Source organism: Mucilaginibacter pineti (genome assembly GCF_900101875.1).
Lineage (GTDB): Bacteria > Bacteroidota > Bacteroidia > Sphingobacteriales > Sphingobacteriaceae > Mucilaginibacter > Mucilaginibacter pineti.
Genome location: NZ_FNAI01000004.1, coordinates 346,029 through 401,971, shown reverse-complemented (window position 1 = coordinate 401,971; position 55,943 = coordinate 346,029). Strand labels below are relative to the sequence as shown.

58 protein-coding genes and 2 pseudogenes (2 of these 60 cut by a window edge) are annotated in these 55,943 nt (G+C 43.4%); 22 read left to right on the top strand and 38 right to left on the bottom strand.

Going from position 1 to position 55,943, the window contains the following annotated elements:
* On the top strand, positions 1 to 269 hold the end of the coding sequence (locus BLS59_RS12355) for a type IV secretory system conjugative DNA transfer family protein (protein ID WP_143014118.1). 913 nt of this gene lie to the left of the window's left edge; only the last 269 of its 1,182 coding nucleotides appear in the window; its start codon lies beyond the left edge, outside the window; the stop codon is at positions 267 to 269.
* A gap of 104 nt (positions 270 to 373) precedes the next feature.
* Positions 374 to 955 (top strand): hypothetical protein, encoded by a 582-nt coding sequence (locus BLS59_RS12350; protein WP_091149571.1) that lies wholly within the window; start codon positions 374 to 376, stop codon positions 953 to 955.
* A 70-nt stretch (positions 956 to 1,025) separates the two neighbouring features.
* Here the strand turns inward: BLS59_RS12350 and BLS59_RS12345 are convergent, their stop codons facing one another.
* The 3 genes from BLS59_RS12345 to BLS59_RS12335 form a co-directional block, all read right to left on the bottom strand.
* On the bottom strand, positions 1,026 to 2,588 hold the full coding sequence (locus BLS59_RS12345; RefSeq protein WP_091149570.1) for a tetratricopeptide repeat protein: 1,563 nt from the start codon (positions 2,586 to 2,588) through the stop codon (positions 1,026 to 1,028).
* Positions 2,579 to 3,652 (bottom strand): protein kinase domain-containing protein, encoded by a 1,074-nt coding sequence (locus BLS59_RS12340; protein WP_091149569.1) that lies wholly within the window; start codon positions 3,650 to 3,652, stop codon positions 2,579 to 2,581. The genes BLS59_RS12345 and BLS59_RS12340 overlap by 10 nt, the downstream gene beginning before the upstream one ends.
* A 329-nt stretch (positions 3,653 to 3,981) precedes the next feature.
* Positions 3,982 to 4,197, bottom strand: coding sequence for a hypothetical protein (locus BLS59_RS12335; protein WP_091149568.1), 216 nt, complete (start codon positions 4,195 to 4,197; stop codon positions 3,982 to 3,984).
* Between the two features lie 308 nt (positions 4,198 to 4,505).
* Between BLS59_RS12335 and BLS59_RS12330 the strand changes: the two genes are divergently transcribed.
* Together BLS59_RS12330 and BLS59_RS12325 are read left to right on the top strand one after the other, a co-directional pair.
* On the top strand, positions 4,506 to 4,865 hold the full coding sequence (locus tag BLS59_RS12330; protein WP_091149567.1) for a helix-turn-helix transcriptional regulator: 360 nt from the start codon (positions 4,506 to 4,508) through the stop codon (positions 4,863 to 4,865).
* Positions 4,846 to 5,388 carry an ImmA/IrrE family metallo-endopeptidase gene (locus BLS59_RS12325; protein ID WP_091149566.1) on the top strand — a complete coding sequence of 181 codons (543 nt, stop codon included), beginning with the start codon at positions 4,846 to 4,848 and terminating at the stop codon, positions 5,386 to 5,388. The genes BLS59_RS12330 and BLS59_RS12325 overlap by 20 nt, the downstream gene beginning before the upstream one ends.
* Positions 5,389 to 6,065: 677 nt before the next feature.
* Here BLS59_RS12325 and BLS59_RS12315 read toward each other — a convergent pair.
* Positions 6,066 to 6,776, bottom strand: coding sequence for an HsdM family class I SAM-dependent methyltransferase (locus tag BLS59_RS12315; protein WP_091149564.1), 711 nt, complete (start codon positions 6,774 to 6,776; stop codon positions 6,066 to 6,068).
* Positions 6,777 to 6,922: 146 nt separating this feature from the next.
* On the opposite strand from BLS59_RS12315, the gene BLS59_RS12310 reads away from it, so the two are divergent.
* A complete protein-coding gene (locus BLS59_RS12310) occupies positions 6,923 to 8,413 on the top strand; it encodes a recombinase family protein (protein ID WP_091149563.1) in 1,491 nt (496 codons plus the stop codon).
* On the opposite strand, the pseudogene BLS59_RS12305 reads toward BLS59_RS12310, so the two are convergent.
* Positions 8,373 to 9,446 (bottom strand): annotated as a pseudogene (locus BLS59_RS12305) (YifB family Mg chelatase-like AAA ATPase); the annotation flags it as partial. The gene BLS59_RS12310 and the pseudogene BLS59_RS12305 sit on opposite strands and share 41 nt — an antisense overlap.
* Before the next feature lie 61 nt (positions 9,447 to 9,507).
* On the opposite strand from BLS59_RS12305, the gene BLS59_RS12300 reads away from it, so the two are divergent.
* On the top strand, positions 9,508 to 11,829 hold the full coding sequence (locus BLS59_RS12300; protein WP_091149562.1) for an ABC transporter permease: 2,322 nt from the start codon (positions 9,508 to 9,510) through the stop codon (positions 11,827 to 11,829).
* Positions 11,830 to 11,986: 157 nt separating this feature from the next.
* Here the strand turns inward: BLS59_RS12300 and BLS59_RS12295 are convergent, their stop codons facing one another.
* Entirely contained in the window at positions 11,987 to 13,603 is a 1,617-nt protein-coding gene (locus tag BLS59_RS12295) for a glycoside hydrolase family 43 protein (protein WP_091149561.1), read from the bottom strand.
* A gap of 359 nt (positions 13,604 to 13,962) precedes the next feature.
* Here BLS59_RS12295 and BLS59_RS12290 point away from each other — a divergent pair, with 359 nt between their 5' ends.
* On the top strand, positions 13,963 to 14,526 hold the full coding sequence (locus BLS59_RS12290) for a C40 family peptidase (RefSeq protein ID WP_162842619.1): 564 nt from the start codon (positions 13,963 to 13,965) through the stop codon (positions 14,524 to 14,526).
* A gap of 22 nt (positions 14,527 to 14,548) precedes the next feature.
* Here BLS59_RS12290 and BLS59_RS12285 read toward each other — a convergent pair whose 3' ends face one another.
* A complete protein-coding gene (locus BLS59_RS12285; RefSeq protein ID WP_091149559.1) occupies positions 14,549 to 14,875 on the bottom strand; it encodes a hypothetical protein in 327 nt (108 codons plus the stop codon).
* A 214-nt stretch (positions 14,876 to 15,089) separates the two neighbouring features.
* Here BLS59_RS12285 and BLS59_RS12280 point away from each other — a divergent pair, with 214 nt between their 5' ends.
* The 3 genes from BLS59_RS12280 (at position 15,090) to BLS59_RS12270 (ending at position 19,177) form a co-directional block, all read left to right on the top strand.
* Complete coding sequence (locus BLS59_RS12280) at positions 15,090 to 17,468, top strand: T9SS type B sorting domain-containing protein (protein WP_091149558.1); 2,379 nt, start codon at positions 15,090 to 15,092, stop codon at positions 17,466 to 17,468.
* A 45-nt stretch (positions 17,469 to 17,513) separates the two neighbouring features.
* Positions 17,514 to 18,101 carry a Crp/Fnr family transcriptional regulator gene (locus BLS59_RS12275; protein WP_205411253.1) on the top strand — a complete coding sequence of 196 codons (588 nt, stop codon included), beginning with the start codon at positions 17,514 to 17,516 and terminating at the stop codon, positions 18,099 to 18,101.
* Between the two features lie 107 nt (positions 18,102 to 18,208).
* A complete protein-coding gene (locus BLS59_RS12270; RefSeq protein ID WP_091149557.1) occupies positions 18,209 to 19,177 on the top strand; it encodes a zinc-binding alcohol dehydrogenase family protein in 969 nt (322 codons plus the stop codon).
* A 4-nt stretch (positions 19,178 to 19,181) separates the two neighbouring features.
* On the opposite strand, the gene BLS59_RS32025 is transcribed toward BLS59_RS12270, so the two are convergent.
* The 6 genes from BLS59_RS32025 to BLS59_RS12245 form a co-directional block, all read right to left on the bottom strand.
* Positions 19,182 to 19,457 carry a GNAT family N-acetyltransferase gene (locus tag BLS59_RS32025; RefSeq protein WP_262492948.1) on the bottom strand — a complete coding sequence of 92 codons (276 nt, stop codon included), beginning with the start codon at positions 19,455 to 19,457 and terminating at the stop codon, positions 19,182 to 19,184.
* Positions 19,458 to 19,462: 5 nt separating this feature from the next.
* Positions 19,463 to 19,864, bottom strand: coding sequence for a hypothetical protein (locus tag BLS59_RS32020; protein ID WP_205411251.1), 402 nt, complete (start codon positions 19,862 to 19,864; stop codon positions 19,463 to 19,465).
* A gap of 64 nt (positions 19,865 to 19,928) precedes the next feature.
* Positions 19,929 to 20,717: a carbon-nitrogen hydrolase family protein gene (locus BLS59_RS12260; protein ID WP_091149601.1), complete on the bottom strand. Its 789-nt coding sequence runs from the start codon at positions 20,715 to 20,717 to the stop codon at positions 19,929 to 19,931.
* A 158-nt stretch (positions 20,718 to 20,875) separates the two neighbouring features.
* Positions 20,876 to 21,553 carry an HAD-IA family hydrolase gene (locus BLS59_RS12255; protein WP_162842618.1) on the bottom strand — a complete coding sequence of 226 codons (678 nt, stop codon included), beginning with the start codon at positions 21,551 to 21,553 and terminating at the stop codon, positions 20,876 to 20,878.
* A gap of 44 nt (positions 21,554 to 21,597) precedes the next feature.
* Complete coding sequence (locus BLS59_RS12250; RefSeq protein ID WP_091149556.1) at positions 21,598 to 22,701, bottom strand: zinc-binding dehydrogenase; 1,104 nt, start codon at positions 22,699 to 22,701, stop codon at positions 21,598 to 21,600.
* On the bottom strand, positions 22,652 to 23,959 hold the full coding sequence (locus tag BLS59_RS12245; protein ID WP_091149555.1) for a DUF5690 family protein: 1,308 nt from the start codon (positions 23,957 to 23,959) through the stop codon (positions 22,652 to 22,654). The genes BLS59_RS12250 and BLS59_RS12245 overlap by 50 nt, the downstream gene beginning before the upstream one ends.
* A 265-nt stretch (positions 23,960 to 24,224) precedes the next feature.
* On the opposite strand from BLS59_RS12245, the gene BLS59_RS12240 reads away from it, so the two are divergent.
* Positions 24,225 to 25,358 carry a hypothetical protein gene (locus BLS59_RS12240; protein WP_091149554.1) on the top strand — a complete coding sequence of 378 codons (1,134 nt, stop codon included), beginning with the start codon at positions 24,225 to 24,227 and terminating at the stop codon, positions 25,356 to 25,358.
* A 70-nt stretch (positions 25,359 to 25,428) separates the two neighbouring features.
* Here the strand turns inward: BLS59_RS12240 and BLS59_RS12235 are convergent, their stop codons facing one another.
* From BLS59_RS12235 to BLS59_RS12210, 6 genes are all read right to left on the bottom strand, one after another.
* On the bottom strand, positions 25,429 to 26,562 hold the full coding sequence (locus tag BLS59_RS12235) for a C1 family peptidase (protein WP_091149553.1): 1,134 nt from the start codon (positions 26,560 to 26,562) through the stop codon (positions 25,429 to 25,431).
* A 68-nt stretch (positions 26,563 to 26,630) separates the two neighbouring features.
* On the bottom strand, positions 26,631 to 27,368 hold the full coding sequence (locus BLS59_RS12230; protein WP_091149552.1) for a GDSL-type esterase/lipase family protein: 738 nt from the start codon (positions 27,366 to 27,368) through the stop codon (positions 26,631 to 26,633).
* 99 nt (positions 27,369 to 27,467) lie between these two features.
* Entirely contained in the window at positions 27,468 to 27,842 is a 375-nt protein-coding gene (locus BLS59_RS12225; RefSeq protein ID WP_091149551.1) for an iron chaperone, read from the bottom strand.
* Between the two features lie 102 nt (positions 27,843 to 27,944).
* Positions 27,945 to 29,180: an RNA polymerase sigma factor gene (locus tag BLS59_RS12220; protein ID WP_091149550.1), complete on the bottom strand. Its 1,236-nt coding sequence runs from the start codon at positions 29,178 to 29,180 to the stop codon at positions 27,945 to 27,947.
* Between the two features lie 52 nt (positions 29,181 to 29,232).
* The gene (locus BLS59_RS12215) at positions 29,233 to 29,577 is read right to left on the bottom strand and encodes a YciI family protein (RefSeq protein ID WP_091149549.1); all 345 of its coding nucleotides are present in this window, start codon (positions 29,575 to 29,577) and stop codon (positions 29,233 to 29,235) included.
* A gap of 27 nt (positions 29,578 to 29,604) precedes the next feature.
* Positions 29,605 to 29,958, bottom strand: coding sequence for a YciI family protein (locus BLS59_RS12210; RefSeq protein WP_091149548.1), 354 nt, complete (start codon positions 29,956 to 29,958; stop codon positions 29,605 to 29,607).
* Positions 29,959 to 30,180: 222 nt separating this feature from the next.
* On the opposite strand from BLS59_RS12210, the gene BLS59_RS12205 reads away from it, so the two are divergent.
* From BLS59_RS12205 to BLS59_RS12185, 5 genes are all read left to right on the top strand, one after another.
* Positions 30,181 to 30,828, top strand: coding sequence for a hypothetical protein (locus BLS59_RS12205; RefSeq protein WP_091149547.1), 648 nt, complete (start codon positions 30,181 to 30,183; stop codon positions 30,826 to 30,828).
* Between the two features lie 111 nt (positions 30,829 to 30,939).
* The gene (locus BLS59_RS12200) at positions 30,940 to 32,460 is read left to right on the top strand and encodes a serine hydrolase (RefSeq protein ID WP_091149546.1); all 1,521 of its coding nucleotides are present in this window, start codon (positions 30,940 to 30,942) and stop codon (positions 32,458 to 32,460) included.
* Positions 32,461 to 32,817: 357 nt separating this feature from the next.
* Positions 32,818 to 33,585, top strand: a complete 768-nt coding sequence (modA, locus tag BLS59_RS12195; protein WP_162842617.1) for a molybdate ABC transporter substrate-binding protein — start codon at positions 32,818 to 32,820, stop codon at positions 33,583 to 33,585.
* A 15-nt stretch (positions 33,586 to 33,600) separates the two neighbouring features.
* Positions 33,601 to 34,272 carry a molybdate ABC transporter permease subunit gene (gene modB / locus BLS59_RS12190; protein WP_091149545.1) on the top strand — a complete coding sequence of 224 codons (672 nt, stop codon included), beginning with the start codon at positions 33,601 to 33,603 and terminating at the stop codon, positions 34,270 to 34,272.
* Complete coding sequence (locus BLS59_RS12185; protein ID WP_091149544.1) at positions 34,269 to 34,892, top strand: ATP-binding cassette domain-containing protein; 624 nt, start codon at positions 34,269 to 34,271, stop codon at positions 34,890 to 34,892. The genes modB and BLS59_RS12185 overlap by 4 nt, the downstream gene beginning before the upstream one ends.
* 166 nt (positions 34,893 to 35,058) lie before the next feature.
* Here the strand turns inward: BLS59_RS12185 and BLS59_RS12180 are convergent, their stop codons facing one another.
* The 4 genes from BLS59_RS12180 to BLS59_RS12165 all read right to left on the bottom strand — a co-directional run bounded on the left by BLS59_RS12180 (position 35,059) and on the right by BLS59_RS12165 (position 36,894).
* Positions 35,059 to 35,637 carry a peroxiredoxin-like family protein gene (locus tag BLS59_RS12180; RefSeq protein WP_091149543.1) on the bottom strand — a complete coding sequence of 193 codons (579 nt, stop codon included), beginning with the start codon at positions 35,635 to 35,637 and terminating at the stop codon, positions 35,059 to 35,061.
* Positions 35,638 to 35,704: 67 nt separating this feature from the next.
* Positions 35,705 to 35,944, bottom strand: coding sequence for a hypothetical protein (locus tag BLS59_RS12175; RefSeq protein WP_143014116.1), 240 nt, complete (start codon positions 35,942 to 35,944; stop codon positions 35,705 to 35,707).
* A gap of 83 nt (positions 35,945 to 36,027) precedes the next feature.
* A complete protein-coding gene (locus tag BLS59_RS12170) occupies positions 36,028 to 36,306 on the bottom strand; it encodes a hypothetical protein (protein WP_091149541.1) in 279 nt (92 codons plus the stop codon).
* A 12-nt stretch (positions 36,307 to 36,318) separates the two neighbouring features.
* Complete coding sequence (locus BLS59_RS12165; RefSeq protein ID WP_091149540.1) at positions 36,319 to 36,894, bottom strand: sigma-70 family RNA polymerase sigma factor; 576 nt, start codon at positions 36,892 to 36,894, stop codon at positions 36,319 to 36,321.
* A gap of 250 nt (positions 36,895 to 37,144) precedes the next feature.
* Here BLS59_RS12165 and BLS59_RS12160 point away from each other — a divergent pair, with 250 nt between their 5' ends.
* The 3 genes from BLS59_RS12160 to BLS59_RS12150 are packed head-to-tail and all read left to right on the top strand — an operon-like array spanning position 37,145 to position 39,463.
* Positions 37,145 to 37,939: a DUF1223 domain-containing protein gene (locus BLS59_RS12160; RefSeq protein ID WP_091149539.1), complete on the top strand. Its 795-nt coding sequence runs from the start codon at positions 37,145 to 37,147 to the stop codon at positions 37,937 to 37,939.
* Between the two features lie 41 nt (positions 37,940 to 37,980).
* Positions 37,981 to 38,688 carry a cytochrome b/b6 domain-containing protein gene (locus BLS59_RS12155; protein ID WP_162842616.1) on the top strand — a complete coding sequence of 236 codons (708 nt, stop codon included), beginning with the start codon at positions 37,981 to 37,983 and terminating at the stop codon, positions 38,686 to 38,688.
* Positions 38,669 to 39,463: a molybdopterin-dependent oxidoreductase gene (locus BLS59_RS12150; RefSeq protein ID WP_091149538.1), complete on the top strand. Its 795-nt coding sequence runs from the start codon at positions 38,669 to 38,671 to the stop codon at positions 39,461 to 39,463. Before BLS59_RS12155 ends, BLS59_RS12150 begins: the two co-directional genes overlap by 20 nt.
* A 3-nt stretch (positions 39,464 to 39,466) precedes the next feature.
* Here the strand turns inward: BLS59_RS12150 and BLS59_RS12145 are convergent, their stop codons facing one another.
* Together BLS59_RS12145 and BLS59_RS32695 are read right to left on the bottom strand one after the other, a co-directional pair.
* Positions 39,467 to 40,927 (bottom strand): ATP-binding protein, encoded by a 1,461-nt coding sequence (locus BLS59_RS12145; protein ID WP_143014115.1) that lies wholly within the window; start codon positions 40,925 to 40,927, stop codon positions 39,467 to 39,469.
* Positions 40,928 to 40,963: 36 nt separating this feature from the next.
* Positions 40,964 to 41,215 (bottom strand): annotated as a pseudogene (locus BLS59_RS32695) (PAS domain-containing protein); the annotation flags it as partial.
* A 242-nt stretch (positions 41,216 to 41,457) separates the two neighbouring features.
* Between BLS59_RS32695 and BLS59_RS12140 the strand changes: the two are divergent.
* Positions 41,458 to 42,807, top strand: a complete 1,350-nt coding sequence (locus BLS59_RS12140) for an MFS transporter (RefSeq protein ID WP_091149536.1) — start codon at positions 41,458 to 41,460, stop codon at positions 42,805 to 42,807.
* 55 nt (positions 42,808 to 42,862) lie between these two features.
* Positions 42,863 to 44,371 (top strand): S41 family peptidase, encoded by a 1,509-nt coding sequence (locus BLS59_RS12135; RefSeq protein WP_091149535.1) that lies wholly within the window; start codon positions 42,863 to 42,865, stop codon positions 44,369 to 44,371.
* Here BLS59_RS12135 and BLS59_RS12130 read toward each other — a convergent pair.
* The 10 genes from BLS59_RS12130 to BLS59_RS12085 form a co-directional block, all read right to left on the bottom strand.
* Positions 44,368 to 45,606, bottom strand: coding sequence for an SAM-dependent methyltransferase (locus BLS59_RS12130; RefSeq protein ID WP_091149534.1), 1,239 nt, complete (start codon positions 45,604 to 45,606; stop codon positions 44,368 to 44,370). The genes BLS59_RS12135 and BLS59_RS12130 overlap by 4 nt on opposite strands.
* 85 nt (positions 45,607 to 45,691) lie before the next feature.
* Positions 45,692 to 46,498 carry a DUF1365 domain-containing protein gene (locus BLS59_RS12125; RefSeq protein WP_091149533.1) on the bottom strand — a complete coding sequence of 269 codons (807 nt, stop codon included), beginning with the start codon at positions 46,496 to 46,498 and terminating at the stop codon, positions 45,692 to 45,694.
* 37 nt (positions 46,499 to 46,535) lie between these two features.
* Positions 46,536 to 47,222 (bottom strand): hypothetical protein, encoded by a 687-nt coding sequence (locus tag BLS59_RS12120; protein WP_091149532.1) that lies wholly within the window; start codon positions 47,220 to 47,222, stop codon positions 46,536 to 46,538.
* Between the two features lie 75 nt (positions 47,223 to 47,297).
* Entirely contained in the window at positions 47,298 to 48,590 is a 1,293-nt protein-coding gene (locus BLS59_RS12115) for an NAD(P)/FAD-dependent oxidoreductase (RefSeq protein ID WP_091149531.1), read from the bottom strand.
* Between the two features lies 1 nt (position 48,591).
* Positions 48,592 to 49,725 (bottom strand): alpha/beta hydrolase, encoded by a 1,134-nt coding sequence (locus BLS59_RS12110; protein ID WP_091149530.1) that lies wholly within the window; start codon positions 49,723 to 49,725, stop codon positions 48,592 to 48,594.
* 4 nt (positions 49,726 to 49,729) lie between these two features.
* Positions 49,730 to 50,758, bottom strand: coding sequence for an SAM-dependent methyltransferase (locus tag BLS59_RS12105; protein ID WP_091149529.1), 1,029 nt, complete (start codon positions 50,756 to 50,758; stop codon positions 49,730 to 49,732).
* Between the two features lie 206 nt (positions 50,759 to 50,964).
* On the bottom strand, positions 50,965 to 51,771 hold the full coding sequence (locus BLS59_RS12100; RefSeq protein WP_091149528.1) for a DUF1295 domain-containing protein: 807 nt from the start codon (positions 51,769 to 51,771) through the stop codon (positions 50,965 to 50,967).
* A complete protein-coding gene (locus tag BLS59_RS12095) occupies positions 51,764 to 52,099 on the bottom strand; it encodes a DUF1475 family protein (RefSeq protein ID WP_162842615.1) in 336 nt (111 codons plus the stop codon). Before BLS59_RS12095 ends, BLS59_RS12100 begins: the two co-directional genes overlap by 8 nt.
* Positions 52,100 to 52,103: 4 nt before the next feature.
* A complete protein-coding gene (locus BLS59_RS12090) occupies positions 52,104 to 52,634 on the bottom strand; it encodes a peroxiredoxin (RefSeq protein ID WP_091149597.1) in 531 nt (176 codons plus the stop codon).
* Between the two features lie 118 nt (positions 52,635 to 52,752).
* Entirely contained in the window at positions 52,753 to 53,637 is an 885-nt protein-coding gene (locus BLS59_RS12085; protein WP_091149596.1) for a sugar phosphate isomerase/epimerase family protein, read from the bottom strand.
* A gap of 173 nt (positions 53,638 to 53,810) precedes the next feature.
* On the opposite strand from BLS59_RS12085, the gene BLS59_RS12080 reads away from it, so the two are divergent.
* Positions 53,811 to 54,458 carry a hypothetical protein gene (locus BLS59_RS12080; protein WP_091149526.1) on the top strand — a complete coding sequence of 216 codons (648 nt, stop codon included), beginning with the start codon at positions 53,811 to 53,813 and terminating at the stop codon, positions 54,456 to 54,458.
* Between the two features lie 47 nt (positions 54,459 to 54,505).
* On the opposite strand, the gene BLS59_RS12075 is transcribed toward BLS59_RS12080, so the two are convergent.
* From BLS59_RS12075 to BLS59_RS12065, 3 genes are all read right to left on the bottom strand, one after another.
* Positions 54,506 to 55,063, bottom strand: a complete 558-nt coding sequence (locus BLS59_RS12075) for a hypothetical protein (protein WP_091149525.1) — start codon at positions 55,061 to 55,063, stop codon at positions 54,506 to 54,508.
* Positions 55,064 to 55,197: 134 nt separating this feature from the next.
* Positions 55,198 to 55,842: a hypothetical protein gene (locus BLS59_RS12070; RefSeq protein WP_091149524.1), complete on the bottom strand. Its 645-nt coding sequence runs from the start codon at positions 55,840 to 55,842 to the stop codon at positions 55,198 to 55,200.
* A 4-nt stretch (positions 55,843 to 55,846) separates the two neighbouring features.
* A protein-coding gene (locus BLS59_RS12065) for an RNA polymerase sigma factor (protein ID WP_091149523.1) crosses the window boundary here: on the bottom strand, positions 55,847 to 55,943 show its end. 413 nt of this gene lie beyond the right edge of the window; only the last 97 of its 510 coding nucleotides appear in the window; its start codon lies off the right edge, out of view — the gene reads right to left on this strand; it ends in the stop codon at positions 55,847 to 55,849.

Sequence of the window (55,943 nt, the reverse complement as noted above, 5' to 3'; positions counted from 1 at the left end):
TACGCAAGTATAAAATAGGGTTGTTTTTTTCGCACCAGTATATGGCCCAACTGCCTGAGGATGTATGCGGCGCCGTCTTAGGAAATGTATCGACGATTATTTGCTTTCGCCTGGGAAGCGTCGATTCGAAAACAATGGAAGAAGAGTTCTATCCAACTTTCAAACAGGAAGATTTTATAAGCCTGCCGAGGTTTGCAATCTATTTAAAGGTGTTAATTGACGGGATGGAAAGCCGCCCGTTTAGCGCAAGATTAGGGGCTAGAGTTTAATAGAATTTTATATGTCAGCAAATTCCTGGTGATAAAAAATGGATCAAGAAAGTTTGTTTGGTTTTGATTTTTTGTATATTTAAAAATACCTAACCATCACGACAATGAAAAAGCTAATAACCACAATTCTCTGTTTCGTCGGAATTGCCTCCGCGTTTGCCACACAAGACCAATTTCGAACAGAACTAAAAGGCAAAAAGAGGGATTCAACCCAAGCCGCGATAATTCGCAAGCAAGATTCTATTATCGTAATATCCACAAACATATCGACGCTATCGATAAACAAGGAAAAAAACAAAGTCGCGATAGACAGCCTTACGAAAAAGAAGGAAATTATGTCCGCTCAGATTAACGAGCTGAAAAAGGTAAATACAACGGTTCAAAATGACGAGGAGCAATCAAACACGCTGAGCATCTCAATATTAATTTTTGGTGCCGTACTAATAGCGCTGATATTGGCCTTCGGCAGTCGAAACAAAAGCTCCGATAATGATTCTTTTCATACCTACAAGCTTGTCGGAATTATGTTTATCGGGACCGTTTCTGTATTTCTTATTCCGGCAGGTTTTAACACGACTCAAATCACGCCGATAGTCGGACTGCTAGGAACCTTAGCCGGCTATTTGGTGGGAAGTTCAAATCAAACCAATGTTGCAACCAAGCCCAAAGTACCCTCTGAAAATTGAGCTCAGGGTTCTAAAAATGTTATTTTTACGTTAACCTAATTCACGTCTAATAATAAACGGCCTACAATAGCTATCCTATTCGTTTCCTATTATAAAGGCCTAAAACCTCTTCTGTTAGCACTGAAAGTTCTCTATTGGCTCCTTCAATCTTTACATCTCGAAGTTGCCCGACGATAAAATCCTGTTCGGGACAATTGTTAGAAATTAACTCTTTGGCATAGTTTACATAAGCCATAACTACCAAGTAATTATTATCTATCCTCAATGCCCATTCTATGGATTTTTCATATAATCTTTTACCGAATTCTATATTGCCTTCCTTAAATTCAATCAGACCGTTAGTAGCTAAAAAGGTCACCTTCCAATCATCTGGAAGATCTTCAATCTTAATCCTTCTGAAAATCTCGATGTAGTTCGTACAATCATGTAGTCTGTTGTCTAAGGCGTGCGCATAAATGAGATTGTTTATAATAGAAAAATCATTTGGATTTGCCTTTAGGCCAGCCTCGCAAAGACTAATTGCCAAATGTTGATTTTTTAAAAATGAACTTGCGATATAAGACCCGAGCAAAACAGGCCGCACTGTATAAGGAAGGTCAAAAAACCATTTTAACACATTTACGAAAGAAGCTACCCAATTACCGTTTTCTTTATCTTCCAAAGCAAACGCTTCAAAAGGATTCGTGACGTCTTTAAACTTTTGAAGGTTGAATTCGAATCTACTATCCCTTTTGGCTATCCATTCTAATTGGGCAAGAGAATTGTCATTAGGTGATTGAATAGACAAGCCAAAGAATTCGCGCGACTTTTTTATTGCCCCTTCGTTAAATTCATACGTACCTATAGAGCTTGCTAGTTCAGTAATGTCGAAATTTGAAAAATTCTTTGACGAAATCAGGTTTTGACCGTTTTTTAACAATGGCGAATACCTCTTCATTAAGCTGGATGTAGCGATATGGGCAGATGTCAGCCACGGATCAAGCTTTGTCAAGTTGCTTTTTTTTAAGTAATGCAATGCTTTTTCATTCTCATCGATATTGGTCCATAGCCGAGTAGCAGACCGCAGGACAAACCTATTGTTTGGAGCAAGTTGAGCGGCCACAGTCATGGCCTTATCTGCTTTTTTTAGATGCCCAAAAAATGAGTACAACCTCGCCAGTTCAACCCATGGAATGGGATTGTTGAGTTGTTGATGCGCCCTGAACCGCGTCTTATTTATTAGTTTAAAAACCCTCTTGTCTTCCGGAAAGGAAAAGTCGTTAAAATCTTCGCTATTGACTTGAATATTATTTCCTAGTACCTCATCATTATTTTCAAACGGATTTCTTTTGATGCCATTAATTGTATTCGCTAACGACACCAGCGACTGGCTTGGGCTATTTTCAAGAACAAATTTAATAGCCTCGTCCAATTCAGGAAAATTTGTCTTTCCAGCTATAAATGCGGAATTAATTAAATCAGCGGCAATGCCCACATTCTGATTGCTTCTCCAATCATTCAGTGGCCGCAGAATGCTAATATCCAATGGCGGCAACGGCGACGTGTTTGCCAACTCTTGAAGTTTCAGCGTCCTAGTAAAATCTCTCCAGTTCGGCACAACAGTCCGATCCTTTTCTTCAAAAATTAATGCCATACATTCATCTCCGCTTTCTTTCTAAGCAAATCTAATTTTGCAGTTATCCGTTCAAAATCATATTGGTTCCCTTTTTGTTTTATGGATTTCGGATGTCCTCTCTTTTCGGGATATGGGAAGCAGCACATTTCAATGATTTTTCCAATTTCATCGGATAAAACAGTGTTAGAAATACCTGCTTTTATTTCATTAATACTCTTGTAAAATGCATCGACCAAATAATCCTTCACATCATCGAACGACCCACCCCATTTGTCCCAACGAAACTGCCTGTCGATATTCTTTCCAATGAGGGCAGTCATGTTCATTCCTGTAAAATAAAATGCCACCAGACTCCCGAAGAGGTAAAGGTCCGTAGCCCTAATCTTCTTCGACCAGTCTTGCTCTATAAACCGGTATAAAAATTCAGGAGGCGCATAACTAAAGTCGCCGGTAAAATTACCATCGCCTTCATGTGGAGCGTCAATATGCTCACACAGCGATCTCCCTAAGTCACCAATCTTTGACGTAATACCAGATTCATACAACAAGACATTGGAAGGCTTTAGGTCCTGATGGCCAATATCTATTCCGTGTAACTGCTTAAGCCCAATTGAAACGTTATGTAAGGAGCTTAGCTTCCACGCCAGTTCGACATCGTTGTTAAATGTTATTCGCGATCTTAAGTCGCCGTCAGCCAGTTCAAAAATCAGGTAGGGCACGTTTGCTATAGTAAAACCTGCAACCAATTCCTCTCCCTCGTCCAATATAGTAGACACCTTGGTCAGGTTTTTTGACTTACATCGCAATAAGAGTTCTTTCTCAAACTTGAAAGCATTGGTTTGCTCTGAAAGAATTTCGATGATCGAACGGCCGGAAAATAGTTGAAAAAATGCTTTGAAGTTAATTGCCTTTAGGAATGCTTCACGATCCCCGTCTGAAACAAGGTAGCAAACGCTAAAGAAACCGCCCGTTCCACCCGCCTTTGGCTCAATTCTTTTTTTGACTTTCCATTTGTTTTTCAGGAGCTTCCCTTCCAACGCATAGGCCGCGTTGTCTATCATTGCAGTGTTTACTATTCCCATAATTATGATAAGTTAAGATTTCAAATGTAACATATTGCCCTCCCATTTTTTGATATTTATTTTTAGTGTACATCCGAGGGACGCATCTAAACTTAAACTGAGTATAAAATGCGGAAGATGACACCTACCGGCTAACTACCACTTCATTATCTAACAAATGAAACGATGTCATACTATAATAAAAGCCTCGAGTAGACTGATTCTTTGATTTCCCTAAACAACTATAAAACCATCATTAGAACTGAATTTGCTCATCACGGCTGTAAAAAGCGCATATTTATAATATAAATATGAATTAATAGCACATTTCAACAAAATGCAATATCAAATTATTCATCGTCTAGTGGAAATTCCAATGATTTAAATTTTTCATCAAGACCAAAACTGTTTTTCAATTCGTCGAACAATAAAATCTTGGTCTTTTCTCCATCACTTAGGCTGCCCCAAAAAGCCTGTCGGGACCGTTGCGATTCACTAGTGAATTGCTCTTGCAGAACAGTAGAGGTAGTGGTAAAATTAGCGAGGTTCTTTTTTCTCTTTTTCATAATAAAGAAGGTTAAATTTAAAATAATGACCCTTTTTTATGAAATAGCAGTATATTTATATCATAAAAAGGTCTTAGCGGACTCTTTTTGAACCTCATTTTTTAATTGCACTTAGCGGTCGCTGTTATTAATGAGGTTTTTTATTATCTGAACATCAAATATATGTAATATATTACAAACATTTAACAAATTACACTATTATTATTTTTTAATATTTTACATAGTTTATTTTAATTTACATTTTGAAATCTGTGAAATTAACAGTATATTCGTTAATGTTTTTTTTAATAATGGAGGGCACTTTATAAATGACAGAATTTAGTAATGCGGTTAACAAAATTGTTGGTAGTAGGATTAAAATTTACAGATCTAAGAATAAGATGAACCAGCAAGATTTGGGTGAAAGTGTTGGACTCACTAGAGTATCGGTTTCAAATATTGAATCTGGGCGGCATCAAATACCTATTTCGACCCTATATAAAATCGGCGACATACTTATGGTCGATGTCAGAGACATTATGCCAGGCTCGAAAGAAGTTGAAGCCTTTATCAATAAAGATAATATAGATATCCAGCTCCGGAATTCTTGTATTCTTAATCCCCAGTCTTTAGAAATACTAGAATTAATTATTAGTAAAACCCTTACGCATGATATTAAAGCACATTGAGGAAAAAGCCATAGAGCTCATAAATGCCACGAATCAAAAAAGTGCACCTATAGATGTCATTAAATGTGCAAAACATCTTGGTGTTTTAATTGAGTATACGGAATTGGAAGACGATATTTTTGGATTATTAGTAATTAAGAATAAAAAACCTCTCATTATTGTTAATACATTAGGAAATAATGAAAGCCGTAAACGATTTACAATTGCTCACGAACTTGGGCATTATTTGTTACATTCTCAAAACGCTTCTTTTTTCATAGATAAGGGCGAGATTCAATCATGTAAGCGCACACTTGAAACAACTTATGAAGAAGCCAAGGAGCGTGACGCTAACGAATTCGCAACCTCATTATTGGTTCCTAATTATTTGTTAGAACTTGAAGCATCGTTAACCACGTCTGATGTAAAGTTCGATATCGTGCGCCACCTATCTGAAAAATTTAAGGTTGATGAAATGCTTTTAGGAATTAAACTTTCCCATTTAGGATTACTTGAATATGGTTTTTCTTCAGAGGCAAACTAAAATCGAGGAAATAAGGTATTCCTCGCTCATAAAATCCACAACGGAACCGCCAATTTTACATTAGCCCCGATACAAGCGCCCTGCGCACGTATCAGGGCAAATCGGCCTTTTCTGCTGCCGCAGGCCGAAATCGTCACTTCCCCTGTAGGATTAAATTCGCTCGTCATGCAAGCTCCCTCCGCCTTTTGCTGAGCCTCGTTCGGCACAGCCAAAGGCGGCCGCTTGCCTCGTCTGGCTCGCCTGAGCCTCTCACAATGGCTTCGCGGGCCGGATGTGCTTTCCGCGCCCTGGAAACCTTGCGCCCCATCCGTCCCGCTCGTGTGCGACATACCGGGCAGCCGCTGCGCTCCCCCTGCCCGGACCATTGTTCGGCTCGCAAGCTGCTCCGCTTCCCTTCGCAGCCTTTCGCGGCTCGCTTGACTGCCGAAGTGCAGACAGAAGTCAAAACAAATAAAAAATGCATCGAAGATAACGGCTTGCCCAGTCCCTTCCCCTGGCCCCGCAAGGAACTACGGCATAAACACGACCTCGCCCGCAGCCCCGCATTTATTCCGTTCCTCCCTGCGGGGCCGTTCCGCGCCGTGGACGGGGATTTCTTTTTCCTTTTTGTTTTTTGGGAATTGATTGAGCTAAGAAAAAAAACGCCCGCTTTGCGGCGGGACGTTGGAGGGGCTGCGTCAGAAAAGGGTGCCCTGCGTTCCCCCGCTGCCGCCCTTTCCGGTCGAAAAGGATGGCCCATTCTCTGACGGCATTCGCGACCGCTGCCAGATGCGGCTTTCGCTCGGGTCGGAAAACTCGACGTAGTAAGGATGGTGGTATCCGTTTCTGAGCGCGGTGCCGGTCCTGTAGCCGGCATAGAACTCGTTGGAGAGCGAGTCCATGTGGGCGATCTCGCCAGTCAGGGAGTTCATGATCATGTTCGCCAGCGCGATATTGCAGCACAGCGGGTCCACGTCCGCGCCGTACAGGCGGGCATGCCGGTTGACCCTCGCGGCGGCGAGCAACATCCTGCCCGACCCGCAGGCCGGGTCAAGCACGGTGCCGCCTTTCGCGGCGTCACCCATGGCAATCGCGGCCATCAGGTCCGCGACCGGGTCCGGGGTGAAGAACTGGCCCTTCCGCCCCTTCGATACCAGCCGCTCGAACAGCGCGCCCAGCGGGTCCCCGAAATCCTCGGCGCGCTCCCCGGCCTCGGACAGCACGGCCAGCATGGCCTCCCGCCGGGGATTCCCCGAGAATGCGGCGAGGGCGGACGACCGGGCTTCGGGCGTCCCGTGCAGCCTGAACGGCAGGAGGAAGAAGTCCAGCAGTCCGCCGAGGGCGGAGGAGTAGTCATTGTCATGGGCATAGCGCTCGAACAGCGAAACGAGCTTGGTAATGTCTGTCATATTGAATTGTGTTTTGTCGATTCCGGGAAAGTATCTCACGGTTTACCGCCCCGGGGAAGGGGGTGCCCGTCCCCCCTTTCGGAAAATCATGCAATTCGCTATCTTTAGTGAAAACCTATTCTTTCAACAATCAAACCCCTCCTAAAATGGAAACTAAACGCGTAGGCATCTTCATCCGCGTAAGCACGGACATGCAGGTGCAGGACGAGAGCCCCGAACACCACGAGCAGCGGGCCCGCTGGTACGTCAACTCAAAAGACGGGTGGCAGGTTATTGAGGTGTACCGCCTCGACGCGGTGAGCGGCAAGTCCGTCATGCAGCAGCCCGAAACAAAACGAATGCTGGCCGACGTCAGAAGCGGCCACATCACCGGCCTGGTATTTTCCAAGCTCGCCCGGTTAGCAAGAAATACCAAAGAGTTATTAGAATTTGCTGAAATCTTCCGAGCCTGTGGTGCCGATTTAATTTCCCTTTCGGAAAGCATCGACACCAGCACCCCGGCGGGCCGCCTGTTCTACACCATGATCGCCGCGATGGCGCAGTGGGAGCGCGAGGAGATCGCAAGCCGCGTCGCCGCCTCCGTTCCGGTGCGCGCCAGGATGGGCAAGCCGCTCGGCGGCCAGGCGTCGTTCGGCTACCGGTGGGTGGAAAGCGAGCTGGTGATCGACGAGGCGGAAGCGCCCGTCCGCAAGCTGATGTACGAGCTGTTCGTGAAGCACCAGCGCAAGCTCACCACCGCAAAGGCCCTCAACGACGCCGGGTACAGAACCCGCAACGGCTCGAAGTTCACTCGTCAAACAGTCATGCGGTTATTGCGCGACAGCGCCGCCAAGGGCGAGCGCCGCGCCAACTACACTAGGAGCCGCGGCGACGGCAAGGCCTGGTCGATAAAGCCGCAGTCCGAATGGATCGTCATGCCCTGCCCCGCGATCGTCCCGAAAGAGCTGTGGGACGAGTGCAACGCCATCCTCGACATGCAGGACGGGCTGAAGAAGCCCAGGGGCCCCAAGGCCGTGTACCTGCTGTCCGGCTTCGTCCGTTGCGCGTGCGGCAATACCATGTACGTGTACCACAACTCGAAGACGTACGTATGCAAGGCGTGCAAGAACCGCATCACCGTCGCCGACCTTGACGAGATATACCAGGCGTACCTTCGCGAGTACCTAAGCACCATCAACCACGCGACGTATGCCGAGGCGACCGACCGGGAACTGCAAGAAAAGAAAAGCTTGCTTGAGACATTGAAAAAAGACCGCGCGAAGCTTTCCAGGCAGGCGGACGAGATGCTCTCGCTTCGCATCAGCGGGGAAATGGGCAGGGAGCTGTTCGCGGAGAAGTACAGGCCGATCGAGGAGCGCATACTGCAGATGGACGTTCGCAGGCCTGAACTGGAAGCGGAAATCGACGTCCGCGCCGTTCAGGCGATGTCGAGCGAAATCGTGGTCTCGGAGATCAGGACGCTGTACGACCAGTGGGCGCAGCTGCCGTTCGGGCAGAAGCGCGGCATCGTGGAAACGATCACCAAGTCAATCGAGATCGACAGGGAGGACATCACGATCACGCTGGCCTACGCCCCGTCCATTCCCCTAAACGCGGAGAATAGTGCACGGACGAACATGGATTCATACTTGCTATAAGCATAAAGCTGCTCGGATAATCCACTGTAAACTTCGCTCTTGAAATGGTCACCTTGCGTTCTTCAAGCGGCTGGCGCATTACTTCGAGCGCGCTGCGCTTAAACTCGGGCAGTTCATCTAAAAACAAAACACCATTATGGGCCAGCGAAATTTCACCGGGCTGTGGGTTTCCCCCTCCTCCGACCAAGGCCACATCCGAAATGGTGTGATGCGGGCTACGAAACGGCCTGATGGTAACCAAAGCATCCGCGGCAGCAAGCTTACCCGCTACCGAATGGATCTTGGTAGTTTCTAACGATTCGTATAAACTAAGCGGCGGCAAAATAGAAGGTAACCTGCGGGCCAGCATAGTTTTCCCCGCTCCCGGCGGACCGATCAGGATCACATTATGTCCTCCTGCGGCAGCAATTTCCAGCGCACGTTTGATATTTTCCTGTCCTTTTACTTCGCTAAAGTCGCTATCATAATTGCAAAGGCTGTTATAAAATTCTTCGCGGGTGTTCACATATTCGGGCTCCAGCTTTAGGTCGCCATTGAAAAAACCGGCTACTTCCTTTATGCTTTCAACGCCGTATACTTCCAAATCGTTAACAATGGCTGCTTCACGGGCATTTTGTTTGGGAAGAATAAAACCCTTAAAACCATCTTTACGCGCCTGGATAGCAATTGGGAGCGCGCCCTTTATGGGTTGCAGGCTGCCATCAAGCGACAATTCGCCCATGATGATATACTTATCAAGGCTTTCAGATTCCAACTGACCAGATGCGGCTAAGACTGCCGTGGCAATCGTTAGATCGTATGACGAACCTTCCTTTTTTATATCAGCCGGGGCCATATTCACCACCACCTGCTGGCGCGGCATTCTGAAGTTGCAATTCTTTAAGGCCGATTCTATCCGGTAATAGCTTTCTTTTACGGCAACATCGGGCAAGCCAACAATAAAATATTTGGTTCCCGCCGCAATATTTACCTCAACCGTTATGGTAATTGCCTCAATACCATAAACCGCACTGCCAAAAGTTTTAACCAACACTGTAATAAAGTTTATCCATGCGTAAGATATAGATTTTTAACAAGGTGCAAAAGGGATAAATATGCAGATTAGCGCATACGTACATTTTGAGAAGAGATTTGATAAAATGTATCCGGACAGTAACAATATTTACCGTGTGGAAAGCCAGTTTTACAGATCGGGAGAGCTTACCGATAGCTGGGCAACCGCTACCAACGGTTACGCAAAAGCCATGTATGACAATTTGCCGGGCATATCCAGTTATGCGCGTATTAGCTGGAATGATAATGAACGTGTAGTCCGTTACCAAAACATAAAATGCCGCGAGCAGCGCGTGTGTTTTGCAGATAGCAATTTCATTTCTTTTTTCGGGCTGCCATTGCTTAAAGGTGAGGCGTCATCGGTATTGAAAGAGGTTAACAGCGTTGTAATTTCAGCTTCCGAAGCAAAAAAATATTTTGGCAATGCAGATGCTGCCGTGGGGAAAATGATGCAGCTATCATCAAGGTTTAATAGTTATAACTGTATGGTTACCGGTGTATTTAAAGATCTACCTGCTAATTCAACATTGCAATTTAATATGCTGGTATCATGGGCCACGTCCCCTGCCTGGGTTAAAGAGTTTTGGTATCAGCATGAAAATTATACATTTTTAAAGCTTAAACCAGGCGCAACGGCGGCCGGTATCGAACAAAAATTCCCCGCGCTTGCCGAGCGTTTTAAAACCGAAGCCCCTTTAAAAGAGCTTAAGTGGAGCGTAAAGCTAGTGCCCCTTGCCAATATTCACCTGAATACTGCAAAGCCTTATGAAATGGAAGCCAAGGGCAACAGGCAGGCAGTAAATTTCCTGGCAATAATGGCATACGGAATCTTGCTTATTGCGTGTATCAACTATATCAACCTGGCTACCACAAAATCAGTTGACAGGGCCAGGGAGATTGGGATAAGAAAAGTTAACGGAGCCCATACCTCTCAACTCATATTTCAATTCTTTATAGAATCATTTATCATCAACCTGATATCGCTTGGCGTTGCGGCCCTGTTGGTTATATTCATCCGTTCCCTGTTGCAGCAAATATCGGGCGATAGCCAAACATATCGGTTATTGATAGATGTCGGCCTGATTATAAAAGTTGTACTTGTTTTTATAGGCAGCATATTTTTATCGGGGATTTACCCGGCCACGGTATTATCAAGATTGCAACCTATTAAGGTGCTCAAAGGCAGATTTGCATTTTCAAAAAGCGGCGTTTGGCTGCGTAAAGCAATGGTATCTTTTCAATTCGCGGCATCCCTGCTGTTGCTGGCTGATACGTTTGCTGTTTACAGACAGCTATCGTATATGAGCAGTAAAGAAACCGGAATAAACTTAAAACAGACCGTGGTTATTAAGGCTCCCTCCAACACAAATAATTATATACAAAAAGTTAATAGTTTTAAAAATAGGGCTACAGGTGTTGCGGGTGTAAAGGGAATCAGCGTATCTGGTGCGGTACCAGGCAAGCAGATTGGTATGGCTGCGGCCTGCCGAAGATACGGCACTTCAAAAACCGACGAACGGACTTATGAGATGCTACGGGTTGATTTCGATTTTATGAAGATGTATAAATTACAACTCATTACCGGCAGGGGTTATGATGCGGCCAATTCTGGCGATTCAACCACGGTGGTGCTTAACGAAGCAGCCGTTAAGCAATTTGGTTTTAAATCACCCGAGGATGCTGTTGGCAAAAAAATATGGATAGAATCATTGGATAAAGAACCTAACGAGGTAATTGGGGTAATAAAGGATTATCACCAGCAATCATTAAAAGAATCTTACATGGCAACCGTACTTTTTATGGACCCTAAACTTACCTGGGTGCCACTTAAGTTTATATCTGTGCAGATAGATCAAGCGCAAATGGCGGCGTCCAACGATACCCTCGGTCGGTTATGGAAGGATATTTTTCCCGAGTTCTCCTTTGACTATTTTTTCCTGGATGATTTTTATGCGAAGCAATATGAACAGGATATACATTTCGGGGAGGTGTTTATGCTCTTTTCATGCATGGCGATAGTTATTGCTTGCCTGGGCCTGTTTGGTTTAACAGCCTACTCAACCGCCAGGCGTAAAAAAGAGATTGGTGTTCGTAAAGTATTGGGGGCATCGGCTCAAAGCATAATACAATTGCTAACAAATGATATGTTAAAGCTTATACTCTTGGCAAGTGTGGTTGCCTTGCCGGTGGCAGCGGTGCTTATTTATCAATGGCTGCAGGGCTACGCTTTTAGGGTACAAATAACCTGGTGGCAATTGGTGCTACCAATTGCGATATTAATGCTGATATCATTCTCCGCAACAATTTATCTTACTTATAAGGCCGCACTTACAAACCCTGTAAAAACATTGCGTGATGAGTGATTATTAACCAAAGGCCTGGTTGTATCCCGCAAAGCGGGTAAACCGGCCCGGGTTTGGTAGCGTTAGGTTTACCTCAAATAAAAAGCCCCAAATCGAAAAATTTGAGGCTTTTAGTGTTTCTTGCACTTGAATATATATTTTCCGAAGTCGGAAGCCTTTAGATATCTGGAGAAATGTTGGCGGAGCTTTTTGCTGGTTCAATATTCGTGTAATGGAACCAGTTAAAATCAACGTAACCACTTGCACCGACCTTATTGGTATGGTAGTTAAACAATGCAAAACGGTTGGCGGTCCAATCTAACCCCAGCCCCATTTTCAATTCATTACCTATAGGTTTAAAGTTTTTTCCATCTGTACTATAAGCAAATGATGCGCTAAAACCTACTTGTGTAACACAGGCTTTAAGCCAAACCGTATTCCCCGTAAAATTTACAGTGGTAATAGTTGTATCATTGTTTATCATTACAAGGGTCCTTTTTGCCCCTTTTTGTTGTACCGAAACAAAGGCATAAGGAAACTGAAACACACCGAACCCGCCAACATCACCATCCTTCATGCCGTTTACCCGCATTTCAACCGTACCCTCGGAATATGGACCCTGCACTCGTTGAGTAAGTGTATTGCGGGCATCGGCCAGGTTTTTAGCTTTATTCGCTTTCAATCGTAAATACCCCTTACGTTCTTTAAGCGACCATTTTTTTGAGTCGGGATTATGGTTCCATTGCCACTGCAATCCAAGTTTGGGCGAATTAAACTCGTCGGATGTAGCGGGAGCCGCGATAGGATAAATGCCCCCGGCATCGGGCTTTTTAAAAGTATCTACTCCCTTTCCATTTTCTCCTAACATGGGCCATCCATCCACCCATGTAACAGGTTCCAGGTTAGGCGTACGACCAATGGGGCCACGATCCTGCATAATAATAAACCACCACGTACCGTTTTTTAATTGAACCATGCCCCCCTGGTGTAATCCATTGCCAGGATAAGTATGGTCATCATTAATAATTACCTTTGATTCGTAGGGACCGTAGATATTATCTGAACGAAGACAGACTTGTCGCCCCGTTGTTCCGCCTGTAGAACCTAACAGGTAATATTTACCATTTACTTTGTATAAATGTGACCCTTCCAGATACGGATAATCTGCATTGTTATAAATTTCTTTTTGAGGAACCTTTACAGATTTGGCATCGTTGCTCAATTGAGTTATATAAAGTTTTTGTTGCCCGTGTGCTACATAAACTTTCCCATCGTCATCAAAAAACAAACCGGGATCATAGAGATATTCCTTGAAAATGGTTCTGGTCCATGGTCCCCCCACATCCTTTGCTGTACATATTGAAAAATTACCCTCTTTACCAGCTAACCCCTTAGGGGTACAAAAACCGGCATAAAAAGTGCCATCATGATAACGAAGGGTAGATGCCCAGGAACCATTTAGGTACATATTTCCGCCCTTCATATCATACCGGGGATCTTCATCATACCGGGAAACAGCATAGCCGGCCATCTCCCAATTTACAAGGTCTTTCGATTTGGCAATCGGGCAACCGGGTACATAATGCATGGAGGTAGAAATGAAATAGAATTCATCCCCCACGCGAATAATATCAGGATCGGGCCAATCGCCCCACATCAGGGGATTGGTAAAAGTGCCATTTCCATTGTCTGGTGTCCAAACCCGCGTTTGCTGATTTTTTACCTGGGCAAATAGCCCAACAGCATAAAGTAGCAATAAAGGTAGTAATAGGTTTCTTTTTATAGTTTCAGTCATTTCAGCTTTATTGGGTCCAATTTATGAAAGCATTAAAACAAATACCTAATTAATACCCTCCTCAATTCAACACAAACGTTTGCTTAATGGTGATTTGAAAGTTAAAGCACCTTAAACACAAATGACTCATAATTAATTTAGCGTATTACACATTGGTTAATTGCTGCCAACCCCTGCGAAAAGCAGTTTGGCTTTAGTCCTGCTACTTGATCAAGGAAAAAGCTTCGAACCAAAAAAACTCAGCTTTTTTTAATTTCCAACAACCAGCATCGCATTTTTTTTCCTATTATTACCAAATGCATTTTTACGTTGGTGTAAAGTTAATTTTCTGTATTACTATTGGGTTTGCTAAACCAGAAATGCCAGCATCATTAAAAGGTGCAAAAAAACACAAGTCAGTTAAAGTAACCAGGGCGCATAAGCACGCCCGCGCATATCACCGGGCAACGATAGATACAGCCATTGCAACAGGCTGCACAAATCCCGACGAATTGGTAGACTTCGCCAAATCGCTTAAAGGCATACGGTACAGATATGGATCAACTAACCCTGAAAAAGGTTTTGACTGCTCGGGCTTTGTTAATTATGTATTTCATCATTTCGGCATCGGCATTCCAAGAAGTTCGGGCGATTTTGCGGGTGCCTATGGCAAGGTTGACCTCAAGGATGCAAAATCCGGGGATCTGATACTATTCACCGGAACAAAGCGGGGCAGCAGGCAGGCGGGCCACATAGGTATCATCGTTTCCGAACCCGGCGAACCGGTAATGTTTATTCATTCTACATCGGGCGCAGCAAATGGCGTTACCGAAACTCCCCTTAACGATTATTATATGGGGCGGTTCATAAAAACTATCAGGATATTTCAGGAAAATGCCGATGACGAGTCTGGTAGTGAAGAGCTGGAAACAAGTACGCGTTAATACCTTATCTTTTTGCCGGTTTTTATTGGATAGGCCTTACCGTAATTTTCTTCCAGATGGTAAATCCGCCATATGTAAACATCAGGCCAATAAACAAATACACCCAAATTGAAATATTACGCCCTGCAATAATGAGATAAAGATACGGCAGGCTAAAACTAACTGCCGCGAACAATAAGGGCATAAGAAATGCTTTCTTTTGTTTTAAGTTCTTCAACACCCAGCCAAGCGAGAAAAAAAAGCAGAGTTTGCTCACCAGATAAAGGCTGCCAAGCAACAAGGGGTCAACCTCATGCTTTTCACCCAGGGCAATTACCCAATCTTTAAATAGTGTAATATATTCTGTCATTATATGCAAGATAGTGAATAACAGGTATACTAAGCATTTAAATTTATGTTTTTAATATCCCCGTACTTAATACATAAGCCATTGCAATGCCTTATGTAAGTTATGAAACACCTTTTTTATCCGGAAAATGAATAATAAGAACAAAGGTTAGTCGCTACTAAAATCCCACCTTTATTTGTAAGTGCCTTTATCATTTAATGATGAAAGGGGAAAGATGCCTTTGGTCTGTTTTTTAGCCGGTAAGCCAATAAAAATACCTAAACCAGGTAAGTGTGTATTTAGGTTATTAACAAATGCCCTTAAAGTAGTTGTATTGCCGCTGCTATGTTTGTTTTTAGCTATAAACGTCTACGGTCAAACAAACAAGCCCGTATTTGGAGCTTACAATGATGTTACTATTACTGCCGATGCAAATTGCCTGGCCACCATTCCCGATTATACAATTAACGCCCGGGTAACAACATCCTGCGCCAACGCCAACATAGTAATTACGCAGGAACCCATGGGCGGCACACCCATCCTGGTGAATAAGCCTACTACTGTACGGTTAACAGCAAAGGATGCCTGCGGCGGCACCGCTACCGTTTTTTTCTCGGTTACTTCATTAAGTAAACCGGTTATTTACCCGGTAACAACACCAATCGCCTTTAAGCTGGATGCCGATGGCAATTATACCCTAAAACTTACTGACCTGGGTTCGGTTTACTCTTGCGATAACGGTAAGATCACCACAACCATCAACCCCCAAAAACTTACCTGCGCCAATATTGGGCAAACAACCATAACGTTAACCGCAAGCACATCCATCCCCAACCCGCAGGCGGTTACATTTAGTGTCCCTACAGATATAGTGACCGATGCGACGGGCAACCTCTACATTGCCGATGGTTACAGCTGCAAGATCAGGAAGATAGCGCTTGATGGTACGGTAACGGCCTTTGCCGGAGGCGATTGTGGTTATGCCGATGGTAAAGGAGAGGCTGCAAAATTCAACGTGCTGAATGGGCTCACTATCGATCCGCAGGGAAATATGTATGTTGTTGATGAAAACGACAGGGTGAGGAAAATATCACCTACCGGCGAGGTTACAACGCTGGCCGGTAACGGGCAAAATAAATCTGTTGATGGTAAGGGCCTAAACGCCAGCTTTCGCGATCCAAGGGGTATTGCTATTGATCTGCAGGGCAATTTATACGTTACCCAGGGAACCGATTACCTGGTGCGCAAAGTAACACCAACCGGCGATGTTACTACAATAACAAAGCCTGCGGCGGTATCAAAGCTATTTACCCCCATTGGCGTTGTTACCGATGCCATGGGCAATGTATATGTTACCGACTATAGCAATGCCGTTAAAAAAATAGCCCCGGATGGCACCATCACCATTATTGCCGGGCATGATGGTTTTGGCGCCGACGATGGTAAAGGCACGGCCGCCAGCTTTAATAACCCCAAGGGCTTAGTATTTGATAAGCTGGGCAACTTGTATGTTACCGATTCCAAAAACAACGCCGTCCGTAAAATAGATGCTTTGGGAAATGTAACCACCCTGCAGTTATACAACGCGGGTACTACCGAAAAAACAACATTAAACAACCCGGTTGGTATTAAGATGGACTTGTTTGGCAATTTGCTGGTGGTTGATTCTTATAACGAACGCATAGTGCGCATTACCACCGATGGTCAGCTAAGCGTTATAGCGGGTAATGGTGTTGTTGGCTATCATGATGGTAACGCCAATACCCCACCAACAATAGGTAACCAAACTTCGCAGAACTTCATCGTAACGGTATCAAGTTCAGAAAACTCCACCATCCCGGCGGCCAGTGTATTGCCCTCTGTTTCCGTTATGCCGCAAAACGCTACCGTATGCAAAGGCGACCTTATTGATTTCACTGCCGCCATACAGCCGGATAACGCTGTTGTAAAATACCAATGGCTGGTTAACGGCATAAGCGCCGGGCAAAACAGCACCACATTTTCCACCACCAAATTAAACGATGGCGATATGGTAACCTGTGTAACCTCAAATACATCGAGTTGTATACTGCCCAAAAGCAGCGCCCCTATAATGGTGCACATTAATCCACTACCTGAGATCACATTTGATGGCGATCCGGTTATAAAGCCCGGCAACAGCATCCAATTGCTTCCGCTAATAAAGGGGGATATCTTGAGCTACGCCTGGACACCATCTGCCGGATTGAGTGATACCACAATAGCCAACCCTATTGCCAGTCCTTGGTATACCTTTACATACAGTTTAAAAGTAATAAGTACGGCTGGCTGCGAAATAACCGAAGCTGTTACGATTAAGGTACTTATCCCAATAGATATTCCCAACTCATTTACCCCCAATGGCGATGGTATAAACGACCGCTGGGAAATAAGTGCCCTGCAATATTACCCCAACTGTACGGTTGATGTTTATAACCGTAACGGGCAGATCCTTTTTCACTCCAATGGGTATAAAAAATCCTGGGATGGCACATTTAACGGTAGTTTCCTGCAATCAGGCACGTACTATTATATTGTGGCCGCGCGTAACGGAGTTATTAAACCCATAGGCGGCTGGGTAATGATAATGCGATAAGGAGGGTGTTTTAAATTACTTCCGTATATTGATGCCCCAAACCCAATGTTAGTGTCCATAAATAAACTCCTTGCCAGTTTTGATAACCACCTGCCGCTTGACGAGGCCGAACGTGCCGACCTTGCCGGCCGGGTTATTGAGCGCAAAATAAAGCGGCGGCAGTTTATTTTGCAGGAAAGCGATATATGCAGGCATTATACTTTTGTTGCCGAAGGTTGTTTTAAAAAATTTCAGGTTGATAAAAAGGGTATAGAGCATAACCTGCAATTTGCCGCCGAGAACGACTGGATAATGGAAATTGAAAGTATCTACCATGAAAAGCCAAGTCGGGTTTATATAGAAGCCATAGAGCCCTCGGTTATCTTCCAGATAAAAAGGGCTGATCTGTACCACCTGTTTACCAACAACCCCAAGTTCGACAGGAATTTTAGGGTTATTGTTGAAAACCGCCTGGTTGAGCAGGAAAACAGGATCCTACAGGCTATCAGCTCTACCGCAGAGGAACGGTACCTGTCTTTTATCAATCAATACCCGCATTTGCAGCAAAGGCTACCCAACACGCAAATCGCATCATACCTCGGCATCACTCCCGAATTTTTGAGCAAGATCCGTAAGGACCTGTCCCGGAAATAGCCTTTACCCTTAAGCTATATTAAGGGTATTTCTTAATCTTCTTTATGTGTTGTTACGCCAGCTAACAGCCACCTTTGCTTCGTGAATAAATAGCAATAAATATAACGATGAAAGCAGCAGTAACAACAGGCGCCGGCTTGCCGGGCGTAATACAGATACAGGAAGTACCAAAACCCGTTTTGCAGGATGGATGGGTGTTGATCAGCATAAAAGCCTTTGGCCTTAACCGGTCGGAGTTGTTTACAAGACAAGGCCATTCGCCCGGTGTGCAGTTTCCCCGCATCCAGGGAATTGAATGTGTGGGCGAGGTGGAGGAAGATCCATCCGGAACCTATAAAAAGGGACAAAAAGTAGCAGCCATAATGGGCGGCATGGGTCGCGATTTTGACGGCGGCTATGCCGAATATACCGCAGTGCCCTTAACCATAGTGTTCCCGTTTGAAAGTGATCTGCCATGGAAAATATTGGGGGCTATTCCAGAAATGTTCCAAACAGTTTCGGGTTCGCTGAATGAAGCGCTGGAAATAAAAAAGGGCGAAACATTACTTATCCGCGGCGGAACTTCATCTATCGGGATGCTGGCCTGTCAGTTGGCAAAAAGTATGGGCTTAACGGTAATATCCACTACACGCAATCCCGACAAGCGCAAACACCTGAAAGAGAACGGAGCCGACCATGTGTTAACAGACGATGGCGAGATCAACCAGGCGCTAAAAGCGTTACTGCCGACCGGTGTTGATAAGGTGCTGGAGCTGATAGGTATAGCCACACTTAAAGATTCATTACAGTGCATTCGCCCCAAGGGTATTGTTTGTATGACCGGTATACTGGGCGGTGAGTGGACTATGAAAGAATTTACACCAATGGGTGATATCCCGTCTTTGGGCAGGCTAACCGTTTACATGGGCGATGCCGCCAACCTGGATAAACATCTGTTTCAGCAATTTATAAATGCGGTTGCCGATGGCAGTATCAACCTCAATATCGACAGAACATTTAAGCTCGATGAAGTTGCTGAGGCCCATACCTATATGGAAAGCAACCAAAGCAAAGGGAAAATTGTGGTAGAGAACTGATAGCTTATTTATCCCGCTGAATTACGTAAAAGAAAACAGGGATCCGCTTTGCGAACCCCAGGCTTTCATAAACACTGATTGCCCTTTCGTTGGTATCTTTTACGTGCAGGTAAGGGGTTTGGTTGGCGGCCTGTATCCGGTTTACTTGTTGTATTAAGAGCTGCTTTGCATAGCCCCGGCCAAGGTGGTTGGGGTGGGTGCAAACGGCGCTAACCTCTGCAAAAGGCAGGGCGTGTAAACGTTGCCCGGCCATAGCTACCAACTTGTCGCCCTCAAAAATTCCCTCTAATGGCCAAACTCCAGGGTGCGGGAGGCAAACGGCCCCGGGTTGGTGAGTTGCGTAAGCGCCATCATTTGCGGTACGTGCGCAGCGGTTAAGGGTGTTGCTTGAGAAGGGGCATTGTTAAAGCTTAACGTGCCATCAAAAACCATCTGGTATCCATTAATAGAATATAAAAACTTCCATGGAGCGGGAACCTCTATCTCGGTAGGCGAAACCAGTAACCGGGGACTATCATCAATTAATTCATACAACACCAGCAGGCTATCGGTAGTAATTTCGTTAAGACCAACAAAAGGCGAAACCTCTTTATCGAAGTATTTTACCTGGTTGTTGCCATGTGCTAAATGGCTGTTGCCGGTTAGCAGCGCGTTCCATGCTGGGTTATCCAATACGTGTTCCATCATCGCAAACCTATAAAAAGCCAACGAAATATTACCTGTATAAACTGCAATATTGTATCGCGGGCAATCAATAATAAAGCCCGGCTTTAAACCTTTTGCCTAATAAACCGGTGGCTTTTGCCGGGTCAACATCGGCTACTAAAACGCCCGGTTGCCCGTAAGGCTGCCATGCAATACAGTTTCCATCGGGAGCTATCAGCGCACTGGCCGCGTCGGGGTATTTAAATGCGTAGTTAGAGCTGGCAAAGTATATGGTGTTTTCGATGGCACGCATCATTTGAGCCTTTTCATAATAGGGATTGTCCTTGTGGCCCCACTCGGTAAGTTGCGAACCTTCCACATCGCTCCCGGTGCAGTAAGGGTGAAATACAATGTGTGCGCCATTCATGGCCGCCCATCGTACAGATTCGGGGTAGCGAAAACCCTCGTGGCATATAGTAATACCAAACTTTAAGCCATTCACTTCAAAAATTCTGCGGGTTGTACCGGCGGTCCAAATTTCATCTTCCGTAGGGTCTAACTGGTTTTTGGTTTGATAGCCCAGGAGATCTCCCTTGTTTGATACCACCTGAACCACATTCAAAAAAACGCCGTTATGGTACCAATCCATCGGGATGATAATGGCTATCCCGTTTTCGGCAGCTATTTTACAAACATTATTTAAGGTCCGCTGCATTTTTTCTGGTGCGCTATCTGCCGGGCTGGCGCCCATCCCCGGGTATCCGGGAAGATAAGTTTCCGGGAAGCAAATGATCTCGGCCTGTTGCTCCGCGGCCTCTTTTGCCAGCTTTTCAACCCAAAGTAAACCATCGGTAATTGATCTTGGATAGGGGGGAGAAGCCAGCGCTATTTTCATGTACACTAAATTAAGATTAAGCGTCACCAAAAACGAACTTAATGTATTGTTAAAAAACATCCGGTTTAAGTTTATATTGTCAATATTTTACAATATAACAAACCCCTCAAACTTTACAATTTGAAGGGTTTATTCATATTTAATGATAACGCTTTAACTTATGCATTGTCTACCAGCGGCAACAGCTCCAGCAGGTTATCTATAATATATTCCGGATTGGCAGATTGTAATTGCTCATACGTGTGTGCGCCGGTAGTGATACCAACGTTAAGGATACAGCCGGCATTACGGCCTTCTTCAATATCGATAATGGAATCGCCTACTTTAACCACCTCATTACCGTCGTTAATATCAAACTGCTCCATGGCAAATAATATCATATCGGGGTTTGGGCGGTTTTTGTTAACATCGGTTGCGGTAACAAGTGAGTCAAACTCAACACCTTTTTCCCAGCCCAATTTGTTGATAAGTGTTTGGGCGGTTTCGCGGTTGTAGCCAGTGTTTAATACCACCAGAATATCACGCTCGGCAAGGGCAGTAAATAGTTCCTTGGCGTTATCCTGTGGTAAAATTTCCAGGGTTTCGTAAGCATCGGCCAGGTGTACAATAAATTTGCTATAAATGGCGTCTGCCAGTTCATCATCTGTTTTGCCCGCGTATACTTCTAAAATACTTTTAATGGCCTGCAGCTTTTCTTTGCCTGCTCCTTGCGCCAATACCTGGTCTAACGTAAAATCAAAACCGGCTTCGTTTATTGCTTTTTGAAGCGTTTTGTATACTACATTATTTTCGTTTACTGTAGTTCCGGCCATGTCGAAAACAACCATCTTTATCATAATACTTTATTTTTTAATTGTGAATGTTACTGTAATTATCCGGGTTACGCCGGGTCGCTTATTTTTATACCTACCCTTACCGGTTTGCTATCGGTAGCAAATGTAAAGGCATCTGCTATTTCATCAAGTTCATACTCTTTTTCTATCAGCGCTTCAAAAGGATATTTCTGATAATTATTTTCGATGAAAGCGGTGGCGTTTAAAAAGTCGTCGTAATTGTAATTATGCAACCCGCGGATCTGTATTAGCTTGCGCACTATCTTTTGCGCATCTACCTGTACAGATTTGGCCGGGAACACCGCGCCAATCCAAATGGCACATCCGCCAACTGCTAACGAATCAATACCCGCTTTCATGGCCTGCGGACTACCGGTCATGTCAAAAACAAGATCCACTTCGGGCCAGGGGAAGGTAACATCATCATCACCAGCCGAAAAAGCGTAGCCTTCGTTTGTTCCAAATTTTTCACCCCAATGTAAGCGACTGCTGTCGTTGTCTGTCAATCCAACCCAAGCAGCACCGGCTTCTTTGCACATGGCTACGCATGATAAACCAAGCAAACCCGCACCAAAAACAAGCACTTTTTTGTCTGCAATATTGCCGGCTACCCTAAGTGCGCCGGCAACGGTAGCATGGGCGCAGCTAATAGTTGCCGCTACCTGTACCGGTATAGCTGGTGAAAGTTTCACAAGCGCTGTGTTTTCATGCAGTACGCAATAATCGGCAAGGCCGCCGTTAAAAACATCGTCGCCATTGGCCAAAGCGTGCCCATATTTAAAAAGCTGATCGCTTTTTTGCGGCATATCCGGCCTTGGCGCAATAATGCCTGCCGGTACCGAAAATATAGACCAGGTAACTCTGTCGCCAATTTTAAGTGTTTCGCCCCTTGAATCGGTACCGGGATGTGCGGGATCTATCCAAAGGATATCGCCAACAATTTCATGCCCCAAAACAACCTGCGCGGGTTCAATACGACGGCCGCAGTAGGTATGAATATCGCTGCCACAAAGTGTGGTATATAAGTTTTTTACTAATATTTCGCCGGGTTTTATGGCCGGAAGTTCACGGTTAATAAATTCGAACGGTTGGCCGGCACCATTAAATATGGCTGCCTTGCCCGACGGAAAACTGGGTAACTGGTTGTTCATTCCTTTTGAATTTTAATTTAAAGTAGCAGTAGCAAAATATAATGATCAAGCCGCTGGCAACTCCAATCCAGGTACATATTTTAAGATATATGAACAGGATGGAATCACCGGGAGGGGCAAGGTATCTGAAAAGCATGAGTATGATGTAGCCGGTGTAACCAACCGAATCAACAATGTACATCAGGAAACCAACATTGGCGCGTTCGCGGGTAATGGCAATAAGGCGCTCGAAAACAATACTATGAATAGCCACATAAGGCATGTAAACGCCTAAGCCCAGCAACACCATAAATGGGAATTTCCCAAGGCCGTTATTTAAGCCAGCTATTGTTGAAAGCAAAATAACAAAACCGAAAAAACAGATAAACAGCGAAAAATTAAAGGCCTTTAAGTGATTGGAGATAAATACCGCTGCCCCTATAATGGTAATTACCCCAAAAGAAACCAATAACTCAGATTGAGTGAACAGTGCCGGTGTTTGATGATAACCCAAATCGCTCCATAGTTCTGTAGCAAAATCGGCACGAACGCTTCTTAGTAAGGTAACAAACAAGTATACGGCTATGATACCTATAAGGCCCGGTGCATATTTCATGAAAAAGTGCCAGCGGTCATGTGCTTTCATCGGCTCCCGTGCGGACCGTGTGGCAATATCCTTTGTCGTTGGCGGAGGGACACAGGCCAGCATAGCGATAAATATAAGTGTAGGCACAAGGAAAACCACACCCGCAAAAAACGGCATCCAGTTTTCTGAAACGCCATAGCCCAGCAGCATGGTACCTACCGATTTTGATACGCCATCAGAAACTATGAAACTGGCACAAAGCCCGGCTATTAAAAATTCGGTGTTTTTACGGCCTTCGCAAAAGCCAAGCACCAGGCCAAAAATTACGCCCAAAGGCAGTCCGTTAAGCAACAGGCAAACGATGTTCCACGGACGGGGTACAAAACCAAACAGCAACAGCATTGCTTCGGCAAAAGCAATGAGGCCGATGATTGCTTTTATCCGCTGTTCGGGCCTTATCTCCGATACCCATTTTATGCCCACCCACTTGGCAATAACATAGCCAATAGTTTGCGATATGATGAGCAGTATTTTATAATTTATTCCCCAGAAAGCAGCATCGGAATAGGTAGCGGCCGTATACGGTTTGCGGAAACCGTACATGCAAAAGTAAGTGCCAAATGCAGCTACAAGCGCCCAGGTAGGGTGAGCGACAATTTTTTGTAAACGACCTGATACTTTAACCTGCTGCATAAAACCGGGTTGAAATTAAAGGAATACCCGACTGATTTGCAGTAGTTAACAGTATGCGTTGTTTGCTGAAATTGTTGGGGTAAGCCAATGGGGATAAAAATTTAAGCTACAAACATACAAAGTTAACAGAGTGGGGTATGTTATCAGAATTTTATCATATTGTTAAGTGAAGGGTTGCAGGTTGTCTTGATTTAATTTTTTTACAATGCTCCCGTAAAAAATATCGACATTGGCAAACAGGCAGGCTTTTCGATCTGGCAAAAAAATGAAAATAAAGGCGATCATAACTTTTTTGGGAGTTGTTTTTATAAAAACAGCATTCGGACAATCGGTAGATTCAACGCTTACTTTTAGTGACGAAGCTTATTCGTTGGTTAGGGATACCATAGTGCAAAAGGAAATAAGAACATCATTGGTTGGTTTCCTCGACAATAAAAATAAGGGCTCCTTAAATAATCCTTTTATTGATTCGGTGTACCTGAAAAAAAACATGGAACCGTTTTCCTGGCTTATAGGTATTGAGATTGGCCCTAAAAACGCGCATCATAGAATGTATCCGGTTGTGCTTGCAGTTGTGCCTGTTGAAAATTCAAGCTACCTGATCAAGCTGGCCTATATGGAAGAGGTAAGCCCCAAAACCGTGACACCCAATGTTGTTGCATCTTTAATAGTCAAAAAGAATGGCAGCAAATATTATTTTTACAACCCCATAGATCATTATACCAGGCTTTGGGGCAGGCAAACGGTTGGTACCATAGATTATATTTACCCCAATGCGCTTAATATGGATAATGCCAGGCAAATGGATAGTGCCAATAAATCCATAGCTCGAAAATTTAACACTCAGCCGCTTACTATAACCTATTATAAGTTTGATGATCCTGAGCAACTGTTTAAAACAATAGGCTTTGATTTTATACCTAATATGTACTATTCCACATCGGGAGGGCTGGCCGAGCAATGGACAAATACCGTATTAGCCGGTAATAATTCGGAGTTATATATACATGAGGTTGTGCATTTTTATACTTCGGTGCTGTTTCCTGGTAGGGCCCGGGCTATCGACGAAGGGTACGCAACCTATTTGGGTGGAAGCGGAGGCGTCGATATAGATAAGTTGGCCGTGTTTGCTAAAAACTATATCAAGGCCAATCCCCAGGCAGATGTTAAAGCATTGGCTACTGATCTATCAGTTAGGGTAGAGGGAAATGTACCCATTACCTATATTTTAAGCGGGCTCATATGTCGGGATATTGAACAAAAATATGGTGTAAACGGCATTAAAAAATTCTTTGGCCCCGATGGAGAGAAGGATTACTTTAAAGTGCTGTACGCCGTTAATAAGGTAGATAAAAAAGGGTTTGCCAGTTACGTAAATGAGTTGCTGAAGAACTATTGAAGCCTGCCTCATACGCAAAAAGCCTTTCAGCATAAAACTGAAAGGCTTTTCTATAATGTGAAGTTGTGTATTACTCTGCTTTTGCTATCACCGAAGGGGCTACTGCCTTTTTGTTGACTAATACCGATATGGTATTAATGCTGAAATAAGGCATACTTACGTATATATAACCCTTAAATGGTCCGGCGCCAGTGCCCCATGAGTTTTTAACAACAAAGTACTCGTTGCCTTTTGCATCCTTGGCAAGGCCGGTTATCTGCATCAGGTGATCATCCGTTGTAACCTGCGTATCAAATAATTGCTGGCGAATTTCGGCAGTTGGCTTTTGTTCGTTAAAAGTGTCAAATTGTTTGGCTTCATCTGCTGAATTAACCCATTTTGCATATCCTTTATCCTGTTTAAAACCCGCGTTGCTTACATCTGCATCCCAGGCAACAGTATAGCCGTTCATAACTGCAGTTTTAACACTCTTAATAAAGTCATCGAGCGGTAAATTATAAAACATATTACTGTTGTAGTTATCGGGTACTTCTATTGCAAATGTGGTGTAATAAGGATGGTGCTGGAAAGAAGTAAGGCCAATATAACCCCCAAGCTTTGGTAAGTTTTGAGCAGCGTAGGTTTTAGGCGTGTATGATTTACCGTTGTAAGTAAATGTTGACGGCGGCGCACCCAGGTAGCTGTTTAAAATAGCTTTGTAATCATCCTTCCAATTGGCGGGGATGGTATTGGGGTTATCAGCCAATAGCTTATCAAGATAACCTTTCAACTTGGCTTCCATTTGTGAATCGTGGCCCAGCACGGTATCCTTGCCAATGCCCGGGTAAATTTCCTGCGGCACGGCCCCGTAGTTATCGGCAGCGTAAAGCATGTCCTGCTGAATACCGCCTTCGGTAAAGCGGGTGTTGCTGCGCCTTCGGATGTATTTTTCGGCTTTATCAATATACAGGTTATAAACCGTAAACACTTCAGATAAATCGGTTTCGGGCTGTTTCTTCAAAAGCAGTTCGCTTTCAATAAGCGAGGTACTCGCAAAGCACCAGCACGTGCCAGAGTTTCCCTGATTTTTAACAGGTGTGGCTAAGTTGTTTTTAATAACAGTAAACGCGGGCGTGGTAGCCAGGTTATTTTTAATAGTGGGTTCCTGTGCCGATGCCGCGATAGCCGCGACAGAAAATGCCAGGAAGAAGCTGAATTTTTTCATTTCGATTGTAGTAAAAAATAAAGATATAAAAACGACAGCTAAAAACCGGCTATTTAAGCAGAGCTGTTTTATTTTAGCGTTTTTGCAATGGCCTCGTCGGTTACTTTGGCCATTATTTTATACCCGGCCGCGTTGGGGTGTACGCCATCAATGGTAAGCTCGGCCCTTTGGCCGTTGCGGCTATCAACCAGCGGACTAAAATAGTCCAGAACAGTAAATCCGTTTTCGTTGCCATAGTTTTTTATTGCTTTATTCAGCGCTATAATTTTATCGGCAGGTTTCAGCTCTTTACGCCAGGAGTATTCAGATATGGGCAGGTATTGGCATAGGATAATCTTGATATGATTTGTCTTAGCCAGTTCGGCCATGGATTTAACGTTATTCATAATGCTTTCGATGCTTACATGGCCGGTTGTTCCCGCCAGGTCGTTACTGCCTGCAAGTATAATAACTGCCTTTGGTTTCAGGTCGATGACATCCTGCCGGAAACGGATGAGTAGTTGGGGAGAGATCTGGCCGCTGATGCCGCGATCAATATAGGCTTTGTTATTAAAATATTCAGGCATACGTGTTTTCCAGAACTCAAAAATAGAACTCCCTAAAAATACCACCCGCTTTTCACTGGCGGCAGCCGGAGCCAGGGCTTTGTTTTCGGCTGCATAATGGTGCAGGTCGGCCCAGTCGTCCCTAAAATCTTCTTTTACAGTTTTAGCAGCGACGGCGTTGGCTGTTGAATCGGCTTTTTGTTGCTGGGCAAATGCCCCGGCGGATAAAAGCAATAATGGCAGAATGAAGACTAATTTCATAGGTATTGAATATTGGCAGAACCAAATTTACAACGATTTTTGACGGAACGGGTTTTGTAATCAAAAACTGACGTTGAGATAGATTAAAACCAAGGCGGTTTATTTCTTTTTTGCCTTCGCCTTTTCCATATCCTGGTTAAGCCTGAATTTTACTATGCGGGTTATCAGCTCGGCCGGGAGCGGCTGGTTAAGCGGGAATTGTACTGCACCCTTTGACCATTTATAATTACGGGCAGTAAACTCCTCTTTAAAAGCCTCTATTCCGGATGATGTAGGATAAAAGCCAATGTGATTAGCGTAGCCCGCGAAGTAAACCAATACGGTATGCTGCTTAAAGGCAGGCATGGCGTAACTGATAACCTCCGTGGCTTGCGGGGCTGCAGCCTTAATAATTGCCCTAAGTTGTTCCAGCAATTGTTGAACATTAGCAGGGAAGCCGGTTATATACTCATCTATATTTAGTGGCTTATTCATGATTGGTTTAGCCTCAAAACCTTAGTGCTTAATAGCTATGCCAATTTATGAATTTTTCTTTTTAATAAGAAAAGATCTACTGCTCCAGCCTATGTTTTTTTGTTAAGCATTTTTAAGACTGTCTATTTTACGTTGTATCACTTGTTTATCAGCCAGTGTTTTAGCAAGCAATAAGGCCTGTTGTAAGTGTTGTATGGCTTTTTGATCGTCTATGTCGGTATAAAGCTCGCCAAGCAGGGTAAAATAAAAATGGTTGCTGCTGAGGTTCAGTTTTTCGGCCTCAATGATGGCCTCTTGTTTGCCGTTTGCTTTGGATAATGCAAAGGTACGGTTGAGCGCCGCCACCGGCGAGTAGGCTATTTGCAGCAGACGGTTATAAAGCTGTAAAATACTTTCCCATTTTTCGTGCGTATCTGCCTTAATAGTATGCCAATAGGCAATGCTGGCTTCCAGATGGTACCGGGAAAGTTCACTACCCTTAGCCGCCTGATTAAGATAATAGATCCCTTTCTCTATCAGTTCGCGGTTCCAGAGGGTTTCGTCCTGGTCCTGGTACAATACCATTTCGCCGTTCTCATCTTGGCGCGCCTCCAATCTCGACGAGTGGAAACACATTAAAGAAAGTAATGCGGCAGCCGCGGGCCGGTTGGTCTGCTCATTTTCAATGAGCATGTAATTGAGCCGCATGGCTTCAAGGCAAAGGTCTTTTCGTAGTATGGCATCGTCGCTTTCGGAGTAATAGCCCTCGCTAAAAAGTAAATACAGCGTTTGTAAAACGGTATCAAGGCGGTTATTGATCTCGGCTTCGCCGGGAAACTCTATTTGTACCTTCTCTGTACGGAGTTTTTCACGGGCTCTGAACAGCCGCTTGTTAATGGTTTCCTTATTCGTTAAAAATGCATTTGCAATTTCATCTATCCCAAACCCGCAAAGTATCCGTAGTGACAAACCTATCTGCGCTTCGGCTGGGATGCTTGGGTGACAGATAGCAAACAGCATCTGCAGCTGACTGTCCTTAATGTTTTTGTCAGATAGATCTATCTCTATTTCATGGCTCTCTGGCGTGGTTTGCTTTACTTGTATGGCTACCTTGTCAGTAAAGATGTGGCCTCGGTTAAGGTAATTGCGGGCCTTGTTTTTGGCTACCGTGTAAAGCCAGGCTGTGGGGTTGGCAGGGATTCCTTTATAAGCCCAGGTTTCAAAAGCGAGCAAAAAAGTATCGCTTGCTATGTCTTCGGCAATTTCAATATGATCTATACTGAAAAGCTTGCAGAGTACAGCAGTGATCTTCCTGAATTCCGTTCTGAATAAATGTGGTAATAATTCCTGCTCGTCCATAAATAATAAAAGCCCCCGGCTTATCGGAGGGCTTGGAGTATTAGCAACAGTTTTACATTATACTAACTTCTCTTACCTCTACGGAACCGCCGCCAGTTGTAAATACTGGGCAGCCTTTGGCCACTTCAACAGCATCTTCATATGAATCGACTTTTATCATGGTATACCCGCCTATGGTTTCTTTAATTTCGGTATAAGGGCCATTGGTTATAATGTCTTTACTTTTTAAAACCCGGCCAGTATCTTCCAATTTATTCCCTCTATCGGTTAATTTATTATCAGCGGCTATGCCTGTAATCCAATCTATCCATTGTTGGGTTACGGCTTGCATATCTTCGGGTGTGCCAGTTGGTTGGGCGGTGTGATCAGCTCTGAAAATCAATAGGAAATCTTTCATTTTGTTATAATTTAAAGGTTTATATAATTAATGGGTGCCATCGCCTTTGGCTATTTTGCGTACTTCAACACTGTTGCCGTCGCCCTGCAAAACCGGGCAGCCTTTGGCAAATTCAACGGCTTCGTCAACAGAATCAGCTTTAACAATAATGTAACCGCCTATGGTTTCCTTGATCTCGCCAAAGGGACCGTTGGTTACCACGTTGTTTGGTTTTACCACGCGTGCATCGTCAAAAGGGAGACCATCGCCCCCCGTAAATTTGTTTTGGGCGGCAATGCCGCCAATCCAGTCTCTGGTTTGCTTCATCCAGATCTGCATTTGCTCTGGCGAGGCTACCGCCCTACCATCCTGATGCCTGAAAATTAAAATAAACTCGTCCATTTTTTAAGGTTTTTTGCCGGCCAAAGGGCAAGCGGGTTATTGAATATATGAATTATACCACAATAACAAACGAAGTTTAAGCAATTGGACAGCTGGTTAAAAAAATAACCGGCACATTATTAACTACTTAAATATTATAATATCGGGACTTTAAACCATAAGCTTTTGCCGCTGTCATAATGCCGAATTTTCAATCAATATTTAACCCATTACACAATTTTTATGTACAAAAAACTCTTGTTATTAACATTCGCTGTCGTTACCATTCAGGCAGCAAAAGCACAAACGGAAAAAGGCAGCCAAAACTTAGGGGCAACATTCCAGGTGTCTACATCTACCTCAAACAGCAGAAACTTTAACCAGGTAACAGGGAGCTACGGCGATAACTCAAAAGGGAAAGCCACCACCTACGGGATCAGCCCTAATTACAGCTACTTTATTGCCGATAAGCTTGATTTAGGGGCAAGCTTAGGTTATAGCCATTACTTACAAACGTATAGCCCCGATGTAAATTCGGCAGGTAATACCAAGGCGAATGATTTTAATGCCAGCATTGCACTAAGAAAGTATTATTTATTTGATGATAAAGTAGGTATCAGAACAGGCCCCTATGTTAGCTATGACAGGATTCGCCGCACTTACACCTATACATCTTCGCAAAATGTAGATAACCTGGATATATATGCCGGTGGTATACAGTTGGATTTTGTTTACTATCCTACAAAGAAAATTGGCGTTGCCGCCGGATTGGGAAATTTGAGCTATACGCACCAAAAAATAGCAGGCTTTAATGATGGAAGTCAAAATACTTTCAACCTGAGCTTTGTAAACTCATTGGCGCTATCCGTTTATTACGTGTTTGGTAAATAATACCAACTAAAAGGATATTTACAAAAGCCCTGGATATGCTTTATCCGGGGCTTTTGCTTTCAATGGGTATTGTAAGATTATTTATATCTTTCGGCTCAAAAGACTGATCGAATGAAGAAATCTGTATTGATATTATTAGCACACCTGTTTGCTATAACCGTTGCCCTTGGACAGCAGCCTGCATTTATTGAAAAAGACCTTGATACTTATATTAAACAAGGCTTAAAGGAGTGGAATATCCCCGGCCTGGCCATTGCTATTGTTAAGGATGGCAAAACCATAGTAATGAAAGGTTACGGCGTGCGCGACCTTAAAACTCAGGAGCCAGTTGATGAAAACACCCTGTTTATGATTGCCAGCAATAGCAAACTTTTTACAGGTACAGCCCTTGCCCAGCTGGATGTTGAGCATAAGCTTTCGCTTGATGATAAAATAACCAAGTACTTTCCTGATTATTCTGTTTACGATGCCAATACTACGGCCTTGCTTACCATAAAAGACTTGCTGGGCCACCATTTAGGTACGGGCACTTTCCAGGGCGATTTTACCTTTTGGAACACCGCCCTTACCCGCCAGCAAATTATGGATAAAATGAAGCTGCTGAAACCCATGGCTGGTTTTAGGCAAACATATGGCTATTGCAATAGCTGCTTTTTAACCGCAGGGCAGGTAATTCCCGTTGTTACGGGCAAGCCTTGGGAAACCTATATTCAGGACGTTTTTTTAACGCCGCTGGGCATGGATAATACCTATCCGCTAAGCACCGGGATAGCTGCCCGCAAAAATGTAGCTAAACCATATTCCAATACTTTTACCGGCAAGCTAATTGAGCTGCCTTATGACCAGGTAGATAACCTGGCCCCAGCGGGCAGCATAGTAAGTTGCGTAAAAGATGTTGCCAAATGGCTTACCATGCAGTTGGATAGCGGTAAATATAATGGCAAACAAATAGTAGCATGGCAGGCGCTGCAGAAAACCCGCGATGAGAATACTATCATTAACAGTCGCAGGCAAAAAGCTTTTCCTATGCATTTCAGGGGATATGGACTTGGAGTAGTAATGGCCGATTATAACGGCAAGCAGGTTTTTTGGCATACCGGCGGTGCAAACGGTTTTGTTACCAATACATGCTTTGTGCCCGAAGAAAAACTGGCCATAACTATTCTGACTAATAACGATAACCAATCGTTTTTTGAAGCCTTGCGCTATCAAATCCTTGATGCCTATCTGGGAGTACCTTACGTAAATCGTAGCGAAGCCGCATTAAAAGGTTTCCCGGAAGAAGTGGCTGCAAGCGCAAAGAAAACGGCAGATATGCAGGTGCGCGTAAAAAACACCCAGCCCGAACTGCCGCTTAGCGCCTACGCCGGCAGATACCAGAATACCGTTTATGGGCCTATTGACATTGTAGTTAACAAAAAGGAATTGCAGATAAAACTTAACGGCCACCGGGATATCACCGCCAGGGTACAATATATGGATAACGGCGAATGGCTGATGACTTACAGCAACCCGGCTTTCGGCATTTTTCCTATAAAGTTTAAAACGGAGAATAGCAAAGTGGTTTCAACAGAAGTAAAGGTGAATGATTTTATCGAGTTCGATCCTTACTTGTTTGTGAAGGAAAATTAGGAGTAAAATATCCGGTAAATAAGCAAAAAGCCTTCAGATAGATATTTGAAGGCTTTTTGCTTATTATGAAATACTATAGATCAATGTAAATTTAATTCTCAGTGCTTTAGGAATCTTCCGTACCTATAGCTTTACTATAGGCACGAAAGTAGGTTGGTTAGCGTCAGGCCGGATACAATTATAATATATTTCTTGCTATAATCCTATTAAAGGTATATTATACAGTTATTTATGCTTTTTGAGCTGCTTAACTAATCTTCTTTTTACACGCAACAAACCCAAAAATGCTGTTACAAAACGCTAACTGTGTATATTAGTATAGTGTTATTAAAAAAATGTGGATAGCACGTTATAACTATGATCAATAAAAAATGCTTTCTGCTGTTAATGCTGTTTATGTTTTTTTTGCGTGGAGTGGTATCGGCACAAAATATACGGGTAGCTGCTGCAGCCAACCTGCAATCGGTAATTGAGGTTTTACAGAAAGATTTTAAACAACGTACGGGTATTACCATTGAACCGGTTATTGGTTCATCAGGCAAACTTGTGGCGCAGATCAGTAATGGCGCCCCATTCGATGTTTTTTTATCTGCCGATGTGGATTTTCCGGAAACGCTATTAAAAAACGGGTTCGCCCTAAAAAAGCCAGTAGTGTACGCAAGGGGAAGCCTGATCATTTGCAGCGCCCAAAATATAGCTTTTGATAATTGGGAGCGGTTGCTCATGACCGCTAAAATAAAAAAGATAGCGATTGCCAACCCGGCCATAGCGCCTTACGGCAAAGCTGCCGAGCTGTTGCTGCAAAATAAAGGTGTTTTGGGCGAAATAAAATCCAAAATTGTTTACGGCGAAAGTATATCGCAGGTAAATACCTACATAACCACGCAGGCGGTTGAGGTGGGTTTTACCACACAATCTTTTATAAAAGATGCCGAGGGCAAATCTGTTGTTTATTATAAGGTGATTGATGCCAAATATTATGAGCCAATTTTGCAGGGGATGGTAATATTAAGACATGGTGCCGGTAATGCTGATGCCGAAAAATTCTATCAATACATTTTGGGGCCGTATGCCCGCAAGATTTTCCAAACGTATGGCTACCTGGCATCGCAGGATAAAAAATAAGCTTAATTTTATCTGATGGATTTATCACCAATTTGGCTCACCCTAAAATTAGCAGGTATAACTACCGTGCTGCTGTTAATTGTGGGGCTGCCGTTTGCGTGGTGGCTTTCAAGAGGGCGGTCGTTTTTTAAGATCATTGCCGAAGCTATTATTACCATGCCGCTGGTATTACCGCCGTCTGTTTTGGGTTTTTATTTGCTGGTGGCATTTAGTCCGCAGCGTGGGTTGGGTAAATGGCTTAATGATGTTTTTGATGTGCGGTTTGTTTTCTCGTTTCAGGGGTTGGTGCTGGCATCGGTAATTTACAGTATGCCATTTATGATAGGCCCTGTAAAATCGGCATTACAGCAATTGTCCCCGGCACTTTCCGAAGCATCTTATACGCTCGGCAAAACCAAATGGCAAACTTTCTGGCATGTTCTGCTGCCCAATATAAAACCCTCGCTGTTTTCGGCTATTGTACTCACATTTGCGCATACCCTGGGGGAGTTTGGGGTGGTGCTGATGATTGGGGGTAATATTCCCGGTGTTACCAGGGTAGCATCAATAGCAGTATATGATTCGGTAGAAAAAATGGATTATGCGGCGGCCAATAATTATTCGCTCATATTGTTTGCTTTGACGTTTGTGCTGGTGATAGCGGTTTTTGTGTTTAACAAGTATAACACCAAAAGCCCCCTGGTATGATTACGGTAAGCATCGAAAAAATGCTAAACGCTTACCACGGGCAGCAGGTATTGCATATAAACCGGCAGTTTGCGAGCGGCAGCATCACCAAAATATATGGTCCGTCGGGTTCGGGAAAAACCACATTTTTGAAGCTTGTAGCCGGGTTGATAACGCCTGAAAAAGGCGCCATCACGGCGGGTACACTTACCTGGTTTAATGCTGAAAAGAAGATAGACCTGCCCGTTCAAAAAAGGAATATCGGTTTCGTTTTTCAAAACTATGCCCTGTTCCCCAATATGAATGTGAGGCAGCACCTGCAATATGCTACCAACGATGAACAATGGATTAATCGCCTGCTGCATTTAGGCAAATTGGATACACTTTACACCCGTAGGCCCAACTATCTCTCGGGCGGGCAGCAGCAGCGCCTGGCTATATTGCGCGCCCTGACCACTAAGCCCCAACTCCTGCTAATGGATGAACCATTCTCCGCCCTTGACCCCAAAATGAAAACCGAGTTGATTGCGGAGTTAAAAGCTATTTTAAGAGAGTTAGGAACCACAGCGCTAATTGTAAGCCACAACCCGCAGGAGCTGGATGGGCTGGCAGATAGCGAGTTGGTGTTTGAGGGTGAATAATGGAGGGGGTAAGTGAATAGGATGAAAAAAGTACGGGCACGTGCGATTCCCTTCTTGAGAGGGGCGGAGGGGTGTGTTCTTGAATATGCATTGCGAAGAAACACACCCCTGCCATTACACTTATCATCGCGCCCCCTCTCAAGAGGGGAACTAAGTGGTAACCCCACTATAGCACCTGCAAAATATCGTTAACTGAAGCCCTTTTAGTGTAATCCTTATTGAAATGTACAAAGGTTATTTTGCCCGATTGGTTGATTACATAAGTTGCCGGCACGGGTAATACATGATCGGTATTGCCATTGCCTTTGTTCAGGTCGATATTAAAGCTTTTGTATTTGGCAACGGTGCTCTCGTCTAAAACATAATTAACCTTGTAGGTTTTCATGATGGCATAGCCTTTATCCTGCACTATGGAGAAAGAAGCATGAGTTTTTTGAATGGTTTTGTTGATGTTTTCGTTGGTTTCGGGCGTTACGGCAATTACATAGGCGCCTTTGCTGGTAAGCAATTGTAACGAATCCTGTACCTGCTGCATGTGTTTATTGCAATATGGGCACCATTCCCCGCGGTAAAAGAATAGGACTACAGATTTATGGGCTTTAAGCAGTGTTTTAAGATCAAGAGTATTGCCATTATTGTCGATGGTTTTGAATGCCGGGGCATCATCGCCTTTACTAAGGCCGGTTTGTGCCGATGCCTGTAGACCAGCAATGACTATCAGTATTATTAGTAAATACTTTTTCATGGGATTTTAAATTTAAGAGATAAAAAAAGGAGGGAGCATCACCTCCCTCCAAACGATCAAAAAAAGCTTACATTTTGCTCGCCGTGTCCTGGCTCATTTTATCCATCTTCATCTTGTCCTTTTTTGCTGTTTTTTTCTTGGCCATTTTGGCCGGTTTCATTTTGCCTTTCGCCATTTTGCCGGTATCGCTAACGGCGGTTACAGCTGTTTTTATAATAACATGGGATAATGTTTTTGCCTGTACATTAAGGGTTAAACCCATTGCCACAATGACTGTAGCTACAGCGCCAGAAATAATTGTTTTCATACTTTGTTTTTTAGTTTGCATGTTGGTTTTTTATTAACATTTCAAGCTTAGTCGGCGGGCTTGAGCAAACCTTACAAAGTATTTTAATTTTTATTTAATTCTTCATTTATGCGTTCCTGCATATCGTGTTTAACATCATCGCCTAAATGGGTTTCGGGCTTTTGTGTGGCGTCATGAAATAATTGTCTTACCAATCGGCCTATGGCTATACTCTGTTTTTCATACAGTTTGCAAACGGTGCATTGTATAAAATGTATTTTTAAAAATATAACCTCGCGAAAGCTCAGCTTCTTTATTTGTTTTTTCTCTATCAAAAAAGTAGCCTGTTTGCAGTTATAAATGGTGTTTCGTAGTGGATTCATATTGCTAAATTTTTAGATCCAGTTTTTTTGAAGGCATGCCCTCAGGTTTAATTTTGCCCTATGTATAATTACCCAGAAATTGGCTTGGGTAACTTTAAGCTCGGTACAAATAATATCGGTAGTGGCATCGTCAATATGTTTCATGGTAAAAACGGCCATCCAAAGGGCGGGCAGCTTTTGCATGCACCTTTGCAGGATATGGTTAAACTCCTTATCCACCAGCGGATCGCAGTTTTCAACACCGAAAGCCTTCGGCCGGTTATTCACGTTCCAGTGACCGTCTTCCGCGTCAAAAAAGTCCTGCTGGTCGTGTTCGGCTTCTTTAACGTCTTCGGTGGGGCGCAGCCCCGATGATTTTTTTCGGTAAACATCTATCACCTTATTTTTAAGGATGGCGGTAAGCCACGTTCGTTCGGAGCTTTTACCTTCAAACTTGTCAACCTTTTCAAGGGCCGCTAAAAAGGTTTCCTGCACCAGGTCTTTTGCCTGTTCCTCGTTGTTTAAGCGCGACAAGGCATAATTATACAGGTAATCGGCATGGGCCATAACCCATTGCCGGGGATCCGGGCGTTGATTTTCAGAAGCCATTAACAAGTATTTTCATGGTATTTTATCCATTAGTCGTTAACGGGCTCAATTCCTTACAGATAAAAGGCACTTTATTCATTACTAACTATAACGACTTTTAATAGTTAAATTTACATATACCAATTGATTATCAGCCCGACAGGGGGACCGTAATTGCCATCGCCCCAAAAAATAAAAATAAATTTATTGTAAGGTAACTGCGTGCAAGCCGACTAAGCCATAAAAACGTATTTAATTAATCATTGAAGATATGAAACCGATTAAAATATTTGCTTTTACTGCGGCTATCGCCATAACGGCGCTGGTATCGGCCGCGTTTATCAACCATAAAACATTAGCTCCCAAAGAAAATGTCAAAGCGACGGGCGCAGGCTTTGTCGTAGTAGAACTTTTTACCTCCGAAGGTTGTTCCAGTTGTCCGCCGGCCGATGAGCTGGTTGCCAAAATACAAAAGGAAGATTATAACAAACCGGTTTATATACTGGCTTTTCATGTTGATTACTGGAACCGCCTGGGCTGGAAAGATGTTTTTAGCAATGCTGATTACTCAAAAAGGCAAAATGAATATGCACGTTGGTTAAACCTGCAATCAGTTTATACGCCGCAAATTGTGGTTAACGGCAAAAAGGAGTTTGTAGGCTCGCAGGAGGGCACTCTTCGGAATGCAATTACCGAAGGTTTACGTACTATGGCGGCAGGAACACTGGCACTTAGCGCACAGCGCGAGCAGGGAAGTATCAGTGTGCAGTACCAAACCAAAGATGTGGCTAAAAATACCAGCTTATTGTTGGCGCTGGTACAAAAAACGGCACAAACTAATGTGAAAAGCGGTGAAAATGGTGGGCACGTGCTATCGCACGTGCAAATTGTACGCAAACTGCAAAGTCAGCCCTTGGATAAAAGTGGCAATGGCGCTGTAACAATTGCCCTTCCTGATGGTTTTAACGCACAGGGTTGGGAACTGGTTGGCTTTATACAAAATACAAGCAGCGGCGCAATTTTGGCAGCAACAAAATATGAGTTTAGTACCGGGGTAGCCAAGTAATACTTGCCGGGTAGTCCAAGCAAAAACATCAACATATTTAAATGAAAGTAATAAAAGAAAAACATCCATTAGCCATGCGTTGGACCCATTGGGTTAATTTCCCACTACTCAGCATAATGATATGGAGTGGACTCATCATATACTGGGGTAACGACGAATACAAGATAACCCTGTTTGGGCATACGTATTTTAAGTTTTTTCCGCAGGGGTTTTATGATGCCCTGGGTTTACAGGGGCACTTGGCTAAGGGTATGGCTTTCCATTTTTTATTTATGTGGTTTTTTGCGCTTAACGGGGTGATTTATATCCTGTACACCATTATATCGGGCGAGTGGCGCGAGCTTGTACCGCAGAAAAAATCATTTAAGGAAGCCTGGCTGGTGTTGCTGCATGATTTACACATCCGTAAAATGGCACCGCCGCAAAAAAAATATAACGCCGCCCAGCGCATAGCCTACACCGCAATTATAGTAATGGGCCTTGGATCGCTGATAACGGGATTGGCCATTTATAAACCCGTTCAGTTTTATTATTTAACATGGTTGTGTGGTGGCTATCACCTTGCCCGTATTTTTCATTTTGCGCTAACCATTGGTTATGTATTGTTTTTTGTGATACATATTGTACAGGTTGTGCTTGCCGGATGGAACAATTTCAGATCGGTAATATCCGGGTTTGAAGTTATAAACGAAAACCCTAAACCAATTGTTGAAATCACACCAACCAGCGATGAAAAACCCGTTCAGTAAAAAACCTAAAGGGCCTAAAAAGCCGCTCACTGTTGAGCAAAAGATCTCAAGGCGAAATTTTATTTCCTTTGGGAGTTTCGTGGTGCTTTCGGGTGCGGCCTATGGCGGTTGGAAGGCCCTGTATAATGCACCAATTGAGCCCAGAACAGTAACCGCAGGCGCCATTAAACCTTTAAGGCGCGCACTCAACAAAACGGAGCTGGTGTTCCGCAGATTTTTCAGCAATAACAACCTCGTTAAAACTTATCCAAAAGAAATGGCGGCCAAAAATGTGCGCCATAACAGCGATATAGGCGTTGGCGGTACGGTAGATGTTCAAAAATGGCAGCTGCAGGTGCAAAAACAATCGGGCGAGGTGCTGAACATTGGCATTGATGATTTAAAGAAATTGCCCAAAACCGAGATTGTTTTCGACTTTAAATGTGTGGAAGGCTGGGATCAGATATCGTATTGGGGCGGTGTAAAGTTCAGCGATTTTATAACTCATTATAAGCTCGACGATCAAACCAAACTTGATTATGTAGGCATGGAAACGCCCGACAAAAAGTATTACGTTGGTATTGATATGCCCAGCGCCATGCACCCCCAAACCCTGCTGGCTTACGAGGTTAATGAAAAACCCTTGCCGCAAAACCACGGGGCGCCTTTAAGGCTCATTATCCCGGTTAAGTACGGCATTAAAAATCTTAAACGTATTGGCAGCATCAGTTTTAGTAACAAGCGCCCGCGTGATTATTGGGCCGAGAAAGGATATGATTATTATTCGGGATTGTAAACGCTAATCCAGTGCCTGCGAATGCTCCTGCAACAGCCACTCCAAGCCATCGGCTTTGTTATCAAACGTTTTGGTAACTATTTTGCCGTTTGTGCTTTCAATGGTAAGATCGGCAGATAAGCGACTGAACATACTTGGCGAATAGATCCACGCTATATAACGTACGCCAGCCTTTTCAATTACGGGGAAGTAGTCATTGGCTACCCAATCTACCGCATCGCCCCAGGTGCCCATTACATTGGAGTTATCATTAAGTATAAGTTGGCAATTGTATTTATTAATACAATCAAGTAGTTTATAACAACCGGTTTTAATGGAATGAAAGCTTTGAAAGCCTTTCCAATCTACACTTAAATATTTTTGATCCTCTTCGTACTCTATTTCTACGCCGGGGGTTTTATAGAGTGAAAAATCGGTTTTGCCGCTTTTCTTAAATTCGGCTATGTTGGAAAACGGGAAACGGATGCTAAAAACCGAACCCTTGCCTGGTTTACTCTCTACCCAAACACTGCCATTGTGTTTGCGTGCAATTTCAGATACTTTGGTAAGGCCAGTGCCCAGCTCCCTGGCAATTTCCTTTCTTGTGAAGCTTAAAAATATTTTATTGATAAGGTGCTTGTTTATGCCGATGCCGAAATCCTGTACGGCTATCACCAGATTTTGGTCGATTATTTTAAGGGAGATGATTACCGGCGTTGAATCTGGCGAAAACTTGACGGCATTTTTCATCAGTTGTTTTACGGCTGTTGCTATACTTTGTTTATTGCCGTAGCAGGTAAGGTCGTTTTCGTTTTCAAGAATAACTTTATGCGTGGCATGTATACCCTGTTGCTTTTTAATAAGTTCTTTAACTAACTCTGTTATGGAAAACTCCTCCATCCCGTCGTTATGGCTTTCGGTTATATGATCGTCTTCATTAACGGTGTTGTTTACTTTACGGATAATGGCATCCAATTCAAGGCTGCAGGCCTTTATCTGTATGGCCAGATCTCTAAACTCTTGTGCGGTTACCAGATCTTCATTAATAAGATTGGTTAAGCCCAGCAAACTTGCCACGGGTTTACGTATATAATGCGAGTTTAAAAATGAAATTTCCTTTAACTGCTCAATTTTCTCAAGCAGCTTTTCTTCGGCCAGTTTATTGGCGGTAATATCCCTGAAATGTACGATAAGCCCATCGGCAATTGGGTAGGCATTTACCTGGAACCACTTTTGAACCGGCCAAAAGTACTCGGTAAACTCAACGTTTATACGTTGAATAGCAGCATCCTGAAAGTGGTAATAAAAATCGGAGTTTTTGGCTTCGGTAAATACATCCCAAAGGTTTTTACCCAACACGTATTCACGATTATAGCCAATCATGTTTTCGGCTGCGTTGTTCCAATAGGTGATGGAGGATTGGTTATCGGTTTGAAAAAAGCCGACAGATGTGCTTTCAAGTATTTTATCCAGCCTGGTTTGCATAGTGGTTATTTTGTCAAGCAGCGCTTTTTTCTCCTTTATATGCAATGCTACCACCAAACAAGAGTCCAGTCCGTTAAAGCTAACCCGGTGCGATGTTATTTCAACATCAAATGGTTTGCCATTTTTATCGTATTGTGTAAACTCACGGCCAATAACTTCGCCCGAAAGCAGTTCATATAGCAGGTCGTCACCGGCATCCTCTGGGTACAGATCTTTAATGGTTTTGCCCAGAAACTCCTCTTTTGTGTATCCGTAATGCTTTACAGCAGAGGTGTTAACCTCAACAATACGCAGATTGGCAATATTAAATACATTGGCTGCGGAGCGGAGTAGAAAAGTACGTTTAGGCTGTTCATTTACGCTTCAATATACAACTTTTGGGAATATCTAATGAACTTAAATTAAATATTTAAGTTTTATGTAAGTTAGTGCATATAAATTAAATTAATAGTAAAGATTAGGCTGTTTTATTTTGTGCGCGTGTAACAAGTTTATTGCTGTTTTTAGGTTAATATTTGCAATATTGCGCTATGCCTGTTGCCAAGTTACCGTTTTCAAAACAGCTTGCTTATGCCTGCGGAATGATAGGCTGGAGTATCATGACCAATATTATTATTGTGATGCTTCCGTATTTTTATCTGCCCCCCTCCAGTGCTGGTTTAATTCCGCTGGTCCCACAGCTGTTGGTATTCGGCGTCTTCAATATCATGTCTATTATTGCGGCATCGGGCAGGTTTGTTGATGCTATTTTTGATCCCTTTATTGCATCGTTAAGTGATAAAAGTGAAAACAAGGCCGGTCGGCGTATTCCCTTTATGAAATGGGCCATTTTGCCTGCAGTTGTTTTTTGCGGTCTTACGTTTTATCCGTTGGTTAAGGGCGAAAGTATTAACAACGCGGTGTGGCTTACATTCACGCTCATTTGTTTTTTTATGGGGGCAACTGCTTACATTATACCCTACAATGCCCTGCTGCCCGAACTCACTTATACTGCCGCCGAGAAGGTTAAGCTATCATCTTTACAACAGGTTGGGTTTGTGATAGGCATCATATTATCGGCAATGGTAAATAACTTTGCCGATCTGATCCAGCACCTGGTACATACGCCAAACCGGGATGTGGCTGTTCAATACACCATTTGGGGCTTGTGCATTTTTGCCGGGGTGATAATGATGGTGCCAGTTTTTACTATCGACGAAAAAAAATACTCTGATAGCAAACCCTCGCATTTGCCGTTGCTGCAGGCCGTAACAAAAACATTCGGCAACCGTAATTTTAAGTATTATCTCATCTCCGATTTTTCGTACTACATGGCGTTAAGCATCATATCAAGCGGGTTGCTGTTTTTTATCACGGTGTTGTTGCACCTGCCCGAATCAATGGGTGGTTTGCTGATGGGGGTTATGGTGCTGGTTTCGCTGGTGTTTTACCCGCTTATTAATTACCTATCCAAAAAAATCGGTAAAAAGCCTATTGTGCTGTTTTCATTTGGGTTACTGAGCCTCATTTTTGTGGCTATATTTTTTCTGGGAAAACTGCCGCTATCACCCAAAGCGCAGATCTATACATTGGTGCTAAGCGCATCATTCCCGCTGGCATCATTAGGCATATTACCCAATGCCATACTTGCCGAAATTGCCCAGAACGATGCCCGGCGTACCGGCGAAAATCACGAGGGGATGTTTTTTGCAGTAAAATACCTGTTTGTAAAATTAGGCCAAACATTGGGCATTGCCCTGTTTGCATTCCTTACTGTGTACGGTAAAGACCCAGGCAATGACTACGGCCTGCGCCTCAACGGCATTTGCGGATGTGTGCTTTGTTTACTGGCTATTGTGTTTTTCAGCCGGTTTAAGGAACGCAGGGGCAGGGTGGAGTAATTGCGCAGTTAATTGTATTGATTTAGTGAGTACTTTATTTTAATAATTGTTAAAAATGAAATTTAAAAACGTACGCTATTTATATTTATTGAGTTGCCTTGTTGTGTTTGGGTGTAAACAACCAGGCGAAAAAAACGCAGTAAAAGTAAAGCCGGAAAATGTAGATACGGCATTTAAAAAATTGACGGTAAAAAGTATGCACGATGACCTTAGCATACTTTGGTCGGCTATTAAGGAAATGCACCCGGCTTATGGTATTTATACATCTGCCGATAGCTTGCAGGGTGCTTATGATAAGGCCTACGCTTCAATCAACGAACCTATGTACGAGTCGGGGTTTATTGATCATGTGTATCCGTTTTTGTGTAAGCTCAGATGCGGGCACACCCAGCTAAGATTCTCTGAGGGAAACAAAGAGCCCAAGGCACTTAAATCATCGGCTTTGCCTTTTGAAGTACTGGTGCGTAATCATAAGGCATGGGTAACAACGCATAAAACAAATGCACTTAATACAGGCGATGAAATTATTAAAATGAACGGCGTTCCCGTAGCTCAGATCATTAACCACGGATACGACCTTTATTGCGCAGATGGCTATGGCGAAACATTTAGTGAGCTGTTTTTAAGCGAGTATGATGGTTTTGAAGATGTCTGCAATAAGTACTACCACTGGACCGCCCCGTATAACATCACACTTAAAACCCAACAAGGGGCCTTAAAGACTATAAGCGTTGATCAGCCCGCTGCTGGAACAAAACAGCAGTCACCATTAAAACAAGTTGATAACTATGCCGGTTGGACGGTTGCAAAAAATACCGATTACTTGCCGCTCAGGTTTTTAAAAAATTCATTAACCGCGTGGTTTGAGGTTAAAAGTTACCAGTACAATGACACCGTTATTTTTAAAGAAGCATTTAAACAAATTCATGAAAAGGGTATAAAAAATCTGATTATAGACTTGCGGCATAATACCGGGGGCGATATAAGGATAGCCGCAAAATTACTTTCATACCTGGCCAGTTCACCATATCATATTATCGGCGATGTAAAATCAAGAGTGCCCAACCCTGCTATAAACAGTTTTGAAAAATACTTTGATACAGCACGTACTGCGAGTTTTAAAGAAGGTTTTACCCCGGCGGGCAAAGAGGGCGCATATTATCATGTTGATTTTAAATCTCCGTTTGGCAATATGCTTGCTGTTTTGCCGCTTAATAAAACAGCACATTTTAACGGACGGCTGCTTGTTTTAATTGACGGGGCTACCTTTTCGGCAGGGGCACATTCGGCAGCTGCAATTAAAACTTATTGCAAAGGGGTAAAGTTTATTGGAAGAGAAACAGCTGGTGCCGAAGAAGGATGCAGCGGAGGAACCATTCAGCATTTAACATTGCCCAATACCCATGTTTTGGTCGAATTTCCGTGGATGCGCTTTGTGTCTGTTGCTAAGCACCCCGTTTTTGGACGCGGCATAGTGCCCGATTACACGGTTATCTACACCCCGCAGGATGTGGTAACAAAAAATGATCCCGATATAAAGAAAGCCTTAACACTAATTAATTAACGTGAAACGTTATTTGGCCTGGTGTAAACCAAGTGCATTACGTTAATATTGCGCATTTCAAAGGCCGCCTCACAGTAGCATAGGTAATAGTTCCACTTGCGGATAAAGAGGTCATTAAAGCCTAATGATTTTACGGTTGGGAGGTTGGCATTAAAGGCGCTATGCCATAGTTTTAGCGTAGTGGCGTAATCAAGGCCGATATCTTTAAGGTCAACCATAGTCATATCGCCGGTGCGGTTAATAGAGGCATTTATAGCGCCGACAGATGGCAGCAGCGAGCCGGGGAAAATATGTTTCTGGATCCAATCTACCCCCATGCGCAGGGCCGCGTAGCGCGAATCGGGCGAGGTGATCACTTGTATGGCCAGGATGCCGTTCTTTTTAAGCAGATCGTGACATTTTTTAAAGTACACATCCATATAATTAAAGCCAACGGCCTCCAGCATTTCAACAGATACAATCTTATCAAAGCTACCCTGCATCTGGCGGTAATCTTTTATGAGGATGCTTACGCGTTCACTTAAACCGGCGGCTTCCACACGCTCAACGGCCATTTTATGCTGCTCTTCAGATATGGTGAGTGAGGTTACCCTACAGCCATACTTTTGCGCCATATAAATGGCATTGCCGCCCCAGCCGCTGCCAATTTCCAGCACATGATCTGTGGGTTTTAAATGCAACTGACGGCACAATCTGTCATATTTTGCTATTTGAGCTTCTTCCAAAGACAAGCCGTCCTTATAAAAATAAGCGGCCGAATAGGTCATGGTAGGATCAAGGAAACTGGCGAAAAAATCGTTGTTAAGATCGTAGTGTTCTGAAATGTTTTTGCGGGAACCTTCAACCGTATTGGCCCTTTTAAAATGCGAAAGTTTATTGAACCATTTAAGCAGATTAAGCGACAGCGTTTGCACTTTGCTGCCCGAAAGCCCCGGAGCGTTTTCAATGTTCAGCAATACCCATTTTATCACACTGGTTATGTTATCAGTGTCCCAAAGGCCATCTACATACGCTTCGCCGAAACCGATATCGCCAAAAAGGATAAGGCGCTTGTAAAACTCGTCGTTATTAACAGTAATACTGGCGCTGATTTGTCCTTCGCCGTTACCAATGGTTAGTTGCTGGCCATCGGGCAGGGTAAGGTAAAGGGTGCCCTTATCCATTTTGGATAAAAAGTTTAAAACTATATCCTGGTAAAAGCTATTTTTTTTAACAAGGGCGAGCGTATTAGGCATAACTAAACAATGTGCTATTAATGGTTATTTGTAATAGTTACGTAATTTAATCAGGTTAAAGTTTTATTGCAGATATAAAAAATTGTCAGTAAGGCCGGTATACTTCTTTTTGAAGTTCTTTTTGATCCTCCTTTTTATGAAAGGGGATTTTTTTGAGCCAAAGCCTTAAAGCCTGCCAGTGAATAAGCGTTATGACTTTTAGGGTAATGAGCGGGAAGCTGATAAAATACAACACCAGATTGGCATCGGTAAGCGATTTTTTTACGCCGCTTAATGTACTGATAAAAAAACGCTTGCCAGCTTTATCATAATCGTCAATTTTAACCTGGAGTTTTTCGCCGGGAATATGCAGGTCGAAATCAAAGTTAGTATCCATATCTATAAACGGGGATACATAGAAATACTTTTCAGTATTCAGTTTAAACTGATCGGCCTGTTTGGTATCGGCACCTAAAAAATAGGGTTTCATTTCCAGGAAAGTGTTGCAAACCTCCACTATGGAACAGGCTATCTGCCCGTTTTCATCATAACAAAAATAAAACGAAACGGGGTTAAACTGGTAGCCCAGTGTACACAAATTGGTAAGCACCATAATGCGGCCGTTACCGATATCAACCCCATTACTTTGCAGATAAGCGGTGATATGCTGGCGGGTATTTTTTGACGTATCGGGATTTTCGCGCGGCAGCTGCAAGTGGTCCCTATCCCTGAAATTGAACAGATTGAACCGATTACGGCTCATGAATTTCATGCGTTTGTCCATGCAGTCTATCTCATCCAGATCGAGGTAAAACATAAACACATCGTAATGGAAGCTATGCACCTTTGGCGCAAGGCGATGGTGCATTACCCTGGCTTTGTATAAACATGAATTGAGAGCCGTATCCGCCATGATTAAATATACGGATTACGGGGTGAATGGGATTGTATTAATAATCCACTTTCCAGTAGCTATCTGTAATAAACTTAACAGACTTTAACTTTCCTGCATCGAAGTCATAAGTTTGAATAATGTCATCTACGCAGGAGATTATTTGCACAACCGTATAATTGTTTGTTAAATCATCCGGAAAGCTGTCAAATAGCGTTTTATAAAAATTAGGAAAGCTCATACCTATCCTGATACCATTTACAAACTGTACATCCTCATCATATATTTCCCCTTTGAATATATCGGAATGGCGGCTTGCCTCTGGGTCGGTATCAAAAAAGAAAATGAGTTTGCTGGAGCCGTGATTTAATATCTGAAAGTTGAACGTCCCATTATCCATTTTCTCAGTTCGCGTAACTATGCTAAAGTTTTTCAAAAGGCTTGAACTAAAGGCCGAAGAATCTTTTATTGTACCAAATGGTGAATAGACAAAATCACCACAAACAGCCAGCTTCAATGTATCTCCCTGCGAATCTCCCAACGAATTAAAATCAAGCGACGACTTAGGAACAACCCAATTATCATTAAATTTAAAAGCCTTTGATGTATCTATCGGGATTTTCTTTTCCGGTGCAGCATTAATAACTTTTTTAGCTGATGCTTTACTGGTTTGCGATATAGGTTGATTACAGGCTCCAAGAATAGTAAAGAACGTGAAAAGGATTAAAAAATAACGATACTTCATAAACAGCGACAAGGTTATTAGGCCAAATGTAACTGGATATGATTAATAAATCGTATGCTATTTATTAGCACAACGTTAAATATCTGGCTCACCAACCAACTCGTCCCCATAAACCGCCCTCCCTAACAATTGCGAACATAAATTTACCGCACTGGTAAAAGCATCCTCATGAAAGCCATATTTAAAATAGCTGCCGCAAAAATAAATGGGGCCGTCCTGGTTTAGGGTGTGCAACTGGGCCTGGGCATTGATGGCGGGTACATCAAACAGGGGGTGGTCGTAATCTATTTCCTGAATGATCTTTTGGGGGTCGATGTTATTATGCGGGTTGATGGATACAAAATAATTCTTTTTATCTGAAACGCCCTGCAACCTGTTCATCCAGTAAATGGTGGTTGGGGTTAGCTTGCCGTCCTGCATTTTTATGCTGTAGTTCCAGCTGCTCCAGGCCAGTTTGGTTTTGGGCATAATGCTTTCGTCGGTATGCAGGGTGGCTTTGTTGTATTGGTAATTGAAGGTTGATAGCAGGCTTTTTTCCTGAATGGTAGGTTCATTTAAAAGGGCCAGTGCCTGGTCGCCATGCGTGGCAATGATCACCCTGTCGAACACCTCTACTGCGCCATCGGCTGCGGTCACTGCAACCTTGCCATCGGGCAGGCGGGTTACCTTAAGTGCCTTGCGGTTCACCTTAATTTTATCTTTAAAAGGCTTTATTAAAATTTCGCGGTATGATTGGCTGCCTTTTTCCAAAGTATACCATTGATGCTGCGTATCCAAACCTAAAAAACCATGGTTCTGAAAAAAGCGGATGAGCGTTACCGCCGGAAAATCAAGCATCTGTTCCATCGGCGTACTCCATACTGCCGAACTCATAGGCACCAGGTATTTCCACAGCATATCCTCGCCAAAGCCAAACTCTTTGATGTACTGACCGATAGAGTAATTGGCGTACTTTGGGTCGTCCACGATCTTTACGCTCTCCTTATTAAATCTACCGATCTGCATCAGCATTTTAATGTATTTTATATTGAAGATGTTCTTTCGCTGGGCAAATAAATGGTTAACACTTGAGCCCGAATACTCCAGCCCGGTAGGGACATGCTGTACGCTGAACGACATTTCTGTTTTTTTTACAGGTGCGCCAATTTCGGCAAACAGGCGGCAAAGGTTGGGATAGGTTTGGTAGTTGAACACCATAAAACCAGTATCAACATATACAGGTTTGCCATCTTCATCAACAGTAACCGTGTTGGTATGCCCGCCTATGTAATTATTTTGCTCGTAAAAAGTAAGGTCATGGCTGGCGTTCAAAAAATGCCCGCAGCCCATGCCCGCTATGCCGGTGCCTATGATGGCTGTTTTTAACATGCTATTTGGTTACTATGTTTAAAAAACGTTCAACGGTGTAGGTGGCCAATTGGCCGCCCGGTCCGTTCAAATTAAAATCGAACCCGTGGGTAGCCCAGGGCAACCTTAGCAAAAAGTGCTTAACGCCGTTCTGCTGCAGCTTTACGTTCATACGGCGACTATGCTCTGGTGATACCAGCACATCATTATCTCCATGAATGATAAGCGTGGGGATAGACTGCGGGGTGATAAACTCCAGCGGAGAACTTGCCGCAAATTTCGCCGGAACCTGATGATAAGTACCGCCAATATAATCGCTCATTACCTTGCGCGAATCCATAATCAAGGGGCTCGAGGGAATAGAATATCCCCAAACCATATCTGCCGGGGCATAGTAGTCAATAACCGCTTTCAAGCCGGGTTCGGGCCGGGTATAGGCAGCCAGCAAAGCAATTTGTCCCCCTGCCGAGCGGCCCATCAGCACAAAATTATTGGTGTCGATATGTAACTCAGCGGCATGTTTACGCAAATAGGCAAACGCCGCGTGCACATCCTCAACCGGCGCCGGGCTTTGGTATTTTGGAGCCAGTCGATAAGTTATTGCCGCTACATTGTAGCCTACTAATGCCAGGTAACTGTTCAGTTCGGGCAGCTGCTTGTTATCGCCCTTGTTCCAGGAGCCGCCATGTACTATAACCACGCAGGGCCGGTTACCCACAACTTGTGTAGGAAAATAATCCATTGTAAGATCACGACCGGGATAAGTAGCATAGGTAAATGTTTTAAAGGCAATAGTTTTATTGCCTTTAAACATGGCCCAAAAGCTAAACGGCGCCTGTGTATTATCGCCTTTAACAATGGTACTTCCGGGGCCAAACGCGGCGGTAAAGTTTTGTTTTAAACTGCCGGCAACGTTGTAGGCCCTTAAAATGGGCGATATAAAAAGCGCCAGCGCCAGCAAACCGGTAACGGTGCCCGCAAGCTTGTAGCTGCTTACATAAAAACCGCTTAATAGTGCTATTAAAACAAAAATTATAAATACCCAGCAAAATTCTGAAGCGACAATAGCCAGCATCCACATGTAATATTCAAACGCCTTAAAAACGGTTAACAATGAAATAAGGAGCAATAAAACACAAATGATAAAACGGATCATGCCCTTATGCTTTATGAAATAAATAGTGACTAACAATCCATTCGTTGCCATCGTTGTAGTTCCACAACTCGGCGCAGGCCATATAAAATATGCGCCAGTAAACCCACCATTTTACGGCTTGTTCTGCCCCGTAAGTTTGCTCAAATAGGGGCATGATCTGCGTTTTGTGTTTATCCATGTTGCTGAGCCATGCTTCGGATGTTTTGCCGTAGTGTGTGCCGTTTACGTGCCAGTGTTTTTCAACCAGCAAATCGTCGTTAAAATAAAACATCAGGTCGTCGCTGGGCATAATGCCGCCTGTAAAAAAATATTTGCTCATCCAGTCGGTTTCGTCAATTACTTCGAAAAGGTAAGCATATTCTTTGTGGGTAAAAATGTGGATGAACAATTTGCCATTAGGCTTTAAAAACGAGGCAACCTTTGCCATCAGCAATTTGTAATTGCGCATGTGTTCAAACATTTCAACAGATACCACACGATCAAACTTGTCACCGATGGTAAACGTGTTCATATCGGCAGTAATTACCGTTAGGTTGGTAATGCCGCGCTGTTTGGCCTGCTCGTCTATATGTGCTTTTTGGGTGCGCGAGTTTGATACCACCTTGAACGTGCTTTTCGGAAATTTAGCCGCCATATATAATGATAGCGAACCCCAGCCACAGCCCAGTTCCAAAACCTGCTGGCCGTTCTCCAGTTCGGCACGTTGGCAGGTAAGCTCCAGCATATCATCTTCGGAAGTGTCAATATCGGTAACGCCGGGTTTCCAGTAGCCACTGGAATATTTAAGGTTTTTGCCTAAACAGTACTGATAAAAGGGGGTAGGTACTTCGTAATGCTGCTCATTTGCATCGGCGGTATTTACTGCTATGGGCGATGCTTTTAGCTGGGCTATAAGCGCCATCAGGTGCGCCTGCTGGTCCTCCACATTACCGCGGTTTTCGTCGGTAAGGCGTTGTTTTAATAATTTGCGAATGCCTTGCCTCAGCAAAAAATCTGGCACTTTGTTTTGTTCAATCAGTTTATCGTACCACATTTAAAATTTGGTTATGCGCTTTGTGATGTGTTTTAATGGTATACGTTGTGGTGGTATGGATGGATTTATGGGGAGGGTGTTTTTTATGTTCGGTGGTAAAAGATAAAGCGGAGGAGATGTGCGATTCCCCTCTCGAGAGGGGTGGAGGTGTTTGTTTCTTGCCGCAGAACACACCCCTGCCATTACACCAATCAACGCGCCCCCTCTCAAGAGGGGAATTTGTTTTTCTTAAACCAGGGCACAAACACACTTGTACTTTTCTGGTATCTTTTATAGGCCTCGCCTTTTGAGCGTAGGGATTGTTCTTCGGTGGCGGGGATGCCTGTTACCTTTAGCAGCAGGTATAATATAATTGCCGGACTAATAATTGCCAGTATGCCATATGGCGATGCCAGCGCGAAAACGAAATAAGAGAACCACATCAACCATTCAAAAAAGTAATTGGGATGGCGCGAATAATTCCACAGGCCGGTATCGCATACCTTGCCTTTATTAGCGGCATCTTTCTTAAATGTTGCGAGCTGCCAGTCGGCAATAGCTTCGCCGGCAACGCTGATGAACCAGAGGATTGCACCCGCATATTCCAGGGGCGAAATTTTGGTGCTTGTATTAAGTGTGCTGATAAAAAACGGAATGGCTAACAATACATTGGAAATTCCCTGGAATTGAAAAAAGAAGAAGAATTTTTTTTCGGAATTGGGCGCCCATTCTTTACGGAGTTGCTGATATCGGCCTTCCTCTTCATCTAAGTGTTTTAAAATCCGGGTAGCCAAATGGGTTCCCAAACGTAACCCGGCGATGATAACCATAGCGCAAATAAGTAACTTACGGTCATGATAGCCCGGAGCCAGCAAAAACAAAATAATGGCAATAACCGGGAAGTTGTACGACCAGAAGATATCAACCACACCCGCGTTTTTAATTTTATGCGCCCAAAACCATACTAATACCATAATGCCGCAACAGGCCAGCAGGCAGTAAATGATCAAGAGAAAAAGTGAGCTATTATCCATTTTTCTTGCCGAATAATTCTTTTAATCCTTCACCGGGTTTAAGCCGGAAGAGTTGGATAAGCACATAACCGCAACTGGCTATGCTGCCCAGTGTAACCAGTAGTATAAGCCATATTGCTTTACCTATAATGGTTTTCTCTTTATAACATACCCACACAAAAATTACCAGTACGTTGGCATAAAAATCCCAAAGGGTGGCGCGCATCCAGGGTATGGAACCGAGGTAATCCCACTCGGTAAACAGGTTGCTTTTAAGGCAGGTAGTTATTACCACATAACACATCCACACAAAAACAATGCTGAACAGTATTTTAAGGGCGCTGATCATGGGCTTATTTGGTTTTGGCAGCCTGAATGAATTTAAGCGCGTCATCGGCATGTTCCTTGCCTTGCAGCATGGCCGTATGCGAGTAAGCAATTTTGCCATGCAGATCAACTACAAACGTTTCGCGGCCGCTCATAAAAAATGATTTATGTACTCCAAACATATCGTAAACCTTATTATCTGGATCGCTAAGCAAGGTAAAGGGCAGCTTATAATGATCGGCAAAGGCTTTGTGGCTGGCAACCGTGCCGCCGTTTATACCGATAACCATTGCCCCGGCTTTGGTAAACTGGTCAAAACTATCGCGAAAGGCGCAGGCTTCTTTGGTGCAAACCATACTTTCGTCCTTAGGGTAAAAGTAGATCACCAATACTTTTTTTCCCACATAATCGGCAGTTTTAAATTCCTTGCCGTTTTGGTCTGTAAGTGAAAATGTGGGTACGGCATCGCCGGTAACCAGTTCTTTTTTTGATTGGGCCTCGGCCGCGCACGAAAACAGGAAAGAAGCCAGCAGGACTATGATGATGTATTTTAGCATGTTGGTATTATTTTCCATACGTACGAGAAACTTCCTGACAAACGATTTAAAATTGATAAATAAAAAAGGCCGTCAATTGTTTTAATTGATGGCCTTAAGTTGTATTAAACCACTGTTTTTAAACCAGGTTCTTTTTAATGTAAGTAATGCTTTGGGTAATGCTATCAAACGGATCGCCGGGGCATTTATCCTGCTCTACAAAAAAGTATTTTAAGCCCGCTTTTTTTGATTGTGCGAAGATCTTTTTAAAATCGATAATGCCATTGCCTACTTCGGTAAAATTGCGCTCGGGTGTTTTATCAAGGTCCTTTACATGCCATAGCGGGAAACGGCCCGGGTTTTCATTAAACAGCGCAAACGGATCCTGGTTGGCTTTGGTTATCCAGTACAGGTCCATCTCAAACTTTACCAGGTCCTTATCTGTATTTTGCAGGATGATCTCGTACGGGTATTTTCCGTTTTCCTGTATAAATTCAAAATCGTGGTTGTGGTAGCAAAGCTGTATGCCGGCCTTTTTACAAATTTCGCCGGCTTTATTGAGGCTGTCGGCAGTTTTTTTATAATGATCAAGAGGGCCGCGTTCCACATCGGCCAGGTATGCGCACACCATGTATTTAACACCGGCTTCTGCAGCGTCGGTAACGGCTTTATCCCAATCGTTAAGGATGGTGCCTAACTGGCTTGCACCATCAACCATTTCTTCGCCCAGGCGGTAGTGCGCGCTTGGCATAATAAGGCCGTTTTGCTTTAGCACGGCGGCAAAGGCTTTTGGTGTCATCCCGTAAAACAGCTCGGTACCCGTGTAAGTTGCTGCCTCAACAGAGGTATAACCAATCTTCGCTACTTTTGCCAGCGTGGCTACCGGATCTTTGGCCATAGCATCGCGAACGGTGTATAACTGTAATCCTATATACTTTTTATCGTACGCAAATAAATTGGGGGCTGCTAAAAGCCCGGCCGAAAGCACAGCCGAAGTTTTAATAAATGAACGTCTGGTACTCATATTAATATCTTTTGATAATTGGTTAACGTAAATATAGTGTATTATATACACCAAAAACAACAGACTAAAACTAAATTGAATGGTTTAGTTAAACTATTAAAGTTTACGATAGTCTGATTTGGCAAATGTCGTGCCTGTAAAACGCGGCGCATAGCCTTTCGCAATTAATGCCTATGAAACCTGCTTTACTTTTTATTGCTGTATTTATATTATCATGTGCTTTAACGGCTGACGCGCAAACCAGTGGCTTTACCATGCGTTTGCGCGGTATGCAGCCCCGGGCCGACCTCTTTAAGCAGGATGTTGACGATGGCGGCGTTGGCCTTAACGCGGGCTATTACCGGGTAGCCAAAGACAACCATTTTAGTTATGATGTTACTGTATTTGCCGATAAGATGAGCTACCGTTATTATGTTGATGATTACGATTATCTCAACGGCACCACCCTGTTTTCGGGCCTTGCGGCAACGCCAAGTTATTGCTTTAATCCCAGAGGTAACGTTCATATTTCAGTTGGTTTATCCCTCAAAGCCGGTTTTAACTGGGGGTTTGGGGTTGTTCACGAATATGCCCAGGGCGATGCAGATTCGGACCCAAGGGTTGAGAGCAAGTCAGCTTCGGCCGGTTTTACATCGGCATTTGCACCCATGGTTATCATCGGCATCCCGTCAGACGGTGGTGAAACAAGCGCGGGCCTTGAACTGGGTTACGATACCTCAGATTACGGCACGGGCGTAAATAAATTAAGGTCAAAGTATTACCCGCCATTAAATTACCATTCGGGGTATTTGTTTGTGGGGGTGTACGTGAGGTTTCAGTAGGCTATGATCTAATTTGTCACAAAGTTATTTCTCCAGTAATGGTTGCTTTACTCATTGCCCGTTGTGAGGATGGGTATAATAATTGGAGAAAGCATAATAGCGTTGCCAGTAAATGCCTTTTTATCAAATTTAAAATACGATTCCAAATAATCGTTAGTATAGTATTTATTGGAGTTGGGAAGATCGGTTTCGTAGGCGACCGGTATTAACAGTGAAACACTTTTATAGGACTTCACTTTCGCATATCGCTCAAAAGTGGCCTTATCATCATGGTGCTTTGGTTTAGTTAACCAGGCTTTTACAAAAGTGGAATCAGCACTATCAGAAAAACCTAACCATGTAACTTTTCCATCCCAATCTATATCAACTTTCAGCACCGTAAAAACGGGCACCTTATTATACATATAGGTCGGGTTGTAATAAGTATAATAGATAGTTACATAAAGTTCCCGGAATAAACTGTCCTCCATCGATTGTTTATAAGGCTTATTTCTGTTGGATTTGATATCATAATCAAGCTTGAACTTTGTTTGTGCATTTAAATAATCATGCGTGTATAAAACAATGGCAAATAAAATTATGATGATTTTAATAACCTGTTTCATGATTTTGGTTGTGTGGTATTTAAGCAAGGTAATACTGCTTGTTATATTTTAGGATGATAGTCTAAATATATAGCATTATTTCTGATAACATACATTAAAAATACTCCCGTTATGAAGCCCCAATCCAAGCCATTTTAAATCTCCATCTTATATTCTTCTATATCCTTCAAAAACTCCATGGCCTTTATCAGTTTTTTACCGCCAAAGCTTTCAATGAAGGCCTTAACCCATTTTATGTGGATATTTTTATAGGTTAATTTATTAAAAAGGTAAATAGATACAGCTACAAAAAAGCCCACGATTGTTAGGTTTATCAGCCAAAATGTTGCGCCGCCGTGGTCAACCAATTGCTGGTTATACCAAAAGGTGCAATACAATGGCGCTTGCAGTACCAATATACGGCCTACATTATTTAATGAGGTTTGTATGGTGGCCAATTTTTGCTGGGCCCCGGTAATGCTATCGGTAATGTTTACCTGATCAAGCAAGGCGAGGTGCCTGATGTAGGCTGCAACTGCAAAAATGTTGAACAGTGCAATAAGGCCAACCGAAATAACAAAGTAAATGTTGTTTAAAGCATGAAACACTAAAAATACCAAGAATATGATCCATAAAAGCCCAATCACAACACCAACAACCTGGTTGCGGCGAAAGGCGCCAAGATTATTTTCGGCCTTTTGGGTTTGTAATTCCCTTATTATTTTTTGATTAAGCTGGAGTGATTTTTCCAGCTTCAGATCGTATTTGTGCCACAATTGTTTAATAGCTAACTCTTCCATGTTATTACAATTTATTTGTTGAAAACCTTTGTTTTAATTGTTCTTTTATCCGGTTGATTTTTGTGCGGATGTTTGTTTCAGAAAGGCCAAGGATCTCGGCT

Excerpts from the sequence above, each read along its gene's own strand:
- BLS59_RS12285 (WP_091149559.1), bottom strand. The coding sequence starts at position 14,875 with ATGACAGAATATATTACACTATTTAAAGATTGGGTAATTGCCCTGGGT.
- BLS59_RS12105 (WP_091149529.1), bottom strand. The coding sequence starts at position 50,758 with ATGTGGTACGATAAACTGATTGAACAAAACAAAGTGCCAGATTTTTTG.
- BLS59_RS12175 (WP_143014116.1), bottom strand. The coding sequence starts at position 35,944 with ATGAAAACAATTATTTCTGGCGCTGTAGCTACAGTCATTGTGGCAATG.
- BLS59_RS12160 (WP_091149539.1), top strand. The coding sequence starts at position 37,145 with ATGAAACCGATTAAAATATTTGCTTTTACTGCGGCTATCGCCATAACG.
- BLS59_RS12125 (WP_091149533.1), bottom strand. The coding sequence starts at position 46,498 with ATGGCGGATACGGCTCTCAATTCATGTTTATACAAAGCCAGGGTAATG.
- BLS59_RS32020 (WP_205411251.1), bottom strand. The coding sequence starts at position 19,864 with ATGATGGAACACGTATTGGATAACCCAGCATGGAACGCGCTGCTAACC.
- BLS59_RS12120 (WP_091149532.1), bottom strand. The coding sequence starts at position 47,222 with ATGAAGTATCGTTATTTTTTAATCCTTTTCACGTTCTTTACTATTCTT.
- BLS59_RS12075 (WP_091149525.1), bottom strand. The coding sequence starts at position 55,063 with ATGAAACAGGTTATTAAAATCATCATAATTTTATTTGCCATTGTTTTA.
- BLS59_RS12090 (WP_091149597.1), bottom strand. The coding sequence starts at position 52,634 with ATGCTAAAATACATCATCATAGTCCTGCTGGCTTCTTTCCTGTTTTCG.
- BLS59_RS12185 (WP_091149544.1), top strand. The coding sequence starts at position 34,269 with ATGATTACGGTAAGCATCGAAAAAATGCTAAACGCTTACCACGGGCAG.
- BLS59_RS12130 (WP_091149534.1), bottom strand. The coding sequence starts at position 45,606 with ATGCCTAATACGCTCGCCCTTGTTAAAAAAAATAGCTTTTACCAGGAT.
- BLS59_RS12330 (WP_091149567.1), top strand. The coding sequence starts at position 4,506 with ATGACAGAATTTAGTAATGCGGTTAACAAAATTGTTGGTAGTAGGATT.
- BLS59_RS12200 (WP_091149546.1), top strand. The coding sequence starts at position 30,940 with ATGAAGAAATCTGTATTGATATTATTAGCACACCTGTTTGCTATAACC.
- BLS59_RS12095 (WP_162842615.1), bottom strand. The coding sequence starts at position 52,099 with ATGATCAGCGCCCTTAAAATACTGTTCAGCATTGTTTTTGTGTGGATG.
- BLS59_RS12290 (WP_162842619.1), top strand. The coding sequence starts at position 13,963 with ATGCCAGCATCATTAAAAGGTGCAAAAAAACACAAGTCAGTTAAAGTA.
- BLS59_RS12325 (WP_091149566.1), top strand. The coding sequence starts at position 4,846 with ATGATATTAAAGCACATTGAGGAAAAAGCCATAGAGCTCATAAATGCC.
- modB (WP_091149545.1), top strand. The coding sequence starts at position 33,601 with ATGGATTTATCACCAATTTGGCTCACCCTAAAATTAGCAGGTATAACT.
- BLS59_RS12225 (WP_091149551.1), bottom strand. The coding sequence starts at position 27,842 with ATGAATAAGCCACTAAATATAGATGAGTATATAACCGGCTTCCCTGCT.
- BLS59_RS12255 (WP_162842618.1), bottom strand. The coding sequence starts at position 21,553 with ATGATAAAGATGGTTGTTTTCGACATGGCCGGAACTACAGTAAACGAA.
- BLS59_RS12155 (WP_162842616.1), top strand. The coding sequence starts at position 37,981 with ATGAAAGTAATAAAAGAAAAACATCCATTAGCCATGCGTTGGACCCAT.
- BLS59_RS12230 (WP_091149552.1), bottom strand. The coding sequence starts at position 27,368 with ATGAAATTAGTCTTCATTCTGCCATTATTGCTTTTATCCGCCGGGGCA.
- BLS59_RS12270 (WP_091149557.1), top strand. The coding sequence starts at position 18,209 with ATGAAAGCAGCAGTAACAACAGGCGCCGGCTTGCCGGGCGTAATACAG.
- BLS59_RS12280 (WP_091149558.1), top strand. The coding sequence starts at position 15,090 with ATGCCTTTGGTCTGTTTTTTAGCCGGTAAGCCAATAAAAATACCTAAA.
- BLS59_RS12260 (WP_091149601.1), bottom strand. The coding sequence starts at position 20,717 with ATGAAAATAGCGCTGGCTTCTCCCCCCTATCCAAGATCAATTACCGAT.
- BLS59_RS12335 (WP_091149568.1), bottom strand. The coding sequence starts at position 4,197 with ATGAAAAAGAGAAAAAAGAACCTCGCTAATTTTACCACTACCTCTACT.
- BLS59_RS12115 (WP_091149531.1), bottom strand. The coding sequence starts at position 48,590 with ATGTTAAAAACAGCCATCATAGGCACCGGCATAGCGGGCATGGGCTGC.
- BLS59_RS12275 (WP_205411253.1), top strand. The coding sequence starts at position 17,514 with ATGTTAGTGTCCATAAATAAACTCCTTGCCAGTTTTGATAACCACCTG.
- BLS59_RS12180 (WP_091149543.1), bottom strand. The coding sequence starts at position 35,637 with ATGAAAAAGTATTTACTAATAATACTGATAGTCATTGCTGGTCTACAG.
- BLS59_RS12140 (WP_091149536.1), top strand. The coding sequence starts at position 41,458 with ATGCCTGTTGCCAAGTTACCGTTTTCAAAACAGCTTGCTTATGCCTGC.
- modA (WP_162842617.1), top strand. The coding sequence starts at position 32,818 with ATGATCAATAAAAAATGCTTTCTGCTGTTAATGCTGTTTATGTTTTTT.
- BLS59_RS12340 (WP_091149569.1), bottom strand. The coding sequence starts at position 3,652 with ATGGGAATAGTAAACACTGCAATGATAGACAACGCGGCCTATGCGTTG.
- BLS59_RS12210 (WP_091149548.1), bottom strand. The coding sequence starts at position 29,958 with ATGGACGAGTTTATTTTAATTTTCAGGCATCAGGATGGTAGGGCGGTA.
- BLS59_RS12215 (WP_091149549.1), bottom strand. The coding sequence starts at position 29,577 with ATGAAAGATTTCCTATTGATTTTCAGAGCTGATCACACCGCCCAACCA.
- BLS59_RS12150 (WP_091149538.1), top strand. The coding sequence starts at position 38,669 with ATGAAAAACCCGTTCAGTAAAAAACCTAAAGGGCCTAAAAAGCCGCTC.
- BLS59_RS12235 (WP_091149553.1), bottom strand. The coding sequence starts at position 26,562 with ATGAAAAAATTCAGCTTCTTCCTGGCATTTTCTGTCGCGGCTATCGCG.
- BLS59_RS12240 (WP_091149554.1), top strand. The coding sequence starts at position 24,225 with ATGAAAATAAAGGCGATCATAACTTTTTTGGGAGTTGTTTTTATAAAA.
- BLS59_RS12070 (WP_091149524.1), bottom strand. The coding sequence starts at position 55,842 with ATGGAAGAGTTAGCTATTAAACAATTGTGGCACAAATACGATCTGAAG.
- BLS59_RS12085 (WP_091149596.1), bottom strand. The coding sequence starts at position 53,637 with ATGAGTACCAGACGTTCATTTATTAAAACTTCGGCTGTGCTTTCGGCC.
- BLS59_RS12245 (WP_091149555.1), bottom strand. The coding sequence starts at position 23,959 with ATGCAGCAGGTTAAAGTATCAGGTCGTTTACAAAAAATTGTCGCTCAC.
- BLS59_RS12080 (WP_091149526.1), top strand. The coding sequence starts at position 53,811 with ATGAAACCTGCTTTACTTTTTATTGCTGTATTTATATTATCATGTGCT.
- BLS59_RS12145 (WP_143014115.1), bottom strand. The coding sequence starts at position 40,927 with ATGCAAACCAGGCTGGATAAAATACTTGAAAGCACATCTGTCGGCTTT.
- BLS59_RS12135 (WP_091149535.1), top strand. The coding sequence starts at position 42,863 with ATGAAATTTAAAAACGTACGCTATTTATATTTATTGAGTTGCCTTGTT.
- BLS59_RS12100 (WP_091149528.1), bottom strand. The coding sequence starts at position 51,771 with ATGGATAATAGCTCACTTTTTCTCTTGATCATTTACTGCCTGCTGGCC.
- BLS59_RS12310 (WP_091149563.1), top strand. The coding sequence starts at position 6,923 with ATGGAAACTAAACGCGTAGGCATCTTCATCCGCGTAAGCACGGACATG.
- BLS59_RS12220 (WP_091149550.1), bottom strand. The coding sequence starts at position 29,180 with ATGGACGAGCAGGAATTATTACCACATTTATTCAGAACGGAATTCAGG.
- BLS59_RS12170 (WP_091149541.1), bottom strand. The coding sequence starts at position 36,306 with ATGAATCCACTACGAAACACCATTTATAACTGCAAACAGGCTACTTTT.
- BLS59_RS12250 (WP_091149556.1), bottom strand. The coding sequence starts at position 22,701 with ATGAACAACCAGTTACCCAGTTTTCCGTCGGGCAAGGCAGCCATATTT.
- BLS59_RS12205 (WP_091149547.1), top strand. The coding sequence starts at position 30,181 with ATGTACAAAAAACTCTTGTTATTAACATTCGCTGTCGTTACCATTCAG.
- BLS59_RS12345 (WP_091149570.1), bottom strand. The coding sequence starts at position 2,588 with ATGGCATTAATTTTTGAAGAAAAGGATCGGACTGTTGTGCCGAACTGG.
- BLS59_RS12350 (WP_091149571.1), top strand. The coding sequence starts at position 374 with ATGAAAAAGCTAATAACCACAATTCTCTGTTTCGTCGGAATTGCCTCC.
- BLS59_RS12295 (WP_091149561.1), bottom strand. The coding sequence starts at position 13,603 with ATGACTGAAACTATAAAAAGAAACCTATTACTACCTTTATTGCTACTT.
- BLS59_RS12110 (WP_091149530.1), bottom strand. The coding sequence starts at position 49,725 with ATGATCCGTTTTATCATTTGTGTTTTATTGCTCCTTATTTCATTGTTA.
- BLS59_RS12315 (WP_091149564.1), bottom strand. The coding sequence starts at position 6,776 with ATGACAGACATTACCAAGCTCGTTTCGCTGTTCGAGCGCTATGCCCAT.
- BLS59_RS12165 (WP_091149540.1), bottom strand. The coding sequence starts at position 36,894 with ATGGCTTCTGAAAATCAACGCCCGGATCCCCGGCAATGGGTTATGGCC.
- BLS59_RS12300 (WP_091149562.1), top strand. The coding sequence starts at position 9,508 with ATGCAGATTAGCGCATACGTACATTTTGAGAAGAGATTTGATAAAATG.